Source organism: Salibacterium sp. K-3, assembly GCF_054052005.1.
Genome location: NZ_JBSVZE010000001.1, coordinates 689,817 through 747,487, shown reverse-complemented (window position 1 = coordinate 747,487; position 57,671 = coordinate 689,817). Strand labels below are relative to the sequence as shown.

The 57,671-nt window shown below is 48.5% G+C and carries 54 protein-coding genes and 2 pseudogenes (1 of these 56 only partly in view); 16 read left to right on the top strand and 40 right to left on the bottom strand.

Features of this window, described 5'->3' with window-relative positions; translation table 11 throughout:
• Positions 1-268: 268 nt before the first annotated feature.
• Both ACW9JV_RS03475 and ACW9JV_RS03470 read left to right on the top strand, forming a co-directional pair.
• Positions 269-820 (top strand): GbsR/MarR family transcriptional regulator, encoded by a 552-nt coding sequence (locus tag ACW9JV_RS03475; RefSeq protein ID WP_457331386.1) that lies wholly within the window; start codon positions 269-271, stop codon positions 818-820.
• Positions 821-923: 103 nt separating this feature from the next.
• The gene (locus ACW9JV_RS03470) at positions 924-1,451 is read left to right on the top strand and encodes a nitroreductase family protein (RefSeq protein WP_457331384.1); all 528 of its coding nucleotides are present in this window, start codon (positions 924-926) and stop codon (positions 1,449-1,451) included.
• A gap of 46 nt (positions 1,452-1,497) precedes the next feature.
• On the opposite strand, the gene ACW9JV_RS03465 is transcribed toward ACW9JV_RS03470, so the two are convergent.
• The 6 genes from ACW9JV_RS03465 to ACW9JV_RS03440 form a co-directional block, all read right to left on the bottom strand.
• Positions 1,498-2,319: a carbohydrate ABC transporter permease gene (locus tag ACW9JV_RS03465; RefSeq protein ID WP_457331382.1), complete on the bottom strand. Its 822-nt coding sequence runs from the start codon at positions 2,317-2,319 to the stop codon at positions 1,498-1,500.
• Entirely contained in the window at positions 2,319-3,251 is a 933-nt protein-coding gene (locus ACW9JV_RS03460; RefSeq protein ID WP_457331380.1) for a carbohydrate ABC transporter permease, read from the bottom strand. The genes ACW9JV_RS03465 and ACW9JV_RS03460 overlap by 1 nt, the downstream gene beginning before the upstream one ends.
• Before the next feature lie 106 nt (positions 3,252-3,357).
• Positions 3,358-4,707, bottom strand: a complete 1,350-nt coding sequence (locus ACW9JV_RS03455) for an ABC transporter substrate-binding protein (RefSeq protein WP_457334555.1) — start codon at positions 4,705-4,707, stop codon at positions 3,358-3,360.
• A gap of 105 nt (positions 4,708-4,812) precedes the next feature.
• Positions 4,813-6,213, bottom strand: coding sequence for a response regulator (locus ACW9JV_RS03450; RefSeq protein WP_457331378.1), 1,401 nt, complete (start codon positions 6,211-6,213; stop codon positions 4,813-4,815).
• On the bottom strand, positions 6,210-7,664 hold the full coding sequence (locus ACW9JV_RS03445; protein ID WP_457331376.1) for a sensor histidine kinase: 1,455 nt from the start codon (positions 7,662-7,664) through the stop codon (positions 6,210-6,212). The genes ACW9JV_RS03450 and ACW9JV_RS03445 overlap by 4 nt, the downstream gene beginning before the upstream one ends.
• The gene (locus tag ACW9JV_RS03440) at positions 7,661-8,629 is read right to left on the bottom strand and encodes a sugar-binding protein (RefSeq protein ID WP_457331374.1); all 969 of its coding nucleotides are present in this window, start codon (positions 8,627-8,629) and stop codon (positions 7,661-7,663) included. Before ACW9JV_RS03440 ends, ACW9JV_RS03445 begins: the two co-directional genes overlap by 4 nt.
• A 124-nt stretch (positions 8,630-8,753) precedes the next feature.
• On the opposite strand from ACW9JV_RS03440, the gene ACW9JV_RS03435 reads away from it, so the two are divergent.
• On the top strand, positions 8,754-9,230 hold the full coding sequence (locus ACW9JV_RS03435; RefSeq protein WP_457331372.1) for a DinB family protein: 477 nt from the start codon (positions 8,754-8,756) through the stop codon (positions 9,228-9,230).
• A 72-nt stretch (positions 9,231-9,302) separates the two neighbouring features.
• Here ACW9JV_RS03435 and ACW9JV_RS03430 read toward each other — a convergent pair whose 3' ends face one another.
• On the bottom strand, positions 9,303-10,244 hold the full coding sequence (locus tag ACW9JV_RS03430) for an agmatinase family protein (protein ID WP_457331370.1): 942 nt from the start codon (positions 10,242-10,244) through the stop codon (positions 9,303-9,305).
• Positions 10,245-10,528: 284 nt separating this feature from the next.
• On the opposite strand from ACW9JV_RS03430, the gene putP reads away from it, so the two are divergent.
• Positions 10,529-12,031: a sodium/proline symporter PutP gene (putP, locus tag ACW9JV_RS03425; protein WP_457331368.1), complete on the top strand. Its 1,503-nt coding sequence runs from the start codon at positions 10,529-10,531 to the stop codon at positions 12,029-12,031.
• A gap of 15 nt (positions 12,032-12,046) precedes the next feature.
• Positions 12,047-12,742, top strand: a complete 696-nt coding sequence (locus ACW9JV_RS03420; protein WP_457331366.1) for an aspartate/glutamate racemase family protein — start codon at positions 12,047-12,049, stop codon at positions 12,740-12,742.
• A gap of 198 nt (positions 12,743-12,940) precedes the next feature.
• On the opposite strand, the gene ACW9JV_RS03415 is transcribed toward ACW9JV_RS03420, so the two are convergent.
• From ACW9JV_RS03415 to ACW9JV_RS03385, 7 genes are all read right to left on the bottom strand, one after another.
• The gene (locus ACW9JV_RS03415; protein WP_457331364.1) at positions 12,941-13,933 is read right to left on the bottom strand and encodes a LacI family DNA-binding transcriptional regulator; all 993 of its coding nucleotides are present in this window, start codon (positions 13,931-13,933) and stop codon (positions 12,941-12,943) included.
• 15 nt (positions 13,934-13,948) lie between these two features.
• Positions 13,949-14,992 (bottom strand): aldose epimerase family protein, encoded by a 1,044-nt coding sequence (locus tag ACW9JV_RS03410; protein WP_457331362.1) that lies wholly within the window; start codon positions 14,990-14,992, stop codon positions 13,949-13,951.
• 2 nt (positions 14,993-14,994) lie between these two features.
• The gene (gene galT, locus ACW9JV_RS03405) at positions 14,995-16,518 is read right to left on the bottom strand and encodes a UDP-glucose--hexose-1-phosphate uridylyltransferase (RefSeq protein WP_457334553.1); all 1,524 of its coding nucleotides are present in this window, start codon (positions 16,516-16,518) and stop codon (positions 14,995-14,997) included.
• Positions 16,518-17,513 carry a UDP-glucose 4-epimerase GalE gene (gene galE, locus ACW9JV_RS03400; protein WP_457331360.1) on the bottom strand — a complete coding sequence of 332 codons (996 nt, stop codon included), beginning with the start codon at positions 17,511-17,513 and terminating at the stop codon, positions 16,518-16,520. The genes galT and galE overlap by 1 nt, the downstream gene beginning before the upstream one ends.
• A complete protein-coding gene (locus tag ACW9JV_RS03395; protein ID WP_457331358.1) occupies positions 17,510-18,694 on the bottom strand; it encodes a galactokinase in 1,185 nt (394 codons plus the stop codon). The genes galE and ACW9JV_RS03395 overlap by 4 nt, the downstream gene beginning before the upstream one ends.
• 123 nt (positions 18,695-18,817) lie before the next feature.
• Positions 18,818-19,000, bottom strand: coding sequence for an SMR family transporter (locus ACW9JV_RS03390; RefSeq protein ID WP_457331356.1), 183 nt, complete (start codon positions 18,998-19,000; stop codon positions 18,818-18,820).
• 9 nt (positions 19,001-19,009) lie between these two features.
• A complete protein-coding gene (locus ACW9JV_RS03385) occupies positions 19,010-19,417 on the bottom strand; it encodes an Lrp/AsnC family transcriptional regulator (protein ID WP_457331354.1) in 408 nt (135 codons plus the stop codon).
• Positions 19,418-19,535: 118 nt separating this feature from the next.
• On the opposite strand from ACW9JV_RS03385, the pseudogene ACW9JV_RS03380 reads away from it, so the two are divergent.
• Positions 19,536-20,183, top strand: a pseudogene (locus ACW9JV_RS03380) (MBL fold metallo-hydrolase); the annotation flags it as partial.
• Positions 20,184-20,303: 120 nt separating this feature from the next.
• Here ACW9JV_RS03380 and ACW9JV_RS03375 read toward each other — a convergent pair.
• The 3 genes from ACW9JV_RS03375 to ACW9JV_RS03365 all read right to left on the bottom strand — a co-directional run bounded on the left by ACW9JV_RS03375 (position 20,304) and on the right by ACW9JV_RS03365 (position 22,106).
• Complete coding sequence (locus tag ACW9JV_RS03375) at positions 20,304-21,218, bottom strand: NADP-dependent oxidoreductase (protein WP_457331352.1); 915 nt, start codon at positions 21,216-21,218, stop codon at positions 20,304-20,306.
• A gap of 88 nt (positions 21,219-21,306) precedes the next feature.
• Positions 21,307-21,636, bottom strand: coding sequence for an NADPH-dependent FMN reductase (locus tag ACW9JV_RS03370; RefSeq protein ID WP_457331350.1), 330 nt, complete (start codon positions 21,634-21,636; stop codon positions 21,307-21,309).
• Positions 21,637-21,764: 128 nt separating this feature from the next.
• Entirely contained in the window at positions 21,765-22,106 is a 342-nt protein-coding gene (locus ACW9JV_RS03365) for an antibiotic biosynthesis monooxygenase family protein (protein ID WP_457331348.1), read from the bottom strand.
• Between the two features lie 153 nt (positions 22,107-22,259).
• Between ACW9JV_RS03365 and ACW9JV_RS03360 the strand changes: the two genes are divergently transcribed.
• Complete coding sequence (locus tag ACW9JV_RS03360) at positions 22,260-23,138, top strand: LysR family transcriptional regulator (protein ID WP_457331346.1); 879 nt, start codon at positions 22,260-22,262, stop codon at positions 23,136-23,138.
• A 920-nt stretch (positions 23,139-24,058) separates the two neighbouring features.
• Here the strand turns inward: ACW9JV_RS03360 and ACW9JV_RS03355 are convergent.
• On the bottom strand, positions 24,059-24,223 hold the full coding sequence (locus ACW9JV_RS03355; protein ID WP_457334551.1) for an MATE family efflux transporter: 165 nt from the start codon (positions 24,221-24,223) through the stop codon (positions 24,059-24,061).
• A gap of 384 nt (positions 24,224-24,607) precedes the next feature.
• On the opposite strand from ACW9JV_RS03355, the pseudogene ACW9JV_RS03350 reads away from it, so the two are divergent.
• A pseudogene (locus ACW9JV_RS03350) lies at positions 24,608-25,743 on the top strand (IS256 family transposase).
• A gap of 380 nt (positions 25,744-26,123) precedes the next feature.
• Here the strand turns inward: ACW9JV_RS03350 and ACW9JV_RS03345 are convergent.
• The 3 genes from ACW9JV_RS03345 to ACW9JV_RS03335 all read right to left on the bottom strand — a co-directional run bounded on the left by ACW9JV_RS03345 (position 26,124) and on the right by ACW9JV_RS03335 (position 29,379).
• Positions 26,124-26,681: a TetR/AcrR family transcriptional regulator gene (locus tag ACW9JV_RS03345; protein WP_457331344.1), complete on the bottom strand. Its 558-nt coding sequence runs from the start codon at positions 26,679-26,681 to the stop codon at positions 26,124-26,126.
• 851 nt (positions 26,682-27,532) lie between these two features.
• A complete protein-coding gene (locus ACW9JV_RS03340) occupies positions 27,533-28,327 on the bottom strand; it encodes an SDR family NAD(P)-dependent oxidoreductase (RefSeq protein WP_457331342.1) in 795 nt (264 codons plus the stop codon).
• Between the two features lie 38 nt (positions 28,328-28,365).
• The gene (locus tag ACW9JV_RS03335; RefSeq protein WP_457331340.1) at positions 28,366-29,379 is read right to left on the bottom strand and encodes a helix-turn-helix domain-containing protein; all 1,014 of its coding nucleotides are present in this window, start codon (positions 29,377-29,379) and stop codon (positions 28,366-28,368) included.
• A gap of 313 nt (positions 29,380-29,692) precedes the next feature.
• Between ACW9JV_RS03335 and ACW9JV_RS03330 the strand changes: the two genes are divergently transcribed.
• Together ACW9JV_RS03330 and ACW9JV_RS03325 are read left to right on the top strand one after the other, a co-directional pair.
• Positions 29,693-30,829: an MFS transporter gene (locus ACW9JV_RS03330; RefSeq protein WP_457331338.1), complete on the top strand. Its 1,137-nt coding sequence runs from the start codon at positions 29,693-29,695 to the stop codon at positions 30,827-30,829.
• Between the two features lie 97 nt (positions 30,830-30,926).
• Positions 30,927-31,931 carry an LLM class flavin-dependent oxidoreductase gene (locus tag ACW9JV_RS03325; protein ID WP_457331336.1) on the top strand — a complete coding sequence of 335 codons (1,005 nt, stop codon included), beginning with the start codon at positions 30,927-30,929 and terminating at the stop codon, positions 31,929-31,931.
• On the opposite strand, the gene phnE (ACW9JV_RS03320) is transcribed toward ACW9JV_RS03325, so the two are convergent.
• From phnE (ACW9JV_RS03320) to ACW9JV_RS03300, 5 genes are all read right to left on the bottom strand, one after another.
• Positions 31,912-32,700 (bottom strand): phosphonate ABC transporter, permease protein PhnE, encoded by a 789-nt coding sequence (gene phnE / locus ACW9JV_RS03320; RefSeq protein WP_457331334.1) that lies wholly within the window; start codon positions 32,698-32,700, stop codon positions 31,912-31,914. The genes ACW9JV_RS03325 and phnE (ACW9JV_RS03320) overlap by 20 nt on opposite strands.
• Positions 32,697-33,497, bottom strand: coding sequence for a phosphonate ABC transporter, permease protein PhnE (gene phnE / locus ACW9JV_RS03315; protein WP_457331332.1), 801 nt, complete (start codon positions 33,495-33,497; stop codon positions 32,697-32,699). The genes phnE (ACW9JV_RS03320) and phnE (ACW9JV_RS03315) overlap by 4 nt, the downstream gene beginning before the upstream one ends.
• On the bottom strand, positions 33,498-34,265 hold the full coding sequence (gene phnC, locus ACW9JV_RS03310) for a phosphonate ABC transporter ATP-binding protein (RefSeq protein ID WP_457331330.1): 768 nt from the start codon (positions 34,263-34,265) through the stop codon (positions 33,498-33,500).
• Between the two features lie 95 nt (positions 34,266-34,360).
• Positions 34,361-35,356, bottom strand: coding sequence for a phosphate/phosphite/phosphonate ABC transporter substrate-binding protein (locus ACW9JV_RS03305; RefSeq protein WP_457331328.1), 996 nt, complete (start codon positions 35,354-35,356; stop codon positions 34,361-34,363).
• A gap of 98 nt (positions 35,357-35,454) precedes the next feature.
• Complete coding sequence (locus ACW9JV_RS03300; RefSeq protein WP_457331326.1) at positions 35,455-38,067, bottom strand: endonuclease; 2,613 nt, start codon at positions 38,065-38,067, stop codon at positions 35,455-35,457.
• Between the two features lie 182 nt (positions 38,068-38,249).
• On the opposite strand from ACW9JV_RS03300, the gene ACW9JV_RS03295 reads away from it, so the two are divergent.
• A complete protein-coding gene (locus ACW9JV_RS03295) occupies positions 38,250-39,077 on the top strand; it encodes an HAD family hydrolase (RefSeq protein WP_457331324.1) in 828 nt (275 codons plus the stop codon).
• A 293-nt stretch (positions 39,078-39,370) separates the two neighbouring features.
• Here ACW9JV_RS03295 and ACW9JV_RS03290 read toward each other — a convergent pair whose 3' ends face one another.
• A complete protein-coding gene (locus tag ACW9JV_RS03290; protein WP_457331322.1) occupies positions 39,371-39,943 on the bottom strand; it encodes an FAD-dependent oxidoreductase in 573 nt (190 codons plus the stop codon).
• A 54-nt stretch (positions 39,944-39,997) separates the two neighbouring features.
• Positions 39,998-40,288 carry a YrhK family protein gene (locus ACW9JV_RS03285; protein WP_457331320.1) on the bottom strand — a complete coding sequence of 97 codons (291 nt, stop codon included), beginning with the start codon at positions 40,286-40,288 and terminating at the stop codon, positions 39,998-40,000.
• Between the two features lie 597 nt (positions 40,289-40,885).
• Between ACW9JV_RS03285 and ACW9JV_RS03280 the strand changes: the two genes are divergently transcribed.
• Positions 40,886-41,458: a thioredoxin family protein gene (locus ACW9JV_RS03280; RefSeq protein WP_457331318.1), complete on the top strand. Its 573-nt coding sequence runs from the start codon at positions 40,886-40,888 to the stop codon at positions 41,456-41,458.
• Positions 41,459-41,471: 13 nt separating this feature from the next.
• On the opposite strand, the gene ACW9JV_RS03275 is transcribed toward ACW9JV_RS03280, so the two are convergent.
• From ACW9JV_RS03275 to ACW9JV_RS03245, 7 genes are all read right to left on the bottom strand, one after another.
• Positions 41,472-42,896: a HAMP domain-containing sensor histidine kinase gene (locus tag ACW9JV_RS03275; protein WP_457334549.1), complete on the bottom strand. Its 1,425-nt coding sequence runs from the start codon at positions 42,894-42,896 to the stop codon at positions 41,472-41,474.
• Entirely contained in the window at positions 42,889-43,572 is a 684-nt protein-coding gene (locus ACW9JV_RS03270) for a response regulator (protein WP_457331316.1), read from the bottom strand. Before ACW9JV_RS03270 ends, ACW9JV_RS03275 begins: the two co-directional genes overlap by 8 nt.
• Before the next feature lie 324 nt (positions 43,573-43,896).
• Positions 43,897-44,433 (bottom strand): hypothetical protein, encoded by a 537-nt coding sequence (locus tag ACW9JV_RS03265; RefSeq protein ID WP_457331314.1) that lies wholly within the window; start codon positions 44,431-44,433, stop codon positions 43,897-43,899.
• 123 nt (positions 44,434-44,556) lie between these two features.
• The gene (locus ACW9JV_RS03260; protein ID WP_457331312.1) at positions 44,557-46,236 is read right to left on the bottom strand and encodes an SLC13 family permease; all 1,680 of its coding nucleotides are present in this window, start codon (positions 46,234-46,236) and stop codon (positions 44,557-44,559) included.
• A 140-nt stretch (positions 46,237-46,376) separates the two neighbouring features.
• Positions 46,377-47,084 (bottom strand): response regulator, encoded by a 708-nt coding sequence (locus ACW9JV_RS03255; protein WP_457331310.1) that lies wholly within the window; start codon positions 47,082-47,084, stop codon positions 46,377-46,379.
• Positions 47,081-48,691, bottom strand: a complete 1,611-nt coding sequence (gene dcuS, locus ACW9JV_RS03250; RefSeq protein ID WP_457331308.1) for a DcuS/MalK family sensor histidine kinase — start codon at positions 48,689-48,691, stop codon at positions 47,081-47,083. The genes ACW9JV_RS03255 and dcuS overlap by 4 nt, the downstream gene beginning before the upstream one ends.
• 90 nt (positions 48,692-48,781) lie before the next feature.
• Positions 48,782-49,111: a helix-turn-helix domain-containing protein gene (locus ACW9JV_RS03245; RefSeq protein ID WP_457331305.1), complete on the bottom strand. Its 330-nt coding sequence runs from the start codon at positions 49,109-49,111 to the stop codon at positions 48,782-48,784.
• Positions 49,112-49,332: 221 nt separating this feature from the next.
• Here ACW9JV_RS03245 and ACW9JV_RS03240 point away from each other — a divergent pair, with 221 nt between their 5' ends.
• Positions 49,333-49,521: a hypothetical protein gene (locus tag ACW9JV_RS03240; RefSeq protein ID WP_457331303.1), complete on the top strand. Its 189-nt coding sequence runs from the start codon at positions 49,333-49,335 to the stop codon at positions 49,519-49,521.
• A 79-nt stretch (positions 49,522-49,600) separates the two neighbouring features.
• Here ACW9JV_RS03240 and gucD read toward each other — a convergent pair whose 3' ends face one another.
• The 5 genes from gucD to ACW9JV_RS03215 all read right to left on the bottom strand — a co-directional run bounded on the left by gucD (position 49,601) and on the right by ACW9JV_RS03215 (position 54,773).
• On the bottom strand, positions 49,601-51,049 hold the full coding sequence (gene gucD / locus ACW9JV_RS03235) for an alpha-ketoglutaric semialdehyde dehydrogenase GucD (RefSeq protein ID WP_457331301.1): 1,449 nt from the start codon (positions 51,047-51,049) through the stop codon (positions 49,601-49,603).
• A 12-nt stretch (positions 51,050-51,061) separates the two neighbouring features.
• Positions 51,062-52,231 (bottom strand): mandelate racemase/muconate lactonizing enzyme family protein, encoded by a 1,170-nt coding sequence (locus tag ACW9JV_RS03230; RefSeq protein WP_457331299.1) that lies wholly within the window; start codon positions 52,229-52,231, stop codon positions 51,062-51,064.
• Positions 52,232-52,256: 25 nt separating this feature from the next.
• A complete protein-coding gene (locus ACW9JV_RS03225; RefSeq protein WP_457331297.1) occupies positions 52,257-53,180 on the bottom strand; it encodes a dihydrodipicolinate synthase family protein in 924 nt (307 codons plus the stop codon).
• Position 53,181: 1 nt separating this feature from the next.
• Positions 53,182-53,874 carry a GntR family transcriptional regulator gene (locus ACW9JV_RS03220; protein WP_457331295.1) on the bottom strand — a complete coding sequence of 231 codons (693 nt, stop codon included), beginning with the start codon at positions 53,872-53,874 and terminating at the stop codon, positions 53,182-53,184.
• Between the two features lie 92 nt (positions 53,875-53,966).
• Entirely contained in the window at positions 53,967-54,773 is an 807-nt protein-coding gene (locus ACW9JV_RS03215; protein ID WP_457331293.1) for a histidinol-phosphatase, read from the bottom strand.
• A gap of 199 nt (positions 54,774-54,972) precedes the next feature.
• On the opposite strand from ACW9JV_RS03215, the gene ACW9JV_RS03210 reads away from it, so the two are divergent.
• The 3 genes from ACW9JV_RS03210 to ACW9JV_RS03200 all read left to right on the top strand — a co-directional run.
• A complete protein-coding gene (locus tag ACW9JV_RS03210; protein ID WP_457331291.1) occupies positions 54,973-55,551 on the top strand; it encodes a TetR/AcrR family transcriptional regulator in 579 nt (192 codons plus the stop codon).
• A gap of 132 nt (positions 55,552-55,683) precedes the next feature.
• Positions 55,684-56,433: an SDR family NAD(P)-dependent oxidoreductase gene (locus ACW9JV_RS03205; protein ID WP_457331289.1), complete on the top strand. Its 750-nt coding sequence runs from the start codon at positions 55,684-55,686 to the stop codon at positions 56,431-56,433.
• 238 nt (positions 56,434-56,671) lie between these two features.
• Positions 56,672-57,671, top strand: partial view of an MFS transporter gene (locus ACW9JV_RS03200; protein WP_457331287.1) — the 5' portion only. Its footprint extends 137 nt past the window's final position; 1,000 of the gene's 1,137 nt are visible here — the first part of the coding sequence; the start codon lies at positions 56,672-56,674; its stop codon lies beyond the right edge, outside the window.

Genomic DNA, 57,671 nt, shown 5'->3' with positions numbered 1-57,671 from the left:
GTCGTTATTTTTTAAATGACAATGACTTAATTTACTATACGCTACTAGGGAAAAAGTATCAAACTCCATTTACTTCTTCTGAACTTCATTTAAAACGTAAAGTACAAACTGTACAGATTTTATGTCCGAGTTTCTACAAATGTCTCGCTGTATCGACAACTTTGCTCTTTGTTGCGCAATTTTGTCATTTTTAAGCAGTCTGTTAAGATTTCTTTAACAATAGAATGTTTAGTTTGACGGGGGTTGGATAGGAGAAAGGGGAACCAAGATGGCAGAACAAAAGGGCCGGCCGGCGGCAGATTGGCACGAGCTGCAGGATATCCGGCACCGTTTTATATCTGTAATGGCACAGAATATGGGATTATATGATATTACGGAGACGAATGGAAGATTATACGGGACTGTATTGTTTTCCGATCAGCCGATGACACTCGATGGAATGAGCGAAGCGCTCGAAATGAGCAAGACCAGTATGAGTACCGGGGTACGTCTTCTCACGGAAGCTTCCATGCTGACTAGGGTGTGGGAGAAGGGGGTGCGCAAGGATCTTTATACCGTGGAAGATGACTGGTATCAATCTTTCACTTCTGTCTTTGTGAACCGATGGCGCGAAGCGACGGACAACAATCACAACGCTGCACTGGAAGCCAAAGAACAGCTGGAGCAGCTTGAAGAGAAAACAGAAGATGCTGCGCTCAAGGCACAGATCACCCGCGACCTGGAAAAACTGGAGCACGCTCTTCGTTATTACAGGTGGCTGGATGAAGTCATCACCCTTTTTGAAAACGGGGATATCTTTGATATGGTGCCGAAAAAATAGAGGGGGAAAAACCGCCCTCCTATTTTATGTTTTTTAACATGCATTTAACATACATATTATGTTAGACTGTTCACAGCATTTCCGACATAAAGGAGGAAGCCTTGTGCAGTTACATGAAATCATCCAGCACCGTCGTGAAATCACAGATTTTGAAGACAAAGACATACCGGAAGACGTCATGCAGAAACTACGGAATGCCGCCGTTCTTGCTCCTGCCGGCAACAACCTCCCTTCCCGCGAATTTATTATGATCCAGAACAAAGAGACACTCGCACGCCTGGCTGATACGCCGGCCACAGTGTCCTGGGTAAAAAATGCAAATGCTGCCGTTGTCGTGACGGGCCGGCCGGACATCAGCAAATACTGGCTTCAGGATTCCTCGATAGCCTGTGCCTTCTTATGGCTTACCGCTGTCAATCACGGTCTGGGCGGCGCGTTCGGTGCCATATACCACGCCCAGGACGCCGATGAAACAGAAAAACGGGAGAACGTTGTACGGAATGTCCTTGATATTCCGGAAGACCGGCACATCACCGCGATTCTCGGTTTTGGGTACCCCGCCTCCCATCCAGGCCCGAAAACACCTCCTGAAAACAGCGGCCTTGTCCATATCGAAACGTTTCAGAGGTAACACCAAAAAACCGGCTTCCCTTTTTATAAAAGAGAAGCCGGTTTTTTCAACCCTTTACCGATCCGGCAAGCAGTCCCCGCACGAAATACTTCCCGAGCAGTATATAAACAAGCAGTGTCGGCATTGCAGCGAGCAATGCCCCTGCCATCTGTACGTTCCATTCAACAATCTGACTTCCGGATAAATTCTGCAGAGCAACCATTACCGGCTGACTGTCCGAGTTGGTAATGGTGACAGCGAACAGAAATTCATTCCATATGTTAGTAAACTGCCAGATGGCAACAACAACGAACCCGGTAATCGACAGCGGGATCATGATTCTCCGGAAAATCCCGAGAAAACTGGCGCCGTCCATTTTCGCCGCTTCTATCATCGTATCCGGGATGTTGGCGTAAAAATTGCGGAACATCAGCGTCGTGATCGGCAGACCGTATACGACGTGGGTAAGGATCAATCCCCAGATCGAGTTGTACAGCTCAATGCTGCGCAGAAACTGAATAAGCGGGATCAATATACTTTGATAAGGAATAAACATCCCGAACAGCATCAACGTAAATAACAGTTCGGATCCTTTAAATTTCCATTTTGACAGCACATAGCCGTTCATCGCACCAAGCAGAGCTGACAACAGGGTAGCCGGTATCACGAGATAAAAACTGTTCATCACATTCGGGGCCAGCTCCGTGAACGCCCGTCCGTAGCTGCTGAAATCAATGCCCTTAGGCAGTGCCCACATCGTGCTTAAGGACACTTCCTCCAGAGGCTTCAGACTTGTCACGATAATGACGTATACAGGAGACAAAAAAACAATGGCGAGAGCCAGCAGCACCGCATATTTGAAAATATTCGTCCATTGCCGGGCAGCCATCAGCTCACCCCTTTCCGGTTATACCAGAGATACGGCACAATAAAGACAGCCACGATCACCAGCATAATAATCGCAATCGCCGCGCCCTGGGCGTAGTAGTTTCCCCGGAATGTCGTTTCAAACATATAGACGCCGGGAACGTCTGTTACAAAATTGGCCCCCGACCCTGTCATCGCGTAGACGAGGTCGAAAATCTTCAGCGAAATGTGTGCCATGATGATAACGACACTCACCGTAATCGGCATCAGCATCGGAATCACGACTTTACGGTAGATTTGGCCCTCGCTGGCGCCGTCCACCCTGGCTGCTTCCCGAAGCTCTTCCGGTATGCCGCGGAGACCGGCAAGATACATAGCGAGCGAGAAACCGGTCATCTGCCATACCGCTGCGATGACGACTGCAAGGATGGCCACAGGCAGGCCGAACTCAATCGCTCCCCACTGAAAACCAGCCAGAATATTCGTATCGGTATACCATAACGGCTGTATGCCGAAAATCCCGAGAAACTGGTTGAAGCCCGTAGAAGGATTCAGCAGCCACTGCCACACGACACCGGTTACGACAAACGACAGAGCCATCGGAAACAGAAATATATTCCGGAAAATCGATTCACCTTTCAGTTTCTGATCAAGCAGCATCGCAATCCCCATTCCGAGAACTACAACCATGCCGATAAAAAAGAAAGTGAAAAAGAGTGTGTTCCTAAGATCCGCCTGAAAGCGGAAATCACTGAATAAATATAAATAGTTTGATAAGCCGGCAAATGAAAAATCCGGGGTCAATGAGTTCCAGTTACTGAACGACACATACCCGGTCCAGCTGATAAATCCGTAGACAAACACAGCAATCAACAGCAGGGACGGGGTAAGAAAAACCGCCGCTGTCCATTGATCCCGCGTGATGCGTTTTTTGTGCACTGTTTTTCCAGCCATTACAATCCTCTCCCGATCCTATCCTGGTTTCATTCTCTTCGTTAAAGGAAGGGAGCTGCACCAAAAGGTACAGCTCTTCTTTAGATACAACTCCCTGTTTCATTCCCTATTCTTCGGAACGGGCTGTTTTAAGAGATTCCAGAAGGCGTTCGGTATCGCCCTGGGTGACAAAGATGTTTACCGCCTGATTGGCTTTTGTCAGATATCCTTCCGATGCAGCCGATCCATGCGCAAGGCTCGGTGCGAGACTTGCTTCGCGGAAATCCTCAATCGTATCGGTACCGTACTCGTCGTATTTGCTTTCATCGGCGTCCACCCGTGCCGGGATGGAACCTTTCAGTGGATTGAAGGTATCCTGCCCTTCCACTGATCCAAGCAGCGACAGAAATTCTTTGACCTGATCTTCATTTTCCACGCCGCTCGGCAGTCCGAAGGTATCAGAAATAACCATGAAGTCTCCTTCCGTTTCCGGGAAGGCAAAGTAGCCGAAGTCTTCATTCACTTCCATCTCGAGATCATTACTGAAGTACCCTTTTGCCCAGTCTCCCATGTTGATCATGGCTGCTTCACCTTCGCTGACAAGCTGGGCGGAATCCTGCCAGTTCCGGGAGGCGTGGTCTTCATTGACATAACCGAGCATCTGTTTGAACGTCTCCGCTGCTTCCACGACGCGTTCATCATCAAACGCGATATCGCCGTCCCAGAGTGCCTGATAATCTTCCGGACCGAGTACACCAAGCAGCACATTTTCAAAAATCTGCGTTGCTGTCCAGGCTTCTTTGTCACCGAGCGCCAGCGGCGTCACGCCGGCTGCCTGCAGTTCATCGGCTGCCTCCATAAATTCATCAAACGTGGATGGCGGCTCGATGCCGTTTTCTTCAAACACGCTCATGTTGTAAAACATGACATTACCGCGGTGGATATTGACCGGAACAGAATAAATATTGCCGTCCTGGCTGACCATGTCGATCAGCTCTTCCGGAAATTTATCCATCAGGCCCTCTTCCTCATAAAAATCGTTCAGCGGTTCCATTTTATCCGCAGCTACCCAGCTTTGGTTCAGCTCCTCTCCGGCATGAACCTGGAAAGTCGAAGGCGGATCATTTCCCTGCATTCTCGTAGCCAGCACCGCTTTGGCATTCGTACCGGCACCGCCGGCCACCGCTGCGTTTTCCACCGAAATGTCCGGATGTTCCTCTTCAAACAGGTCAATGAGTGCATTCAGGCCTGCTTCTTCCCCGGCCCCGGTCCACCAGCTGAAAATTTCAAGATCTGCATCCGACGAACTTTCTCCGCCGGCGGCCTCTTCACTGCCGCCGCTTTCACCGGATTCCCCTGTCTCTTCTCCTCCGGAATCACCGCCGCTTTCTTCGCTCCCCGAATTATCGGCGCCGCAGGCAGCGATCCCCAGTATCAAGACCAGCATGCTGATCCATCCCAAAACGTTTTTCATGATTCTCCCCCTTTTCTGCGAATATATGACATCGCTTTCATATAACATTATAATAGGTCCCTGCCTGCCCATATAAGAAAAATAATCTGTACATTTTTATGAATTTCTTCAATTTTTTAAGATTGTTTTCTGATACTGTTTGGGAGATAGGTGATAGTATTTTTTAAACACGCGGCTGAAATAGTTCGGGTCTTTGTATCCGACCATATAACTGATTTCTTTTAAACTGTAAGCCTGGTCTTTTAATAAGTCTACAGCTTTCTGCAGCCTTCTGCGGGTGACATAATCGGTGAGATTTTCTCCTGCTGCCTCTTTGAATAACTGGGAGAAATAAGAAGCACTCAACCCGGCATGACCGGCCGCTTCTTCCAATGTCAACGGAGCATTCAGATGCTCGTCAATCCACTGTCTGGTCCGCTCCATCTTATCGAGAGAATGATAGTACTGCCGGATTTTCATGCAGGTATCCTGAATCAATGCATACCAGTCTTCTTCTGTCTCCATGCCGTCAGGCTGTTTTTCCGGCCCTTTGATGCGCCGCGCATCCAGAATCTGTTTCATACTGTAATACAGTTCTTCGAGTCTTATGTCTCGTTCCTCCGATTCCAGCAGATGGAGAAGATACGGCATCGCCTTCTGGATATCCGCTTCCTCCACCGCTTCCCGGATGTGTTCGAGAAGGTGCTGACTGTCACCGCCGGCAAAACGGTGTGTTCCTTTCTTTTTCTGGAGATCCACGAGTGCTTCCACGTAGGAGTGGGAGAGGCTTTCTTCTGTTTCGGCCACTCTGCCTGTCCCGATCAGAAGGTGCTGCCCCCGCTCCCGGCGGATCCGTTTCGCAAGACGTTTCGGTTCCTCTGAAGACTGACTGCTGCTCACGCAGAGCACGATAATCTGCCGCCCCTGCTCCTGATTCACAATGACATCGTCTGTTGTCCATTCCTTCAGTTCGATATCAGAGAGAGAAAACGTCTCATTATGTTCTGTTTCCACGACCAGAAAAAAAGCGGAAACCGGCCGGGGATAAAGATCGTAAAGCATTTCATTTTTTCCCGGGGTATCATGGATGATACAGGACAGCAGCAGCTGTTTGGCAAGCTTTAGATTATGCTGTTCCTGCCTGTGGTGCTGTCTTTCTTCTTCGATGCCTTCGATCACCCGCCCGATGGCTTCCACCGTCTCTTCCTTTCTGCCCGGCTTTAAAATATATTCTTTCACCCCGAGTTTCATCGCCTGTTTAGCATAATCAAACGAGTCATAAGCGGTCACCATGATAAAACGCGTGGCCGGGAGCCGGTTTTGTATACGAGCCACCGCCTCCATTCCATCCATTCCCGGCATTTTAATATCCATAAGGACGATCTCGGGTTCATGTTCGAGTGCAAGTTCCACCGCCGTTCTGCCGTTCACCGCTTCAGCAGCAACTTTAATCGATGGAAAATGCTCCTCCAGAAACTTACGCATTGCTTTGCGTTCCAGCATTTCATCCTCGGCAATGATCACGTTCATGTTTCTTCTCCTTTCCCCGTCCCTGGAGTTTTAGGAAGATAGAGCCGGATCCGGGTCCCGCTGTCCGGCTCGGACATAATATCCATCACATGTTCCATCCGGTAAAACAACTGCAGGCGCCTGCGGACATTAGCCAGTCCCAGCCCGGTGGAATGACCGACGTGGCTCTCCTCCGGGGCATCCGGATCAAAAAGATGACGAAGCTGATCCGGTGTCATTCCGATTCCGTCATCCACCACGTCGACAATGACCTGTTCCGGTTTGTCTGCTACCCGGACCGTAATCGTCCCGCCTTCTTCCAGCGGCTCCACACCATGAATAAAGGCATTCTCCACGAGAGGCTGCAGAAACAGCCGGGGAACCTGGAGAGGAAGCGCATTCTCATCAAGTTCCAGGTGGAACTCCACCCGTCCCTGAAAACGGGTCTCCTGAATATGAAAATAGCTCTCTACGACATTCACTTCATCCTTCAAAGTGACCGATTTCTCGATATCACCCAGGTTATAGCGGAGCAGCACCGATACCGAATCCATCAGCTGCGATGTACTCTCGGCTTGTTCGAGATAGGCGGATTTTGAAACAGTGTTCAATGTATTAAAGAGAAAATGCGGATTGATCTGATTCTGCAGATGTTTCAGTTCCAGTTCTTTCATCAGCCGGTCCATCTCCGCTTTCTCTTTCATTTCTTCCACGTATGTGTTTATATCCCGGCGCATCTGATTAAATGTATCGCCGAGCAGTTTCATTTCATCATTGGATTGGATGCGCACCGGTTCCCCTTCAAAATTACCTCTCGACACTTCCGCCGCCGCTGCGGAAAGCTGCTGCAACGGCCGGTTCAGTCCGGCAGCGAACCAGAGAGCGAAAAAAACGGCAGTCATAACCGTAGTAATAAACAGAAAGACGGTGAACAAACGGAAGGCTTCGTTTCGCTGCTGCAGGTCTGCATAAAGCTGCTGATATTCTGTTAACTCAAGATCGATCAGTTTCAGCGTATTCTCCTGAATGTAGGACGCTGTATTCCTCGTTTCCTGGAGGTAGGCAGTATAGCGTTCAATATCATCCTGCAGCACAAAACCGACGGTGATTTCACTGTTTTGAATGAGGGATTCGATCAGATTCCGGTAATTCTCCGCCTGAACCTCCCCTTCTGTCCCCTGGTTTTCTTTCAGTCTGGAGGCCTCTTCCTGCAGTTCAGCACGCCCTTGGTAATAGGCATTCAGGTTCTCCTGTGACGGATCCCGGACGTAAGCATTTGTATTCTCATACAGGGCATCCGCCTGCTGAGAGACGGAGTTAAATATAAGAAAGCGCTCAAAACTCGTATTATATTCATCCATCAGGCGGCTCGAACTGATGTAGATCGATACAGATACAACATTGAATAATACAATGAAAACAAAAAAACACAGCAGCAGTTTCCCGCGTATAGAAGAGAAAACCTTTTTCACGGAGATTCCCCCTTCTGTCGGATAACCTCTGTTTTGGTGTGCTGAAGCGGTTCGACACTGCCGTTTTCGAGCACCTCCAGCATCGTTTCGACTCCCTGTTGTCCCATCTGTTCCGGATACTGGGCGATGGTCGCATCCAACCTGCCTTCTTCCAGCAGCGTCATGGTTTCCGGGAGGATGTCAAAGGCCAGCATATACGGTTGATCCCACAAGGTGATATCTTCCACGCCCTGCACCATCCCGATCCCATCAAGAGCACTTGTGCCGAACAGCGCATTGATCCTCGAATGCTGCTTCATCATCGCATAAGCTGCCTGCGCCGCTCCCACTTCGGATATATTGGATTCACGAACGTCAACAACCTCCACCCGTTCGCGGCCTGCCACCGCGTCTTCAAATCCCTGGATTCGCTCCTGCTGATTCAGGGATTCCAGATTCCCGGTAATAATTCCGACATACTGTTTTCCCTCGGTTGCACGAAGCAGTTCTTCCCCGGCCAGCCGCCCCGATAAATAATTATCCGTCCCGATATAAGCGCTCCTTTCGCTGTCGGGCCGGTCGCTGTCGACGGTAAGTACCGGAATTCTTTTTTCTTCCGCCTTCGCGACGAGGTCACGGAATCTCGGGCCGGGGAGACCCTGGGTCAGAATGCCGTCCACTTCCGCTGCGATCATCCGATCCAGTGTACGGAGCACTTCTTCGCGGTCCGCCTTTTCCGGACCGATGCTTTCGAGATACATGTCGTGTTCTGCCGCCGTCTGTTCTGCATGCTTTTCAATCATCCGCCAGTACTCATTGCCGGTTTCTTCGGTGAGCAGAACAACGTGGTAATCAAAGGCGGGAGATTCGGTTTCCGTCCCCTCTACATAAAACGTTTCTTTTCCGTAATAGAGCATCAATAAAAAGCAGAGCCCAAATACAAAACTTCCTCCCCCATACAGCACCGCTTTTTTCCCCCGGTTCATGCTGTTTTCCCCCTTTTTCTATCGTGTGTCTTTTTTCGACAATCCCCAGGCGTTTTCCTTCTCGGCCATTTCCTGTATACTGGATTCAATCATTTATAGTGTAGGAGGGAAAGGAGGTATACACGTGAATTCATCATTTTTGATACAGGGGTTATACGGGAGATCGGCACATGTCGCACCGCCGGAAATCTTTGAAGGACTGGACTGGAGAAATGCAGGAGAGCAGCCCGAAAACAGCCCCCATTCCGTATGGGACATTCTTTTTCACGTCACGTGGTGGCAGGACTACCTGCTGCAGGTGCTGGATAAACAGTATCCGGCTAACCCGCAGCATAACCGCGATACGTTTCCAGACTCCTCTGTGCCGGAAAGCAGTGAGGAATGGAACAGGACGCTCCAGCGGTTCCGGGACGGGCTGAAGGAGGCAGAGCGTGAAGCCGGAAAGGATCCAGAGGAGACCGGGTTTGATGAGAGCGGAACGACGCGCGGTGAATTGATCATGGACTTGATCACCCATAACAGTTACCACGGAGCTCAGGCCGCCCAGCTGCGACGTATGACCGGAACCTGGCCGCCGCCTTCCGGTGGACAGACGTGGTAAACCTGCCACTTCTCTCTGCCTTCCCATAAAAAAACTGCCCTACCTTTATAGGACAGTTTTTTCATTTATTCGTTATCCCTGTCTTCGTCTGGCTTCTCCGGCCAGCACGTACAGTACAATATTGGAAGCGAGGTGGGCGGAGAATTGGTTCACGTCCGTTTCCGGGTAGACTTCCACAAAATCCATGCCGGCAAGGCCTTTTTTCCCGAATTCATGAATGAGTGTCAGTAATTCATAGGATGTGAGACCGTTGGCGTCCGGCGGTCCCCCGGGGTTAAAGGCCGTGTCGAGAACGTCGCTGCAGATGGAGAGATACACGACATCCACATCCGTTGACGCTTTGCTGTAAATCTCCTCGGCCATATCATAGATGCTCCCCGCTTCGCGGATGTCCCGGGACGTGATCGTCACCGCACCGGCGTCTTTGGCGTAGCGGCCGGCTTCCGGTTTATTGCGCGGCCCGTGAATGCCGGAATGGATCAGGCTGGCGTTACGGACGCCGTCCAATTCGTAGAGGCGGGCAAATGGGGTATTACGCGCATATTTATCATTGCCGTGAGAAGGCATATTGTCGTAATGGGCATCGAGGTGGATAATACCGACCTTTTTGCCCTGCTCTTCCACGAGACCTTTAATAACCGGGTACGTAATGCTGTGATCCCCGCCGAGTCCGATCGGGAAGGCATTGGTGCTCCACAGGTGGTTTTTCGTAAAATCGGTAATCCGCTCCATCGTCTCTTCCGGATCGTTCCAGTTAATCGTCACATCCCCGGCATCTCCTAGTGCCAGGTGTTCAAATACGTCCATAAAATCAAGTTCCGGAAGAAATCCAGAATACCTGCCGGACGCAAGACGCATCGATTTCGGCCCGAGTTCACAGCTCGTGTAATCCCCCCATGTCACGCCGCCTTCCCACGGCACTCCGTAAACAACAGCGTCGACTTCGTCAGCATTCGTTACTTTGCGGCTATGTAAAAAACAAGGCGTATTGCCGTAAACGTATTCGATCGTCATATTCAGACTCCTTTCCAATCTCATGCCATTTTAGTGTAGCCGATTCATACCTGTCGTGCAAATGCGGTATTCTAACGGTATATTGACGTCCTCATACGATTTCTTTACGATAGAACACACACTCCGGCGGCTTTCATTCGGATCTGCCGGTGTTTCAAATCAAAGGAGGAATAAAAGATGGAAACCTTTACGTTCTGGACCTGGTTCTGGATCTTTTTCCCTATGCCCCTGCTTGCTGTTTGGGCAGTCGTTTCTTATGTGAAAGAAAAAGGAGGAACGAAGACATGAGCCCGGTCTATATCACGTTCGGCTTATACCTTGTACTGCTTCTCACGGTCGGTATTATCACCTACCGCATGACCCATTCCATGTCCGACTACGTTCTCGGCGGACGCAACCTGAACAGCTGGGTTACTGCGTTTTCAGCACAGGCGAGTGACTTCAGCGGCTGGCTGCTGCTCGGCCTTCCGGGCGTGGCTTACGCATCAAGCATGAGTGAGGGAAGTCTTTTTATTGCGATCGGACTGGCGGTCGGCGCTGCTTTTAACTGGCATTATGTCGCCAAAAGACTTCGTAATTATACTTATTATGCCGGGGATTCGATCACGATCTCGGAATTTTTCGAGAACCGCTTCCGGGATCACTCGCATCTGATTCGTGTCGTATCCGCCGTCTTTATCGTTATTTTCTTTATGTTTTACACGTCTTCCGGCCTGGTCGCCGGCGGAAAACTGTTTGAAACCACGTTCGGATTCGATTACACCGTTGCTCTTACCATCGGTGCCGTCATTATCTTCGGGTATACGTTTCTCGGAGGCTTTATCGCGGTAAGCTGGACGGACTTCATCCAAGGATTTCTCATGTTTCTCGCCCTGCTCATTACACCGATCATTGCGATCCAGCAGATGGGCGGCTTTGGGGAAGTGCTTTCCGCACTCGGACAGATTAACCCGTCTCTGCTCTCCGTAGGCGAAACCGTGGAGTTCAGCTATGAAGACAATATCTTCTGGGAAAGCGCCGGATCGATATCTTTCATTGCGGTCATTTCATCACTTGCCTGGGGACTTGGATATTTCGGCCAGCCCCACATTCTGATGCGTTTCATGGCAATCCGGAGCGTCAAAGACATTCCAAAATCGCGCCTGATTGCGATCATTTGCGGGCTTGTACTTCCGTTGTACGGTTCGCTTCTTGTCGGTACGGTCGGCATTGCCTATTTCGGCCCGGAGAACCCGCTGAATGACCCGGAACAGGTCTTTATTGAACTCGTACAGCTGGCATTCAATCCATGGATTGCCGGTATGCTTCTGGCCGCGGTGCTATCTGCGATTATGAGTACGATCGACTCGCAGCTGCTCGTGTCATCCAGTGCCCTGATTGAAGATTTTTACCGGGTGTTTATCCGTAAGAATGCCTCCCAGAAAGAACTCGTATGGGCGAGCCGCGCGGCTGTCTTTATTATACTTTTGATCGCCTTTATTCTCGCCTTCAATGAGAACAGCACGGTGCTGGAGCTCGTATCGTATGCATGGGCCGGATTCGGAGCGGCGTTTGGTCCGGGACTCCTGTTTTCCCTGTTCTGGAAACGCACGACAATGCCGGCGGTTGTCACCTCCATCATCCTCGGCGGAAGTACCGTGCTGCTCTGGGGATTTACCGGTTCCGACCTTTACGAAATCGTACCCGGCTTTCTGCTCGCTTCCCTTGCCATTGTCGTCATCAGCCTGCTTGGCAGTAAGCCGTCCAGGGAAGTGACAGACGAGTTTGAACAAGTGAAAAACATGTAGGAAAGAGGGGATGTCATGAAAAAGATTGGATTAATCGGCGGAATGAGCTGGCAGTCGACCCTTCATTATTATGAACAATTGAATGAAGAAATCAACCGGCGGCTCGGCGGTATGCATTCCGCCTCGATTCTTTTGGAAAGTGTAGACTTTCAGCCCATCGTGCAGGCTCAGGAGGAGAGAGACTGGGAGACAATCGGAAAGCGTCTCGCCGCTGCCGCGCGGTCTCTCGAACAGGGCGGTGCGGAGATGACAGCCATCTCCAGCAACACCGTTCATGCTGCCGCTTCCTATGTCACCAATGCCGTACCGCTCCCTTTCCTTCACATTGCCGATGCGACCGCCCGTGCTCTGCAGGAAGCCGGTGTGCAGACAACCGGTCTCATCGGTACGACACATACGATGCAGGGAGCCTGGTACCGGAACCGTCTCGAGCAGTACGGCATCCGCGTCATCGTCCCGGAAGAAACCGAACAGCAGGAGCTGCACCGGCAGATTTTTGAGGAACTCTGCTTTAGTAAGGCATATTCCGCTTCCCGCCGGGCGGCGGTTCAGATTCTCGAGGGGCTGCGGGAGCGTGGAGCGGAAGGGGTGGTGCTTGGCTGCACGGAATTCTCCATTCTTCTTAAGCAGGAAGACAGTCCTCTCCCCCTCTTCGACAGCACCAGCCTGCATGTGCAGGAAATAGCACACATGGCACTGAAGCAAGACTAAAGGATCCCTTTTTTATGGACATCTTCTGAACCGGACAGTCCATAACCTCTAGATACGAGACACTTAAATAAAATGCAGGGAGAAATTGTCCATAACATAAAACTACTGGACACTTTCTCCGATCCCCGCAAAAAAATGTCCACCAAATCGATTTGGTGGACATTTTCTATTCCGGACGGTCCAAAACATCATCCAACTTCAGCGGCTGCTGCCACGTAGGATCAGGGAGGTAGCGATCTCCACTTTTTTCGCGGCCGTCCTCTCTCCACGGAGCTGTTCAAGGAGAAGATCAACCGCGCTCTCCCCCATTTGTTCGGTATAGACTTTCACCGTGCTGAGCGGAGGATACAGGTACTTCGAAATGCTGACATCGTTCACGCTGATCAGGCTCATCTCTTCCGGCACCCGGACTCCTTGTTCATGAAGCACCTGCAGGCATCCGACCGCTATCGTATCGTTGGCGGTAAACACAGCATCCGGCAGCTTTTTTTCATGATCGGCGAGCAGCCTGTCCATCAGCTCACGGCCCGACCCGACGGTGAATTTCCCTGCATAGCAAAGCGTTGGATCGTACAGATCCCGCTCCTTCAGAAAAGATTGAAACGTTCTCTCCCTGGTATCTTCCAGCGGCTCGTTTTCAAGACGGTATGTTTCTCTTCCCCCGATATAGCCGATCCTTTCATGTCCCTTTTCGAGAAAGTGCTGCAGCACCTTTTCCGTTGCTTTCTCGAAATTGGCCGTCACGGCATCATAGGTCTCACTGTCCGGGGAAGAATCGACAAATACGACAGCGGGAGAAATGGCTGTCAGCGTCTGCGCCTGTTGCCGGCTGAACTTCCCGACCGCGATAATACCGTCGGTTCCGGCCGTATCCCGATTAATAAAATCATCGTAAACGTACTTCACAAATTGAATATCTCTGCTTTGACAGCGCTTCTCCACCCCGAGCCGTATCGACATGTAATACAGATCTTCGAGCTCTTCCTGTTCGGTATACCAGTGCACCACGGCCACCGAGACGGGTGCGGGAGCTTTTCGTTTCCCTTTTTTATAGTCCAGTTCTTCGGCCGCTTCAAAAATCTTTTTTTTCGTCGATTCTGTCACGGACAACGACTCGTCGTAATTCAACACCCTGGAAACGGTGGCAAGGGAGACGCCGGCTTTTTCTGCGATATCTTTGATGGTAGCCATAGACGGATCTCCTTTTCAGCCTGTACGGAACGAAAACGTAGTGACGGCTTTGTATGTCTCTCCCGCTTCCACCAGACAGGTCGGGCGGCCGAGTTCGCGGAACGCTTCCGGCAGCCGTTCGGTTTCCAGGCATACGCCCGCATACGGCTCGCCCCGTCCATGTTCCAGCTCAAGGGAGTCTTTGATTTTATTGCCGGTGTACACAACCGCCCCCGGTTCCGTTGTCTCCACCTTCATTGTCCGTCCGCTTTCTTCTTCCGTAAGATAAATGACCGGCTCTGCGTTTTCTTCAAACACGAAAAAATGGTCAAAACCGCCTTCTGCCTTATCAAGCTGTGGATGATCCACGCGGAACACGTCGGAAAAATTCGTTTCCCTGCGGACATCAAACGGTGTCCCTTCCACCGGGACGAGCGTGCCGGTAGGGATCAGTTTATCATCAAGTTCAAAAACACATTCCACCGGAACCTGGATCGTATGCGAGTCCAGGCTTCGTTTCTGATCCCCGCTTAAATTAAAATACGCATGGTTGGTCAGACTCATCCAGGTCGTCTTATCCGGTACGGCTTCGTATTCTATGGAGAGACGTCCTTCCTGATCGAGCGTATACGTCACTGTTACTTCCACCGTGCCGGGATAGCCTTCCTCCCCGTCTTCACTCAAAAGGGAAAAGGAAACCGCACTGTCTCCCTCTTTCTCTTCCATCTGATACTCCCAGAAACGGTGGCTGAATCCTATGAATCCACCGTGCAGGTGATGATCCCCCTCATTCAGGGATAAATGATGGATGTAGTCATTTAATTCCAGACGTCCGTAAGGGATTCTGCCTGCCACGCGTCCGGCGACCGCGCCGAGATAGACTTCATCTTCCTTGTAATCCGCCGGATCGTTGTAAGCAAGTACAACATTCTCCAGCCGTCCTTCTTTATCCGGTACATAGAGTCCACGGAGACGGCAGCCGAAGTTCAGTATTTCCGCCCGCATCCCCTGTTCATTCTCAAGGGTGATCTGGACAAGCGGGCTGCCGTCCCAGTGATCGATTGTTTTTTCTTTTATCATCGTCAGCGTTCCTCCTGCCTTTTCGTTTCATTGATTGTCTGCAGCAGCGCACGAAGACCGCGCCTCCCGTCGCTGGTCCGCTTAAACACCCCGGCATGCTCAAGCACCTGCAGAAATTTGCGCCCGGTTTCTTTCTGCACCACAGCTTCTGCCTCTGTGTCATCCTTCACCGGGGCATACGCGGCTTTCAGCTCCTGCGCCCAGGGCAGATGTTTCTCTGCAACGGTTTCCTTTCTGCCGAGCAGATACTGTTCCACTTCCTTCAGTTCCTCTGCCAGACGTTTCGGGAGTACAGCCAGGCCCATCACTTCAATCAGGCCGATGTTTTCTTTCTTGATATGATGCACTTCTTCATGGGGGTGAAAAATTCCCATGGGATGCTCGTCGTCTGTGCGGTTGCTGCGGAGGACAAGATCCATTTCAAACTGCTTCCCCCTCCGGCGGGCAATCGGTGTGATCGTGTGATGAGGGGTCTCTCCGGAATGGGAGAAAATCTGCCGGCCCGGGTCATTATAGGTTTTCCATACGTTCAGAATGTGGGCGGAGGCGCTTATGAGAAACGACGGTTCGTCCGCCCGGAGCCGCAGCACCGTCATCGGCCACTCCACAATGGAGGCTTTCACCTCCGGAAATGCATCGAGGGAAAAGGAAAAATCGTCCGGCGCTTTCGCCAGCGCAAACTCATAACGGCCGCCCTGATAGTGATCATGGGCCAGAATGGAACCGCCGACAATCGGGAGATCCGCATTCGAGCCCATGAAATAGTGGGGATACTTCTCCACAAACGCCAGAATGCGCTGAAACGCATGCCGATTTATGTTCATGTCGCGGTGCTCTTCGGATAAAAGAATACAGTGTTCCGGGTAATAGACGTAAGGGGAATACTGCAGATACCAGCGTTCGCCCTCGAGCGGCACCCGGATGAGCCGGTGGTTGGAACGGGCGGGATGCCCGATCCTGCCACCGTATCCTTCGTTTTCCATGCAGAGCACACAACGTGGATAAGAGGCGTCTTTTTTCAGCTTTTTCTCCTTTTCAATCTCTTTCGGATCTTTTTCCGGCTTGGAAAGATTAATGGTGATATCCATCGTACCGTATCCGGAATCCACCTGGTAATGAATATTTTCCGCCGTGCGCTTCGTCTGGATATAATTCGAGCAGCGGCTTACCATATAAAAATAATCAGTGGCAGCTGCCGGATCTTTTTCGTATTTTTCATAGAAGCGGTGGTTCACGACAGATGGATGGGGCATAAAGACGTTCATCAGAGATGCCTGCAGCTGCTCCTTTTCTTCTGTCATCGTACCGATGACACCGAGCGTCACCGCTGCATCACTGATTTTTTCGAGAATATCCGGAATGTCTTCCTGCACCCATGCTGAAGGGTCCGGACCGAAATCATCGATGCCGAGCCGGAAGAGCAGCTGGTTGCGGCAGTAGACCCGGTCTTCAGAAGCAATCAAACCGGCGTTTCCGGCCTGCTGTACGAGAGATTCGACCCATGCACATACTTTTTCGACAGTCATCATGAATGTCCTCCATACCCGTGTGGATTTTTCCGGTGCCAGTTCCATGCATCCCGGATGACACTTTCCACTTTCGTCCGTACCGGATTCCAGCCGAGAACGTCCTGCGCTTTTTCCGACGATGCAATCAGCCGGGAAGGGTCCCCCGCTCTCCGCTCGCCGTGCTGTACCGGAATACTGCTTCCGGTGACTTTTTCCGCCGCGTCTATCATTTCTTTTACGGAGAATCCTTCACTGCTTCCGAGGTTGAATACATCGCTCTCCCCGCCTTTTTTCAGATAATCGAGAGCCAGCAGATGCGCACTGATTAAATCTTCCACATGAACGTAATCACGAATGCACGTCCCGTCTCTTGTCGGATAATCATGGCCGAATATCGTAACGGTATCCCGCTGTCCGAGCGCGGTCTGCAGAATAATCGGCACAAGATGGGTTTCGGGGCGGTGGTCTTCCCCGACCCTTCCGCTCTGCCGCGCGCCGGCCACATTAAAATAGCGGAGGGATACATAGCGGATGCCGTGAGCGGCGCCGGCCCATTTGATCATGTTCTCCATGCCGCGTTTCGTTTCGCCGTACGGATTCCGGGGATGCAGCGGTGCGTCTTCTGTGACCGGGACATCTTCCGGTTCTCCGTATACAGCAGCCGTGGAAGAAAACACGATATCACGGACGCCGAATTCCGCCATCATTTCCAGAAGAACCTGGGTGCCGAACATATTGTTGTCATAATAGGCAAGCGGCTGTTCGACGGATTCACTGACAATGGAATGAGCGGCGAACATGAGCACCTGTTTTATTTTTTTGCGGCGGAACACACTCCGCATGAATTCCCTGTCACGGATATCTCCTTCATAAAATACCGCCCCTTTTGGCAGGGATTCTTTGTGACCGGTCTGCAGATTATCCACCACCACCGGCTGCTTTCCCTGGTCGAGCAGCTGATGAACAGCATGGGATCCTATATACCCGGCTCCTCCGGCAACAAGTATACTCACTCTATCACAACCTCTCCCTGTAATGGTTTCGCCCCGTCCCCCGCTTTTGCTTCGTAAATGGACGGCGCGTATCCAATGACACATTCATATTGTTCTGCAACATTCATGCGGAACGATTCCACTTTTTCAGCTTCCACGAGTGCGATGGCACAGCCGCCGAAACCAGCTCCTGTCATCCGGGCACCGATGACACCTTCCTGTTCCCAGGCTGCTTTCGCGAGTGTGTCGAGCTCGACACCGGTCACTTCATAATCATCCCTCAGCGACACGTGCGATGCATTCATCAGCGCACCGAAACCGTGGAGATCTCCGTCTTTCAGTTTTCGCAGTGCCTGTTTCGTCCTGTGATTTTCATAGACAGCATGGGCGGCACGGCGTGCTTTTACCGGATCCGTCAAATAGTTTTTCCATTCTTCAAACTCTCCAGGCTCCAGTTCACCAAGGGTTTCGATGTCGGCATACTCCTTCAGCTCCTCCAATGCTGCTTCACATTCCCTCCGCCGTTTATTGTATTCTGACGACGCGAGCGTACGTTCTTTATTCGTATTCATGATCATCAGGCTGTAATGCTCAAGATGCAGCGGCGCATATTCATGGAGAAGCGTACGGCAGTCGAGCAGAATACCATGATCCCTCCTGCCCATGCCGATGGCAAACTGGTCCATAATACCACTGTTCACCCCGATGAATTCATTTTCCACTTTCTGTCCGATCTTCACCAGTTCCACCCGGTCGATGGCCAGGTCAAACAGATGCTCCATCATCACTCCGGTTACCAGTTCGATGGAAGCCGATGATGACAAACCCGCTCCGCTCGGAATATTCCCGTAATACAGCACATCTACGCCCGCTTCTATCTTGTAACCGGTATCAATCAGCTCCAGGATCATGCCTTTCGGGTAATTCGCCCAGCCGTCTTCCTCCCTGTATTCCAGGCTGTCCAGATTCATCTCTATGACGCCTGTTTCCGGCATGTTTTCCGAATAGAGGCGTATCGTTCTGTCTTTGCGCCGGCAGGCCAGGGCATAAGTCCCTTTTGTAATGGCACACGGAAATACATATCCGCCGTTATAGTCCGTATGCTCTCCGATCAAGTTAATACGGCCCGGCGCAAAAAACATCCGGCAATCCCTTTCTCCGAAATGTTTCGTGAACGTTTTTTTCAAATCACTGACCTGCATCCCTTCCCGTCCTCTCCTATCATTCTTTCTTTTATCATAAAGCCGGCATCGGTAAAATTTCAAGTAAAATTTTTATTAATTTTACTAAAATGACCTTCCTTCCATAAAAAAACAATCCCTGTTCTACCCAGAGATTGTCCCTTTCAGCTTTACAGATGAAGAAGCAGCACCCCAATAATTATGAGTACAATGCACGATATCTTTCGCAAACGCGGTTGTTTCACGAAAAAAGGCGATACCGATAAGAGTGGCGGCAGCGATTGTCACCCCGGACCAAACCGCATAGGATGTGGTTATCTCCAGCATTTCCTTTTTCTACGTATTAATAACAATCGATACTTTATAGTTCGCATAGCCCTGTAATTGTTCCAGAAATTGATCCAGAGTTCCAGTGGCCGGAAACCGGCATTCCAGAAGATAGCAGCCGTCACCGCTGATTCTATAATTGTTCAGGACATAAGGTTCCTGCGTTTTGATGAACGAAAGATAAGGCTGGTGAGAGGTTGGGATGATGATATGAATAAACGCATGGACACCATATCCCAGTTTGTCCTCATTCAGATGGACTGTATATCCTTCAATGACACCTTCATCTTCTAATTTCACCACTCTGTCCGAGGCAGCCTGACCGGTCAGATGGACTTTCTTCCCCAGTTCTTTCATGGTGATGCGGCTGTTCCGGGAAAGCTCTTTCAGTATGTGCCTGTCCGTATCATCCAGCATGGCTGCCTCTCCTTTCATTTTTCAAGTAAAACCCATGTATAACTTGATATCATCCCTGTATCTGCCACTGTACTATCGCGTACACTGAATGTAGATTCTGTGTAAGGAGTGTTCCACAATAAATATACAACTTATCCGCAACGCCACCCTCATCATTGAATATGCAGGGAAAACGTTTCTTGTCGATCCATTTTTATCCGAAAAAGGAGCCCAGCCTGCTTTCCAGAACGCCCCTCGTGAAAATGAAAACAATCCTTTAGTTGAACTCCCCGTGTCGGTGGAAAACATCATCGATGTCGACGCTGTCTTCGTCACCCATCTTCACCCGGACCACTGGGATCAGGCAGCCATCGATGCACTGCCAAAAGACATCCCGTTGTTCTCCCAAAGCGAAGAAGACGCAGAAAGCATACGACATGAAGGGTTCACTCAGGTTCACGTTCCTCAGAAGGATTCTTCGTTCGAAGACATTCAGCTCGCAAAAACCGAAGGGGAACATGGACGGGGGGATATCGTGAAAAACCATCCGGACGAACAAACATTGTATGTCGCCGGATATACCGTCTGGAATGACTACGTCAAAGAAGAGATCACCATGCATCAGCCGGACATCATTGTTGTCAACGGCGGCGACAATCAGTTTAACGAAGGCGGATCTCTTGTCATGGGCAAAGAGGACATCTATGAAGTGCACAAAGCTGCTCCTGATGCCTACATTATTTCTGTCCACATGGAGGCTGTCAACCACTGGACATTATCCCGGAAAGGTTCTTAATATCAAACATGTAGATCTGTTACAAGTATTCACTACTTTTTTACTTATATGGTAGCGCATATTTTGTGAAAGTATATCAAGAAGAATGCTAATTCGATTCTTAAGCAGGTATTAATCGACTGTAATGACAACTTTTCCACGGCCATGTCCGTTCTCAATCTCCCTATGTGCATCTGCGGCTTGATGTAAGGGAAACTCCTCCCTGATGTGGATTTGCAATTTTCCTTGGGCATAAAGATCGACGAGTTCTGCAATCCGTGCAGTGGACCGTGCCCCGAATGAGGAAAGGATACCAAGCTCTTGGGCAAGATCAGAAGACACCATCGTCCGGATGCGCTTCTTATCCTTGACAAGCTTAATAGATGCCCTTAAGGCATCCGGTCCTGCTGCATCTAAAGCACAGTCCACACCTTCAGGGGCAATCTCGCGGAGTCTATCCACAAGACCCTCTCCGTAAATAACCGGGATCACGCCAAGTGAGCGGAGATAATCATGATTGCTTTTGCTTGCGGTACCAATAACAGTGCTTGCTCCTCTTACCCGAGCCAATTGAGTCGCGAAAGTGCCCAACCCGCCGGCAGCGGCGTGGATCAAAACCGTATCGTCGTCTCTTACACCAATTGCTTCCAAAGCCATGTGTGCCCCTTGGCCATTTCCCGAAAGGCTACCCGCAACTTCCCATGGCATGTTCGATGGCTTATTCACAATCTGATCGGGACTGACCACCAAGTATTCGGCGTAGGATTTCAGTACGGTAAAGCCAAGCACCTGGTCGCCAACGGAAAAGTTATGAACATCTTCACCAACTTGATCAATGATGCCCGCAAATTCGTTTCCGGGTATGATCGGAAAACGCATTGACATGCCAGGTGGCGTCCAGCCTTTGCGTATCCTGCGGTCAAAAGGCAGAACACCCGCAGCTTTGATACGGACCCTTACCTCACCTGGACCTGCCTGAGGATCTTCAAACTCCATTATACGAAAAACATCCGGCGTGCCATACGACGAAAATGCTGCTGCTCTCATGAAACATCTCTCCTTCCGTTTAACTATGGCTCGTTTAACCAATTGATCTCGAACTAAGCATAATGAAATATCTCCTGTAATTCCTTGATTACAAAGTTTTTCTTGCTTCTTTCAAAGCGCTGCCCCACCATAAAATATCTTCTAACACTCTGCCTAACTGATTGACATCATTTTTATCACCTATAAAGTATCCGTCTTCGAATTTATATCCAAAATTCGATATGTGCAAAGCCTCGCGCAATGGCACAATAGTGAGTTCAATTAATACAAGCCGTAATTGTTCGATACCGCGAGCTCCACCTGCGCCGCCATACGTAATGAAGCTTGCCGGGTTATGACTCCATTCCCCATAGAGGTAGTAGCATTTTTCAGGACAGGTGTATACCCGTGATTGTACTCTGGGCTTGTAAATAGCCATCGCCTTAAGCTATTTTATTTGCCCACTGTTGTTGCAAAGAGTCTTTGTAATTTCCCATAATCGGTGGCTTCGAAAAATCTAACATTGGTAAGTTCCAGTCTTTAAGGTCTATAAGCTCCACAGAAAAGTCATTTATCAACCACTCGAGCTACGCGAAAACTAAAGCTTTCTCCCGACACACTTTTGGCTCCACAGCTTTTAATAACGCCTTCGATCTCAGTCTTTGCGATTTCACTATATGGGGAGTGGGAACTTTCCTTCCAGGCATCTTTCGAAAGCCATTGAGCGTAGTTTACGACTTTCCTCCCGTCGTGACTCGCATGGAAGCTCGCTGAAATGAATCCAGTGCAATTCTTAATGTGCTTATCAACTTGATCCGCGAGCCCATCAATCAATTCTTGCTGTTGTTGTGGATCGACTTTAAATACAGCCATCACTGTGAAAAGCTGATTTTCATTTATATTGGGCATTTTCACTTCTCCTTTCAATAATTTATAACAATTAACGACGTTGATAGCATTGTCTTGCATACCGTTATTTTAAAATTGATTTTTAATAAATACTAATATATATTTTTTTATATAATTCATTCTTTCAGATATATCAATAATAGGGTGATACATATGGAATTATTGCAATTACATTATTTTAGAACAGTTGCTAGGTTAGGACATATGTCAAAAGCTGCAGAAGAACTCCGTGTCGCTCAGCCGGCTCTTAGTAAAACTATCGCTCGGTTGGAAGAGGATTTAGGGGTACCATTATTCGATCGAAAGGGAAGGGAAATACAACTGAATACCTTCGGAAAAGCATTTCTAGAAAAGACGGAAACAGCGTTAAAGACACTGGAAGAAGGGCGAAAAGAAGTCAACGATCTTGCGGGAATGCAAAACGGCAGCATTTATTTGGCAACTTCTAACCTGAACCGCCTTTCGGAGCCTTTAGAAGCTTTTCTTTCTTCCCACCCGGATATTAATTTTCGTCTCAATCAGGCATCTATGGAGGAAATGGCTCAATTGATTGATTTGGGAGAGATTGATTTTGGTTTTACTGCCATGCCTATCGAGCGGACGGGAATTCGTGAATTACCTGTCCTAAACGTTGAAGTCTTTCTTGCTGTACCAGCAGGACATCGATTGGCGAAACAGCATAGTATTAGTCTGAGTGAGGTAGCCAATGAACCTTTCATTGGCTATAAACAAGATAACCTATTTCAGAAAATGAATAACGATTTTTGTCGAAAGGTAGGATTTATCCCAAATGTCATCTGTGAGGTTGACGAAGGAAGCGCTATAGAAAGTCTTGTACAATCTGGGGTTGGCGTTGCTTTTGTAGGAGTGTGTAAGGGGGGTGAAGAATCATCGATTGTTCGGCTTCATATTGACCAACCCGCCTGTCAACGTACTTTTCGATTGGCATGGCATGAAAAGCGTTACCTATCTAAGGCAGCACAAAAGTTTCGGGATTTTGTTGTTCATTATTTTGCCGAAATGCAGGAGTGATTATACTTTTTAACATTTGTTGTGACACGGTGAAACAAAGGGACAGTTCTCGTGTTTCATTTTTAGATAATTATAGGAGATTGAAAAAGCAATCTCTATTAAAAGTAGGAAAGAAACGGTAGAACCGTCCTCGTGGTTCATTATAACTTCATAATCATTTGAATAATAAATAATATAAATGTTTCAGTAAAGAGTATTTGTTATTTGTGGTAAATATAGTTGTTAGTAACAGAATAATTTAGAGCCAATTAAATCACTTCTTAAAAGGGGAATGTAATTTGAATAAAGCACTAAAAACTGATTACCGGTTCGTAATAAGCTACATACGCAGGCTGACAAGATGGCTCTGATATAAATTTTGTTTAAATGGGTTCCTTTCTGCGGCATCCTTTAATTTATGAGCCTTATCCAAAAACCATGAGTAGGAACGTTTAGCCCCTATTTGGTACATCTCATCAGCCAAGTCTTCCTGTTTTTGTTTTTGACATCATAAGATGTCGAATATAGGTGGCAATATTGCGGACGGGATCGAGTCCCACGCGCCCAAACGTCCTACTTTAAGCTCTCGGCAACACAAAAGGTTGCCTTAATATATTTAAAACGGTTAAACCGCTTTAAAAGCGTTTAAAAAATGTTTTCCCTTAGTTCCAAATTAATTGCTTCTGGTCTTTATAGAGAAAAAAGATTGACAGACAAATGCAAGAAAATCAGCAGACGGAAGTCCAACCAAACCCCAAGAATCCCGAAAAAGTTCGGTAATAATAACACCAAAGGGATTAAAAATAACACTTGTCGTGCCATTGACAGGATAAGAGCCTTGCGAGCAAAACCAAGGGCCTGATAAATTCCGCTGCTAATGATTTGAATCCCCATTAAGAAGCTTACTGCAAATATGATTCTGATAGTCCATGACCCTTTCTCTAGGGTCGTTTCATCCAACTGAAGATATGGATAATAGTGCTTGGAAATATAATTATGACAGCAAAAATAATCAATGAAATGATGGTTGCCACTTTTAATCCAAGCATGATTGTATCTTTTAACCGTTGAGAATGCTTTGCCCCATAGCTATATCGGGCAGTAATATTGAAGAACAGTTTAAAGTTTTCATGGGAAAATTTTAGCGAGGGAGGAAAGCATTAAAAATCTTCGTGCAGGAAAAAGGCATAGATTCCCATGTTTACGTACCTGACGATGAAGAGGCTTATTCGTTTTAATAGAAAGAAAGTAGTGCTGACAGAGATGTGGCACTGGATGTCCTCATAAGAGCTTTTAGTATCTACAAACGATGTTCCAGGTGACACTGGGACTCTATCACAGGCGCACAGTGGTTCCAGACCATCCGATCGAAACTACTATCGCCCGGTTTTAAGATAAAGTCCATATAATTGTGTAAAAAGAGATGGGACATTTCATTTCGTCTACAATGTTTTTAACACCACTAAAAACTTGTAAAGGAGAAATGGAACATGTCCCACTTACAGCTTAACCTAAATCTGGACGACCTAAAAGAGAAGGTAATGAGTTCCGATTTGGAATCCGTGATCAAGGCCTCTATCGTTCTGATCTTGAATGAGTATATGGAAAAAGAGCGGGATCAGCATTTAAACGTGTCGCCCTACGAACGGTCGGATCATCGACAGGATTTCCGGAACGGCTACTATGAACGAGAGCTGGTGACCCATATCGGATCGCTGCAGCTCCTACGGTTTTTGAGAAATATCAGCGGTGTGACCAGGCTTTCACGTTGACCATGCTGGAGATGGTGGTTCAAGGCGTGTCCACACGGAAAGTGAACAACGTCGTACGTCAGATGCGCGGCGAAACCGTATCCAAGTCGTTTGTTTCCACCCTGACGGAGAAATTGGATCCTGTCGTGCGACAATGGGCGGACCGTCCATTGAACACAGCATATTATCCTTATATTTTCGTTGATGCCATGTATATCAAGGTACGGGAACACCGCAAGGTGGTATCCAAAGCGGTCTATATCGCTACCGCTATCAATGAGGAGCACAAACGCGAAATACTGGGGATGAAAGTCAATCACGAGGAAAGTTATGAAGCCTGGGAAGCGTTCTTTCAGGAGCTGAAAGGACAGGGCCTGCAGACCCCACGCCTTATCATCTCTGATGCCCATCCCGGATTGAAAAAAGCGGTCCAGAAAGCATTCATTGGAACCTCCTGGCAGCGCTGTACCGTTCATTTTAAAAAGAATCTTATTCAGGACTTGCCGAAGAAAAATATAGGGGAAGGGAAAAACGAACTCAAGCACATCTTCGATGTCGACACACCGGAGAAAGCAAGGCAGCTGAAAGAAGCCTTTGTGAAGCAGTATGACGATCATCCTAACCTTCAAACCGTGATTAATAAGCTGGAAGACGGCTTTGACGACGCCCTTCAGTATATGAACGAGCCGCTGAAATACCATGTCTATATTCGAAGCACCAATTCGCTGGAACGGTTGAACCAGGAACTCCGCCGCCGGGAACGGGTCATCCGTATTTTTCCCAACAGCCAATCGGCATTTCGTTTATTGGGCGCTGTTTTGATAGATTACAAGGGCATCTATCATAAAAAACGGCGGCTGATTGATAAACTGTGATCTCCATAACTCAGCCCTGTATCAAAAGATACAGCCTACAGCCCCTTCTCTATGATAAGAGCATTCAGCCCTGAGGGCAGGAGCGGAAGGCGGCGACTCCAGCGGGAAGAGCAGCAGCCGAAGATCACTTCATACGGGCGGCCGCCCGTATGAAGAAGCTGAGGCGCTGCCCGCGGAAAGCGTCCGCCTGCAGCGCATGCCCACCATCGCAGCGTAAAACGTTTTGGCTGTTTCTGATACAGCTTTTTAACTAAGCGTTAAAAACGGTAGATTGTATTTTACACAAGATTATGGACTTGACTGGTTTTAATGATATAGTGTCCACAAGACGACGTCCTGTGGACACTATGCCTTCCTTTCGGGTTGCTGATAAACGCGGGCTATGACGTGTGCTGGGTGAGAAGGGTTTTGGCCATGGCAACGGAATATTCGGTCGCTCTTTCTGCCCCGATCAATGTCGTCATCGACGTTGTTCCCTCGAGGAGCAGTGTGAGTTGATTGGCTAAGTCCCGTTCGTTGGTTTTCCCTTTTTTTTCCGCAAGCTGCTGAAAATATTGAAGCAGTTTGAATTTATGGCCCCTCGCAATACTTTCTATCTCATTATCCGTCCCTGCGTAATCTTCGATCGCCCGCAGGAACATGCATCCTTTGTAGGATTGTTCTTTTAAGAAAAGACCATGAGCTTGCACAGCTCGAATAAAAGGGGACTCCGAATTCATTTCTATATAAGAATCCAAATACGACCAGTAGCGTTCTTCACGCTGTTTAAGCACTTCTTCAATCAAATTGTCTTTGGATGAAAAATGATTATACAATGTCATCGTTGCGACATCCGCTTCACTGATAATCTGCTTTAAACCGACACCGCGGAATCCATGTTCATAAAATAGTCGTTCCGCTGTTTCCAGTAATTTGTCTTTTTTAGCAGACCGGCTCATTATTTGCGCCTCTCCTTTATTAGATAGAACAGTCTATTTACTAAAGATTATCAACTTACCGCTCTTTAGTCAAACGTTCTCTTTCTATAGTATGCGTTAATTTTCCGATGCTGCTGAACCCTCTATTTGGGACACCACGAATATACTTCCGTGCCACCGTTTCTCCGGCTTACAGTACCCGCGCTTTAGTATGGGGCTTGGTTTGGAATTCATATTAAAAGAATGGCCTAATGATTGTTCACGTTATTGAAGTAATCTGGAGAACAAGTTTTACCTATTGTTGCTATTCTGCAACCATTTTGTGCTATTATATTCTCACACTCCAGATCCTGATTTCTGATTGCTGGACCGCCTCTATAATATTCCTCTAACGTTGTATAATACATGGAAAAAAATACCATTTATGTTCATAAAAAGACAGAACCTCTAAATCTGCTCATGCGATGTATGCGCCAACAAACATGTACACACAGAGGGGTTCTGTCATATGTCTTCTCTAGCACAGTCATCATCTATCGACAATTTCTTAGACCAAATAAATGTATCTCTTCATGTACCAAAACCGGCATACCGGCATCTTTCGCATCTCCTGCAGGGTATGATTCAAGAGAAGTATGACCGTACTACGGAACAGTAGTTTCTGGCAACGCCATCTCACATCCGTAACGCGGTTTCTCTGTTCTTCACAAGTAAAAAAAAATAAAGGTCTCCACATTAAAATGTGCTTGTTGGTTCCTCTAACGCATGTATACTTAAGAATCCTATGCAGATTGACGACATTCCGTGCGAATCCGAACACAGGTTGTTCGTTCCTTCCAGTGTAACGCGTTCTCAAGTTTTTCTGAAGAGCGTTAAAAGATAGTCGGTACCAGTCCACCATCCATACGGATTGGGGACCCTTTAAATGCCGATGCATAAGGGCTGCAGACAAATGTAGTCAGCCTCCCTATTTCTGTAGGTCTGATAAACCTTTGTATCTCAGACTGAGGTAGGTTTGCAGTCATAAATTCCTTCTCTTTCCCTGAAAAAGTCATATCTTTATTATCGTACATCCCTTCAATGATTTGATGCACATTTTCAGAGAGCGTTGGTCCTGGCATGATCGTATTGACCGTAACATCTTTTCCTGCTGTTAATTTGGATAAGCTTTTTGACAATGATAAAAGCATGGATTTTGTCATACAATACTGAGGCATTTGTCCTGAAGGCATAACTGCTTCTTCACTAGCAATGAAGATAATCCGGCCAAACTCATTGTTCAACATTTCAGGTAGATAAAATTTAGATAAACCATTTGCAGCAAGAACATTGGTACGGAAGTATTTTTCCCATACTTCATCGTCAACGTCCTCATATTGCATGATTTCATAGATACCCATATTGTTAACTAAAATATCAATATTGGGATACTTTTCAAATAAATTCTCTCGTTGTTCAACATCCACAATATCGGCTGCAGCATTTTGAGGGGAGGTTGTAGGAAAATCTGATTTAATTTCATTTACAACTCCCTCTACCTCTTCATAAATTCGGCCATTAATAAGGACATTAACACCTTCTTTTGCAAGCTCAATAGCAATTGCTTTACCTATACCTTTTGTTGAGCCTGTAACTAAAGCTGTTTTGTTGGTTAGTCCCATGTCCATAATACATTTCCCCTTTTCGTTTATAGTTAAAAACAAGGTCAGTTTATCGAGTTTACATCTAAATGTTCAGTACGCCAATTTGAGGGCGTATCTCCCTCCCAAAGCCGAAAGGCACGATAGAACGAGTTTTGATCCTCATAACCAATCAGGAAGGCCACTTCGCGAATATCGAGCGAAGGATCTGCCAAGTACTCCCGTGCCAGTTCTTGTCGGACTTGAGTTAACAGATGTTTGAAGCTCGTCCCTTCATCATGAAGACGGCGCTGCAAGGTACGATTGCTCATTCCTAACTCGGCTGCGACAGTCTGGATGTTGAAACGTCCTCCTGGCAGGCTGCGTTTCATGATCCATTTGACCATCCCGATAATTGAATTGCCAGGTTGCTGCTCTTCTATCGTTTGGTCCAAAACGGGAGTCAAGATTTCAAGCAATTCCGCGTTATACGAGACAAAAGGGCGGTGAAGGTCACTTCTATGGAGCGTCAATTTGTTACTATTTCCACCGATTTGGACATGGCACCCGAAGTAAGCTTCAAGCGACTGAGTGTCGCCCATTAAATGCGAAAATTCAACGGACTTCGCTGTCAATGGCTGATCAGCTCCCCGGCGTCCTAACTCTAAAAGAAACGCAAGCGTAATGCCTACTAACATAGACGGACCCGGCTGCTCCGTATACAACCATCCCAGTTCGATAGTACATTCATCGCCTCTCTCTGTGATAAGTAAGCTTTCAGGGGGACACATCCGTTTATACCGAGCCATGCGTGTTAGTGCGTCGCGATAGTCACGAGCGTGATAAGCCGCTAAAACAGTTGGTGGAAAATGAACTGTTTCGAAGCCGGTCGTTAGCTTGATGATTCCTTTAGCTGTGTCACCTATGATATCGGAAAACGCCTGCCAAATTGAGAAATATTGGGAGGCGGTGACAATTGGTTCATTAATGATAGTGAGTGGAAGTCCCGCTTTTCGGGCCACTTCATAAGGGGCAATCCCTAGTTGACGTAATCCCGTCCAAAATCCTGCCGGGAATTTAATACGAGCATAAGATGTCATTTATAAACCCCCTTAGCCATCTTTAGCGTGACCTTTGTCTCCCCTGTTGGCAGGATAGTTATCATATTACCAATCCAATGTTGTTTTGTAACTAGCAAAAGGCGACATACAGCTAACTGTTTACGTCATATTAATGCTGTTGATGTGATTGACACTTAAAGAAGGGTATTATCGGCTTGTGTTCATCGATCGTTATCAAGTAAAATAAAATAAACGTTCTATCTAAATTCGTTATCTTAAAATATAGCATGGCGTATTTATTTTTCCATAAAATATAAAGGTCGTTCTATATAAAAAAAGGGGATGGAACAACATGCGCTTTTCAACTTTGGTGCCGCCGGGCATTACGATGATTGCCGTTGCGTACGGATTGGCCCGGTTCAGCTATGGTTTACTGCTGCCGAATATCAGCACGGATCTGGAAATGAACCCTTCTACATCAGGCATCATTTCTTCGCTTTTTTATTTTTCTTACTGCTTTGCCATCGTATTTGCCACCGTTTATACAACAGAGAGAGGACCGCGCGGCATGGTCCTTGCCACCGGTGCTTCTGCTTTCCTCGGGCTGCTTATTATGGCCTTCAGTCCCAACGTATGGCTTCTGGGTACCGGGGTGCTGCTTGCCGGCGCAAGTACAGGGTTTGTTTCCCCGCCATACGGCGCAGCCATTTCGCTCTGGCTCCAGGAAAAACTGCAGGGGAAAGCCAATACCTGGATTAATTCTGGGACCAGTCTCGGCCTTGCTTTTTCCGGCACAGGAGCCGTTGTCCTTGCATCGGAGTGGCGGTTAACCTATTTGATTTATGCCGCCATCGCACTGGCTGCGCTTGTATGGAACGCAAAAGCTGTACCACCGCTCGGAGAAAATCCTTCCGTTCAGTTTGAAAAAGGGACATTCTCGTTCCGGGGCGTAGAAGGGGCAGTTCCCTTAATTATCTGCTCCATCGTCCTCGGAATATCCACCTCAGCTTTCTGGACGTTTTCCGTTGATTTCATAGCCTCTACGAATATGTATTCCAGTGAAGCACAGTCGAGCTTCTGGATCATTATCGGTGCTTTTGGGATACTGGGAGGGTTCTCCGGTTCTCTGATTGAAAAACTGGGACTGCCGTTTGCCTACAAATGGGCAAGTTTTGTGATCGGCACAGCGTCATTGCTGCTTGCTTTGTTTCCATCACAGTGGCCGCTCGCGTATCTTTCCGCCGCTTTATTCGGCGCTTCGTACATCTTTATAACCGGCGTGCTGATGGTCTGGGGAATCCGGGTGTTTATTTCCAACGCATCACTCGGAATCGGGACGCCGTTTCTGCTGCTTGCGGTCGGGCAGGTAGCAGGTTCATCCGCGGCAGGAGTACTGATCGGCTCTTTCAATTTCTCGTGGACATTCGGCATATATGGAGGTATCGGTATTCTGGCCATGATTCTCGGCCCTAAAGAAATCAAGAAATAACCCTGTACCGTCAGGCAGTATACTGGAAGCTTCTGTTCTCCTCTATTACAATGAGCATATCTTTCTGCATTGATTTTCAGGAAAAGGAGAACCCGCGATGAAACTTAGTATTCTAGAACAGTCCCCCATCCGTTCAGGCTCGGATGCCGCGGAGGCGCTGCGGGAGACGACGGAACTGGCCCAATATGCAGAAGCACTCGGCTTCACCCGTTTCTGGACAGCGGAGCACCACAGCACCACTGGTCTTGCCGGCAGTTCACCGGAAGTCCTGATCTCCCATATCGCCTCTGTTACCGATACGATCCGGATCGGTTCCGGTGGTGTGCTGCTGCCGCAGTACAGTCCCTATAAAGTAACGGAAAACTTCAAAGTCCTCGAAGCTTTGTTTCCCGGACGTGTTGATCTCGGTGTCGGACGCTCGCCGGGCGGAGGGCAGACCATCCGGCTGGCACTGACAGACGGCGTAAACAAAAGCATGAATGAATTTCCAAGGCAGCTGACTGATCTGCAGGGATTTATCGATGGTTCCCTTCCCAAGGACCATCCATACGCATCCATCAAAGCTTCCCCACTCACTGATACACTGCCGCAGACATGGGTGCTCGGTTTATCCAGCCGGGGCGCACGCCATGCCGCTGCAAACAGTACCGGCTTTGCGTACGGCCATTTCATCCAGCCGGAAAACGGGAAAGAAGCTGTGGAGACGTACCTGGAAACGTTCCAGCCGTCAGCCCGCCAGCCGGAACCAGCTGTGACGGCCTGTGTGTTTGTCGTCTGCGCCGATACCGAAACCGAAGCGGAAGAATTGGCACAAACCCAGGATCTGTGGCTCTTAAACGTGGAAAAAGGACGGAGCACAAAAATTCCGTCCCCGGCAGAAGCCGCCCGCACGATTCTCACAGCGGAAGAAAAAGACAAAATTCAGGAAAACCGGAAGCGCGCCGTTATCGGCACACCAATGCAGGTAAAAAAAGAACTCCGCCGCCTGGCAGAGCTCTATCACATCGATGAAATCATGGCCATCACCAATATCTACGATTCTGAAAAGAAAAAACATTCATTCCACCTTCTGGCCGACGCCTTTAGACGAGACGACTTCTGATCCGGCTGGAGATGGCATCGAGAATGGTAACCATCACAATGATACCCAGCAGAATAATACCGACCCGCTCCCAGTCGCGCACACTTAACGCAAAGATTAAAGGAGCTCCGATACCGCCCGCACCGATCACACCAAGAATCGTGGCGGCCCGTAAATTCACTTCAAACCGGTACAGCACAAACGAGAAAAAGTTCGGGAGCACCTGCGGGACGACGGCGAACATGAACGTTTTTACCGGATTGCCGCCTGTCGCGGTCAGCGCTTCTCTAGCGCTTAAATCAATCCCTTCCACACTCTCTGAAATAAGCTTACCGAGCATGCCGACGGCCCCGATGCCAAGCGCAAGCACACCGGCAAACGGTCCGGGGCCGACAGCTTTAATAAAGAGCAGAGCCAGCACAATATCCGGAAACACACGGATGAAACTGAGGACAGACTTACTCGTTCCCACCATGAATTTCGTTTTGGCAATATTACGCGCTGCCATGAAAGAAAAAGGGATACAGAGAAGCGCTGAAATGAATGTCCCCAAAAGAGCAATGGCGAGCGTCTCGAGTAGTGTCCTCAGCAGATCCTCCCCGGCCGGGTCATACACATACCCCCAATCCGGCGAAAAAATCCCCGCCATGATAGAGGAAAACACCTCTCCCGACGTTTCCTTGATTTGAATAACCGGTATACCGGAGAATGCCCATATGTAAATCAGCAGCACGACCGTAGCGATGAGAATTCTTTTGGTATTTCGTTTCCATAATCCTTGTGGTTTCATTGTAATTTCTCCCTTATCCGGGTACTGAGAAAATCAATCAGCAGAACGACAATCAGCGAATAGATAATAATGGTAGAGACCCTCGCATATTCAAAAAAACCAAGATTCTGTTCATAATAAAGGCCGATACCTCCTGCCCCTACCAGTCCCAGCACCGCTGCTGCACGGATATTGATTTCAAACGCATACAGAAAAAAGGACATGAACGATGACATCACCTGCGGCACAACACCAAACATTATCCACTTCAGTTTATTGGCACCAACAGCTGTCATCGCTTCCATCGGCCCCGCATCAATGGCTTCCACCGATTCAAAAAACAGCTTCGCAATAATTCCCAGGGAAAACAGCATCAGCGCAAAAACCCCGGGAACCGGACCAATGCCGAAAATGGCAACAAACAGCGCCGCAAGCAGAAGCTCCGGAAGCGTCCGGATCAAATTCAAAAGAAGACGGGACGGGACCGTGATCCAATTCGTGTGAAATATATTACTGGCAGCGAGCATGGAAAGTGGAAAAGCAATCAGCCCGCCGAATGTTGTTCCGAGTACAGCCATCTGAATGGTTTCCATCATCGGTGACGTAACTTCCGAAAAATAACTCCAATCCGGCGGAATGAGCTGCACGATCAGATTTCCCATCTCCGGAAGACCGGTTGTTAAATCTGTGATGGAAAAACCGATCTGCCACCCGCTTCCTATGACAAGCAGAAGTACAATAACAATAGTCAGTACTGGTTTTGTTTTAGATGGCGGTAAAGGTGCTGCCTTGGATAATGGAACCGGTTCTTCCTTCACTTACATCTCCCCCAGCATTTCATCATTTTCGACGGGCCGTCCATATATCTCAGAAAACACCGCATCGGTTGCCTTTTCAACCGGTCCGTCAAACACAACTTCACCGGCCCGCAGGCCGATAATTCTCGTGGCATACTGCCTGGCTACATCGATAAAGTGAAGATTGACCACCATGGTCATATTCAGTTCCTTATTAATACGAGCCAGGTCATCCATCACCTGCTTTGTCGTCATCGGGTCAAGAGACGCAACGGGTTCATCCGCGAGAATCAGTTTGGCTTCCTGAGCCAGGGCTCTTGCAATGGATACCCTCTGCTGCTGTCCACCGGATAACTCGTCCGCCCGGCTGTAGGCTTTCTCTTTCATATTCACCCGTTCCAGCGCCTGCATGGCAATGTTTTTATCCGCTCGCGGAAACAGACCGAGAATCATACGGAGCGTGGAATGATATCCCACCCTTCCGGACAGTACATTTCTCATCACCGAGGAACGGCGCACAAGGTTGAAATTCTGAAAGATCATTCCGATATTTCTACGCATCCGGTACAGGTTGCCGCCTCGTGCTTTTGTGATGGATTCTCCATCTATGAGAATCTCCCCTTTCGTCACTTCATGCAGGCGGTTGATGGAACGCAGAAAAGTCGACTTTCCCGCTCCGGACAAGCCGACAACAACCACAAATTCTCCATCTTCAATCCGCAGATCCACATCGTTTAACGCGCTTGTACCGTTTGGATAAACTTTTGAAACATTGTTAAACTCTATCAAACGTCTCCCCTGCTTTCTTCAGGTAGTAAAAGGAGGCCGACCGGCATGATTCCGGCAGCCTTCCTTCTCCAGCCTATACTTATTGTCTTTTATGTCTAGTTCTCGGAATCCTGTGTTACTTCCGTACTTATCAGTTCTTCGTATTCACGGACCGTGTCAAAATTGCTGTCCTCAGATTCAACGTATCCTTCATGGGAATAAATGTCGCGGATAATTTCCCGTCCTTCGTCGCTTTTTCCGATTTCAATAAAGGCATCTGTTACCGCCTGCTTCATATCTTCATTGATTTCCGGACGGATAGTGACCGTGTCATTTGGAATTTTCTCTGTAAATTCAATAATACGGGTGTCTTCAAACACATTTTCATAATCTCCGGAAACGATATTACGGGCATCCTGGAACGTCACCGCAGCATCGACATCTCCATTAAGAAGGGAAATGACTGCCTGGTCGTGTCCTTTCAGCGTGACCGGCTCGACGTCATCAAGCGGGTGGATGCCTGCGTCCAGCAGTGTCGCTGCAGGCCAAACGAAGCCGGCGGACGACGTCACGTTCTGATAACCGATAGGGCGCCCTTCCAGATCTTCCACCGATTGGATGTCTGAATCTTCTCTAACGATGAAAATCGAGCGGTAGAAATCCACAAGCTCTTCTGTCGCTGAGCCATCATCATTTACACCGTAACGCTGGGACTGCAGAATGACTTCCGCTGCATCCTGTTCTTCAGCCAGTACGTAAGCAGTAGGAGGAAGAAAACCGACATCCACCTGATCAGAACCCATTGCTTCAACGATGGTGTTGTAATCCGTGGACACGCTGACACTCACGGGAATACCCAGTTCATCGCTTAACAGCCCTTCAAGCGGCTTGGCTTTCGCTTCAAGTGTATCTGCATTCTGAGACGGGACAAACTGGACGCTCAGCTCGTCCAGTTCTTCACCGGACGCTTCCGCTTCTTCTCCATTTCCTCCCGATCCTGTATCTTCACTGCCTCCGTCCCCGGAAGTATTTTCTCCGCCGCCTTCCCCGCAGGCAGCCATAAGGCCGAGAGAAAACAGTAAGGTAAAACCGGTACGTGTGAATTTTTTCATTTTTTTACCCCCATATTCATGTAGTCATCATACCTTTCAAAGGTAACAATCATTTGTAAACGGAGTATTATTATGGAATATTTTTTATGTGAAGTTTATTAATGATTTGTAAATTCCATTGGTTCCTCCATGTATGACAAAAATGTCTCGTCCACTTTTTTTCCCGCCTGCGCTTTTACTTGATGACGCAGGGCGCGCCATTTCCCTTCTCTGGAAGGATTATTTTTGGCCTGCTGTACATTTTCGGCTTTTTTCTCGAGCCGTTCCGCTGTTTTCGCGTCCTTAATGTAATCCTGTTTCTCTCCTAGTTCGATCAGTTCATCCAGCTGATCCAGGCTGAGCACCATGTCCACGGAGAATGAGCGTTGATCTGTCAATCCTGTTTCATCTTCAGCAGTAACAACGAGTTCGTATTCCCCCGGGGTAAGCTGCAGCGGCGAAATCATCGGGGCACCGTCCCATGTTTCTTCATTTATTTCACTTGTGACGGTGACAGCTCCTCCATCTTCATCTTTTACCTCGATCGGAATTTCTGCCGTTTCCGTAATATCAAATTCAGTTTCAGAAAGATCCATAATTTCCGGAGCGGTGCCGTACGATTCGATATCGTCCAATTGCAGTGGGAGAAGCTGGTACGTGTCACCGAAAATAGATGCTATACCGGATACCGATACCTGACTGCCCTCTTCAAACGTCGAAGTGAAATCTTCAAAGGCAATGCCTGTTCTGTTATCCACCCTTACTCTGGTAACACTCCCATCGACCTGAAGATCGAACTCAAACGCATTATAATATTCTTTTATATTTTCGATGGTCCCGCCTTCGATCGTGATCCTTTCTGCCTGGCTGCTTCCGTCAAGCCTGTCGACTGTCTCGTACTCCGGCAGATCTTCTGTGCCCTGTACCTCCATGGAAGAAATGTTCTCGATCTCTTTCATTCCCTGATAGGTTGTGAGACTTCCTGTCATCCGGACTTTCTGCCCTTTTTCGAAACTGCTGTCATGCTGGAATACATAAATCCCCGCAGTCTCATCCTGTAGATAGAAACCCTGTCCTCCGAACGTTCCGGGTTCGGAAGTAATAACACCTTCCACAGTTACCTCGTTCCCATCAGCTTTGTCACGGGCTTCGTGTATCGTTACCGGCTCTGAGTCACCGCCACCATTCCCACCATCTTCTCCAATCGTGATGGTGGTCGTATACAGGTTGTTTCCTGACTCCCGAAGACGGAGATTTGCCTGCCCTTCTGTTCCTTCCTGTATCTGCATGGTTAATTCTTTTACTGCTTTCCCGTTTTCATCTGCGGTGAGCGAAAATTCTCCGCTGTAGCCGTAACCGGAAGGCCAGCTGCCATCTTCATTCTGCACCTTTGCCACCTGCTGTCCACCGTCCAGATAGATGCCGGTGTCGTACCCCGATACCGTCTGTCCCGGATTCAGGCCGTCGACCTTTACCTGCAGGGTAAACGTTTCACCTGCCGGTACCATATCAGGGTACTCAAAGCCGTATTCCGGCTCCGGGATCGGATCTTCTTCTGCTCCGTATGCGCCGTTTGCAAAGGTGGATGGATCATACCACTCATATCCCGGATCAGGCTGGGACCACGGCTCCGGTTCCGGCTGCTCCGACTGTTCTGGAATTTCTTTTGACAGGAGCGGAGAAGGATCATCCAATGTAATATTCGTTTCATTGAATGTCTGGTAGTCTTCCTGCTCTGCCAGCCAGTCCACCATATTCAAGAGCAGCTCGGCATCATCGGCTTCCTGGAAACCATCATAGGTTGTTTTAGGATCCCCGGTTTGTTCATTGCGGTATTTTGGTGTAGCATCCTCGACCGGAGAAGAATCACCTATAAATGCTGCTTTGCCGTCCTGTTTTTTGGCAATCGCAGCAAAAGGCCCTTCTTCTTCTCCGCCGCCGTGATAAATACCTTCATCCACAGAAGGTCCCCACTTATCGCTTTCTGTCAATCCATCCGGAAGATATACGATGCCTTTGGCTTTTTCAGGATCGGTTACTGCTAACGTGGATCCGGCGTGCATCGCTGCTTCTTCCACCCCTTCGGTGATGCCGAATGTTTCCTCCGGTGTTTCAATCTGATCAGCTGTCACGGTTCCCGGAGCGTTATATCGAAAGCGAATACCGAATTCATCGGCGAGCCAGTCCGAGCTTTCCACTCCTTCCATAGCTTCCGAGGAGACCTCGTCTTCTTCCATTCCTTTGGTTGGATTATCATAGGCACCGCGCCGGTAACCGTTCATAATTTCCGAGGAATCCCAGCGGTTTAGATTCCGGTCTGCATTATAGTGATCCGAGATGAAAAAGATGCTTCCCCCGTTTTCTGTGTATTCAGCCATCGCTTCCTGTTCTCCGCTTTTAAACGGAATATTTGCTTCCGGGATGATAAACACGTCATATGGTTCCAGATCGTCGATACTAATCGGTTCACTCTGGCGGAGCTCGTCCACTGCATATCCGTTATCCGCAATCCCTTCGGCAAAATCAGAAAATGCCCCGTCTATTACCCAGTCTGCCTGACCTGCCGTCTGCCCGTGTGTGTTATCAAACAAAACAGACTGGCCGTTCGGGTTTTCCGGTTCCAAAGAAGGTGCGGGATCCTCCGGCCCCTCTGCATTGATCAATTCCGGCAGCAGCATCATGCTGAAAGCCAGCGATCCACAAGCAACCCATTTTCTCCCTTTTCTCGGCATTATTTTTCCTCCTTAATCATATTTCTTCCAACATCCAGTGTAGAAAAAAAATGTGTAGGCAGTATGAATAAAACATTAAGTTTTCTTTTAGACGGTGGAAAATGGATGGTGGGTGAAGTAAAGTAAATGAATGACACTTTTTTCTGTTTTCTATTCATCCTTTCAACCTGGAGGTATTTCTATTGTCTTTTACCGGGAACCTTTTACAAATCGCTGTGTTCGATCTGGACGGGACCTTATATGAGGACACCAGCCATTTCAGATATTACGCGGAGCGGCTGGCAGAAAAGCTGCCGGCGGAGAAACAGCCTTCATTCTGGAGAGATTATGAAAAGATGCTGGAGGGAGATCACCCGGTGGCAGTCGGGAGGGTATATGATGCACAGAACGATTACGTGCTGGAAGTAGACCCGGCATCGTATGTTGTTACAAGGATATGGACCTGGGAAGGGAAAGAAACGGAGAATAAGGATACCTACACCTCTCCGGTTACCTTCGATTTCGATTCCATGATAGCAGTCGGAGACGGGTGGTGGCTGCCGGCCGCGGCGGCAAAGCATCACGGGACCGGTTCGACCCGGGACGCGTATCAAAAGACAAAAGCTTTTATGCAGACGGAGGATTTTCAGTTTGCAGAAGACTTGTCACGCCGCGCTTCGATCGAAAAGCTAGGGAATCAGATGCATCTGGTACTGTTAACCAATTCCGAAGCCGGAGACGTGAAACAGCTGCTTAGGACATTGGACTTGGAAGATGTATTTGACGAAGTGATACCGGGAGCGGCAAAGCCGGCCCGTACCGAAGCGCACTTCCGCTCAATTCTGCAAACATATGAAGCGGCACCGGAAGAGGTCGTTTCCATCGGCGACAATTATCTGAATGATATTGTCCCGGCCGAAAACCTGGGCATGGCATCCGTTCTGATTGACCCGCAGGGCAGAACCCCGGTTCGTCCCGGAACCGAACGAATTTCCACCCTGCACGAACTCTTTCCGCTTCTCGATAGATAGCCGGGAGTTGATGACGTTTCAACACTGCTTTCCAGAGTAAAAGGAGTCATAAAAGGTTCATAGAGACAGATGGGAGCAGCCGATAGAGGAAAACGTAAGGATGATTCATTCATACTTACGTCTTTTTAGAGAAGAAAGGGAAAAGGGAATCATAAACCATTCCATGTAACGTTTTCTTCCTTTCACCAATGTAAAATGGAACAAAGAGCTGGAACCAAAAACGCTTCCGGCAATCTATTGTGATCACCGGAAGCATCTCTTCTTCAATCCCTGCCATAGCAAGGGTTGAAGATTTATGATTTTGCGTTTAGCACGTCGTGATCGACATAACGTTCGCCGTTCATTTCGGTAAGTACGTTGATGGCCTTTTTGGCACCGTCTCCGGAGGTAATAATCGTATGAACACTTACCCCGGCGGCTGTGCCTGCAGCCCAGACGCCTTCCACACTTGTTTTGCCCCGTTCATCGGTATCAATAATCGACTTGATTTTGGGTTCTGTTCCTTCTGTCGTTTTCATACCGGAGGCCTCCGCCAGTTTCGTATTGCCGCCGGTTGTCAAAATAACGTGAACCGCTTCGTACTCACCGTCATCGGTTTCCACTTTCACCCTCTGATTATCGTTTTTTTCCACCTTGGTTACGTGCTTATCAACAAACTCCGCACCAAACTTCTCTGCCTGCTTCCGGCCCGTTTTCAGCAGTTCAGGACCTTCGATTTCCGGAGCGCCGTAGTGATTTTCCACCCACGCCGCTTTCGTCATGCTCTGATCATTATCCAGAACAAGCGTCGATTTTCCGGCTTTCGCTGTGAAAATAGCGGCACTGGCACCGGCCGGTCCGCCGCCGATAATAATTACGTCGTACATTACGAAGTCCTCCTTTATGCTGTTCCTTCCACCTGTTTGTGTACCCGTTTCTTTCTATGATGAATCCTGTTTTTTATTTTTCTGTTCGACATGTTTCTGCAAATGAAAGTCATGAACAAGCCGAATCGTGGGACGCACCATCAATTGAAAACTTCCGATCACAAACAACCAGATCCCGATGGATTTCAGCGATTCGGAAAAGAAGAAAAAACTCCCGATAAAAAACCATAAACCAAGCAGAAAATCATTTACCGTATTCAGCACCGTGTATTTTTTCTGAAAGAAAAATTCAAACCGTCCAAGTGTGATATCTACGAAATTTTCCTGAGACTTGTTTTTTCCCATCGTCTCCTGTCCTCCTATACGTGATATATATATATCAGCTTTTCCCAACCCGTACAGCTTTCCAAACATGAAGCAGCATGACCGGACAGGCTGCATCTGAAAATGTCCACTACACAATTTTAGTGGACATCATCTAAAAAGGTGGTGCTTAGATTGTCCGGTATTTATAGGTTCCAGACATTTAAGGGAAAAAGAGAACATATTGTGGTTCCTATCCTGAAGTTATAGACACTTTACTCCCAAAAGTGTCTATAAGGGCATTCCGGGAAGCAGCTCTCTGGCATTAAATAACTCCCCGATCGCTGCCATCGGGGAGTTATCTGGATAAGGAGACACATGGGCGTTAGCTTCATGGCGAAAATCAGTCCAGTCGGAGGAAAACCGGCTGTATAAAAAGGAGGAATTATCATGTTCACCAGAAGAAGGGGCTTACATGCTCGCGTCTCCTTATCAAAAAGGGGGACAGGATAGTGAATGTGTATGTCTGCTATCCTTATACTGTTATCATAAGATATTCGTGTGTCAGCATGATGTCAGAATGATATTTTTTTCATTTTTGTCTGCTTCATGGTAGACTTCATGGCAGGGAGGGATACGATGATTTCACCTGAAAACATTTATGACAAACTCGGCACGGGAATAGAAGCCGAAGCATTTCTTGACAGCATGAACCGCCGGTACCGCGAAACCCTTGATGGATGGTACGAACTGTTTACATGGAATGAACACGATGCCTCCGCACTCACACCGCTTCAGAACCGGGAGGACCTTCATTGCGCCATCCTCGCCGGTGACTGGTGCGGAGATGTCCACCGCAATCTCGGCCCCATTCTGGAAGTCATGAAGCAGGCCGGTATTCCGGTAGAGCTGTTTATTATGGAAAAACACGACGACCTGATGGAACACTTTTTAACGATGGGAGGACGTTCCGTACCGAAAGTCATCATCACCAATAACGAAGGGGATGTTCTGTTCACGTGGGGACCACGCCCGGCCTATGTGCAGGAACCGATGGCCGCGTATAAGCGCAGCCGCTTTGAACCCGGCGATCCACAGGCCGACGAAGCAAAGAAAGCGGCGTATGAAGGCATCCAGGCACGGTACGGCAGTGGAAGCGGCTATCAAAAGCTTGTTGTATATGAATTGACAAACCAGCTGCTGCAGCTGTAACCGGACGCCGTCTTCACGCTTGATCCTTCGACAGTTCAAGGGTGAAGACGGTTTTTCCTTCTCTGCTTTCCATCAGGACAAGATCGCCGTTCATGCTTCTTGCGATCATTTTACTGAAAGGCAGACCGAGACCGAGGCCGTGACTGTTGTATTTTTTATTTTCCCCCCGGAAAAACCGTTCAAATATCAAATGCTGTTCTTCTGCTGAAATGCCGGGTCCGTTATCTACGATATCAACACCGGCTGTTTCAGCATCTTTCTCATAAAGCATCACATCAATATAACCTGTCCCGTTCAGCGCCTGCTTTGCATTGTTCAACAGATTTACGATGATCTGCTGAAGTCTCATGGAATCAACGCTTACATACACGGGATCTTCCAGCAGATGCAGGGACACCTCGAGGGTCTCTTCGTCATTCGCCACTTCCCATTGATGAATAATTTCGGTTAGCAGTGTGTTCAGATTATATTCCTCCGCCGATATCGGAACCGTGTGCGCAGAAAATGAATTAAATTCCAGAAGGTCCGCCACCATCGTTTTCATCCGGTTCGCTTCATTCAGTGATACATCCAGAAATTCTTTCGCTTCTTCCCCGCTGACCACATCGTCCCGGACAGCCTGGATCAATCCCGTCATGGACGTTACCGGAGTCTTCAACTCATGGGTGACGCCTGCCAGAAGCTCCGAGCGGAGTTTTTCCAGTTCCTGCAGCCGTCCTGACATCTCCCGGAAAGAATGCACGAGTTCATGTACTTCCCGCTCTTTGATATTTGCCGGAAGAGTGAAATCATAATCCTGTTCCTGCACGTGCCGGGCCGCTGCCGCCACATCCTGGATCGGTCTCGACAGTCTCTTCGAAAGAACATAGATTACCGCCCATCCAATCAAGGCAAGCGATACGAGCATAATCGCGAGCAGGCGGAACTCTTCATTCATCTGGGCAAGCTGACCGGTCGACTGTATAATAACCACCCAGCCGGCGATACCACTTTCCCCCTCAATCGGGGTTTTCACCAGGTAGGAAGATTCTCCGGACGCCAGCTGGATGCGCTGGACGCTATTATTATTTTCCAATATACTCACCGGAAAAATGTCAAAAGTGAACGGATTCCGCTCAAACGGATTCGACAGAATTCTCCCGCTCCGGTCCACAATATAAATAATAGGATCGAGTTCTGTATCCACAATATTCTGCCGCTGTTCGATGTAGTCAAAAATGCCCTCCTGCGGCACCATCTCTCCCGACCGTGATTCGACAAACCGGTCGGAAATTTCCTGGCCGAGGTATTTGGTCATATCCAGACGGTGCTCAAGATTGGTCTGCCTCAGCCATAATACCGATACGATACCGACAACAATCAATCCGAGCACCAACGTGATCAAATAGCGGGTCGTCCAGTACCGAAGAAGAGAAATTTTCGTACCTTTATTATTCATAAACACAGAATTGATACCCCAATCCCCGCAGCGTCTTTATTTCTCCTTCGGATTCCGGCCAGTTCTGCAGGGATTTACGGATACGTTTGATGGAAAGGTCCACAGCACGGTCACTTCCTTCATAATCCATTCCCCACACCCGCTCGATCAGCTGCTCGCGGTCAAAGGTCTGGTTCGGATGCCGGGCAAGAAACAACAGCAGTGATAAGTCCCGAGGTGTCAACGGCACATCGACCCCGTTCAGCTTCACCGTATGGGCTTTCTGATTGATGGTCAGGCTGCCGTAATGATTGACTTCCTCTTCCTGCAGCACCGATCCCGATCGGCGCAGAACTGCTTTTGCCCTGGCAACAACTTCGCTGGAATCAAAAGGCTTGCTGATATAATCATCCGCACCGCCTTCCAGGCCTTTCAAACGGTAATTGACATCTCCAAGGGCGGTCAGCATAATGACCGGAACCGCGGACTCCTCCCGGATGGCCTCGAGAATGCTCCATCCGTCCTGTCCGGGAAGCATCACATCTACAATGGCCAGATCCGGTCTGTGTTCCCGGAATGCCGGCATCGCTTCATCACCATGCAGAATGGAAATGACTTCGTATCCTTCTTTCTGAAAATAAGCCTGCAGCACTTTGCTGATAGCCGGTTCATCTTCTATGATCAGTATTTTCTGCATAACAGGTCACTCCTTGCCACTATTATATAAGATATGGAGAAGAGAAAGCCATCTATACAAAAGAAATCCCTGATGATACGCATCAGGGATTTCTATATTTAAAAGGGGGGTCAATGAAAAAAGTCAGCTGCTTTATCGCTTTGCCGGCTGCTGCGTGCCGGCGGGGGAGTGCGGAATGCTGGGGGACATTCCGCTTCTCTCTTTTCCGGTTTTTCAGCTCCATGCATGCAAGGGGTAAACATGATGGTATGCTTCAAAAGGGGAAAAACTTCCCGTATGCATATTTTTCGCGGCTTCAACCTAAAGCCTCTTGGCTGCGTTTTACTATAACAGAGTTTCATCACTCAAAGGGGGGAGATAATCCTTTAAAGCTGATGGTTCCGTATCTGTCTGCTGCTCTTTTTCTCTTACTTCATGGACAAGGTCTGACATGTTTTTGTCCCGGATATTGATGCCGAGTTCAACGGCTCGTTCCGTCAGAACGGCTTCCCGGACTTCAGCGGTCAAGGTGTCGAGGTCTTTTCCGAGCGCTGCAATCCCCAACTCTTTGGCCCGCTGTTTTACGGCTACTTCTTTTACTTCGTGCGAAAGTTCATAAATATCCTTGTTTTCTGTGTCAATGCCAAGTACTTCCGCGTAGTGTTCGAGGTCTTCTGTCTTCATGGATCGTCTGGTCTGGTACGCAGTCTGGCTTTCATCTGCTTGTTGAGAAAAGCCGGTTTCTTCGAGTGAAGCCTGATCGCTGGTTACTGAATCGGCGGCGGTGGTGTTCTCCGCTTCTGCCATTCCCGGCGCTGCACCTATCAAGCCGATAGATAATACAGATGCCAGTAAATAGTTGCCTTGTTTATTCCACAGCACCTCGCTTCCCTCCTGAATGTCATCTTCGTGACCGGTTCCGTGCCGATCACATTTTTTACTTTAAGAGAATAAGATGTCAGCTGAATGTCAGCCAAACATTTCTTTTAAAATTTTTTCGGAGAGCTATTGAAACTGTGAGGGGATGCTTTGCAGATCGATGCCCCAAACCGCCGGCAGATAAAGATTCACTGCCAGCACAATAAGAATGATAGCGAGAACGTTGAGCCAGAATCCGTTTTTAACCATCTGTATGATTTTCAGTTTTCCGGTACCGAATATAATGGCGTTCGGCGGCGTCCCGACCGGAAGCATAAACGCACAGTTGGCTGCCATCGCGCAAGGTACCATTAACGCATATGGATGGATGTTCAGCGCCACGGCAAGGGAAGCCACAACAGGCAGAATCATTGTTCCGGTTGCCGTGTTGGAGGTGATTTCCGTCAGGAAAAGCACAAGTGCTGTAGAAATCAATACAATCAGAACAAAGTTCGCTCCTTGAAGCACCGTCAGCTGCTCCGCCATCCAGTTGGACAAACCTGTGTTTTCGAAACCGGACGCAATCGCGAGACCGCCCCCGAACAGAAGCAGAATACCCCATGGGATATCTTTGGAATCTTTCCATTCGAGTACCTTTGTTTCTTCCGGATGTACAGATGGAATAGAAAAGAGCAGCAGGGCAGCCGTTACAGCAATCATACCGTCACTGATGCCCGGAAGCATTTCCTGCCAAATGAATGATCTTGTGATCCACATAAAAGCGGCGAAAACAAATACACCGAGTACGGCTTTTTCTTCCATACCGATGCGGCCGAGTGCCGATTTCTCCTGTTTGATAAGGTCCCGTCCTCCGGGAAGGTATGTCATGCTGATCGGATATACGATTTTCGTTAAATAAATCCAGGCGCTGATTAACAGGATAATGACGACTGGAACAGCATAGGCCATCCATCCGGCAAACGAAATCTCCACACCGTAAAGTTCTTCCACGGTACCGGCCAGAAGGCTGTTCGGCGGCGTTCCGATCAGCGTACCGAGGCCGCCGATCGTTCCGGCATACCCGATACCGAAAATGATTGCTTTTTCAAATTTTTTCAGATCGGTTTCTTTGTTTTCCTGTTTCAGGGCTTCCGTCACTTGATAGACAATCGCCATGCCGATCGGGATCATCATCATCGTAGACGCCGTATTCGACACCCACATCGAGATAAACGCCGTGGCTGTCATAAAGCCGAGGATAATACGGTTCGTGCTTGTTCCTATCAAATCAATAATGTTCAATGCCATTCGTTTATGAAGGTTCCATTTTTCCATCGCAGCGGCGATAAAGAAACCGCCCAGAAATAAAAAGATAATATCATTGCCGTAAGAAGACACTACAGTATCGACATCCACAGCTCCAAAGAGCGGAAGCAGTATAATCGGCAGCAGAGATGTGGCCGGAATCGGCACCGCCTCTGTAATCCACCACGTGGCAATCCAGAGTGTGGCAGCCAGTACCGTTTGAGCCTCTGCGTTCAGATCTTCCGGTTGAAAAAACAGCATCGCAAGCACAAAAAGCAACGGCCCGAGAACGAGGCCGACGAGCTGAGGTGTTGTGTAGGCGGGTTTTCCATTGTTATCTCCTGAACCTCCGCCATTTCCACCGGTGTTTCCGGTACCTCCGGAATCAGCCGGGTTGTTTTCGTTCCGACCTTCGGATGCACTTGCTGCTTCCCGGATACTGGAAAAGGTAAGCAGCTTTTTTGTTTTTGTATGCGAGTTCCACAATCCCTTCCAGACAGATACGGCGTTTTGATTGGACAATGTCGGTTCCTCCTCTTCTGCAAACGCTTTCTATACCGTTTAATATATATGTCATAACGAATTACGTATACCTTAATTAAGTAACCTAACCTTTTAATAAATAAAAAAAGCAGGAGCTGTTTCAAAAAAGAACAGCTCCTTCAATGCAGGTTCTTCAACATTTCCAATTGATCCGGGGAAACTTGGTACTGGTGGATCGGGCGTCCGGCGGATTGATACCTGATATCCGCTTCCATGAACCCCCTCTCCGCCAGAAAATGAAGGTACTTGCGGACCGATACCTGCGAAATACCTGCTGCTTCTGCAATATCTGCTGCCGTAAAAGGGGAGGAAACCGCCAGTACGGCTTCTGTAATGCGCGACAGCGTCAACGACGTTAATCCTTTTGGCAGCTCGGCTGCCACCGCGGAATGCTCCGAATCATGCAGAAGAAAAGGATCCAGGTCTTTTTGGGACACCTGATTTTCCTGCTGCATCATCTTCTGCTGACGGTGGTATCGTCTCAGCGCTTCCTGCAGCCGCTCGAATTCAAAAGGCTTGATAAGATAATCCACCGCGCCGTAACGCAGCGCCGTCTGGACCGATTTATTATCATCTGCCGCGGTGATAACGATCACATCCACCGGCGTATCGTTTTTGCGGAGGTCCCGCAGCATATCCAGGCCGCTCGTCTGCTCCATGTAAACATCAAGCAGTATCAGATCGACCTCCTGCTGTGCCAGAAACGTCCACGCCTGATCAACATTTTCCACGACACCGGCCGTCTCAAATCCTTCCACTTTCTCTGCATACATCCGGTTAAACTTCGCTACCATCGGATCATCTTCTACGATCAAGATTCGGATCATATCTCTCCCCCCTCATAGGGAATGGTTACTTCCACCGTCGTTCCTTCCCCTTTTTCGGAGAACCATTCCATCTCTCCGCCAAGATGCTTCATGCTTCTTTGGACCAGCTCCATTCCATGTCCCCGATCTGCTCCTTTCGTTGAAAAGCCCGGGTGGAGAAGCTGCTCTTTTTCAGCAGGCGTCATTCCTTTTCCATTATCCCGGACAGCCAAATAAAAGATGCCGTCCAAATGGTTGATGGTAAGCCGAATATTTCCGCCCTCCCGTTCACGAACTGCTTCCACGGCATTATCAAACAGATTGCCGATCACCGTAATCAGTCCATCCATCCGCTCCGTATGCTGTAAAACAGGAAGGGGCTCCTCCCCAAGCAGTTCCACATCAATTTCCTCTCCGCGCGCAGCATTGATCTTGTTCAATAGAAAACCGGCCAGCACCGGATCTTTCACCAGTCTGGAAACGGAACCGACTTCCTGCTGCCAGGACTGAGAAATGCCGCTTATATAATCTTTTAATTCCTCGTAGGATTCTGTATGGATCATGGCGGAAATCACATGAAGTTTATTCATGAATTCATGCGTCTGGGCACGCAGCTTGCCGGCATAATATTTTGCCCCCGTTAATTGTTCCACAAGGGACGTCAATTCCGTTTTTTCCCGGAACGTCGCAATCGCCCCGGCGGTCCGGTTTTCCACCAGCACCGGCATCCGGTTCACAATAACAGCATGGCCGCGAAACATGATTTCCTGGTCATATTCCCCCTGGCGGCGTTCAAGCACGTCCTTAAGCCCGAACTCCGGCATAACAGAGGCGGCAGGCAGATGAAGCGGGTCGGTTGTCACACCGGTACGATAAAAAAATGCTTTCGCAGCATCATTTACAATAATAATGTCTCCATTCGTATGAACGGCAATAATGCCTTCCCGTACCGAGGAAAGCATCGCTTCTCTTTCTTTTAAAAGATGTGCGATTTCACGCGGCTCCATCCCGTACATCGTCTGTTTAATCCTGCGGGCAAGCCAAAACGCTCCGGCCAGTCCAATCAGCAGCCCTGCACCGGAACCGATATAGACCATTTTCTGCCGGTCCATGATGACACTTTCGACATTGTCCAGCAGAATTCCGACGGAGACGACGCCGATCTGCTGTCCGTCTCCATTTTCAATCGGTACGAACGAGCGCAGAGATTCTCCGAGTGTTCCTTCAGCGGTTGATGTATACGTTTCTCCATCAAAAGCGCGGTCTTCATCATTGCCGACAAAATATTGGCCGATTCGTTCTTCCACTGGATGGGAACGGCGGATATGATCCATGTTCATGACGACAATATAGGCAACCCCTGTGTCTTCCTGTACATTTTCAGTATACTGCTGTATGCTGCGGCCTGTTTCTTCCCCCTGAAGCTCCTCCCGGACAACAGCGGAACGGGCAGCAGCATGAGCAATATCCATCGTTTTTTCCACCTGCGCCTGGCGTGCATGGCTTGCAGCATCTCTGCCGATGAGCACACCGGTCACACATAACGCCGTTACCAGCACAAGCGACAGAAGAAGGGTGATCCATGTCTGCAGCTGGAGCGGCCTTTTCCGTTTAAATCTATGTATCATATGGATTCGTTCCTTTTATTTTTTCCAGGCAAAAACACCTGCTGCCCCATAACAGAAGGTGTTTTTCATCCGCTGAAGACTGTTTGCGTTTCATCCTTTTTCCGTATGTTTCTTTCTGGACTCCAGAAACTTCTGAAACTCTTCTTTGCTGACATTGGATGACATCGCCTCCTGGACTACTTCCAGCCATTTTTCATCCAGTTCTGCAGCTTCCTCTTCTTCGGTTTTTGGTCCTACAAGATCATCTATTTTTACATCAAGTACTTCTGCGATCCGTTCCATATAGTCCACAGATGGATAACGCCATTTGTTATCTTCAATATCATGAAGGTACTGTAAGGATATCCGGGTGCGCGATGCCAGCTCATCCAGCGTCATCTCTCTTTTCATCCGGAAGCGGACGACTCGTTCTCCGATCATGGGAAGTCCTCCTTTGCTCTCTACTTTATCATGAAAGCAGGGACAGGTGTATCTCCCTCCGTCCAAATAAGCAGTTACATCGGCTTGTCTTTAAAAAACAGGGAATAGAATCACAACTTTTTCAGCATTTATTACAAACATGTTACATGATAATATGTATTTGAAATGGAGATTTTGACCAGAACATGGACAGATCTTGAATCTTTAAAGGAGGGATGACGGTGAACGAAGACAAGCCCTATGTGGAACTTTTGATGTCCTCTTCCAACCCGCACATCAGTTTTTTATCTTTATCCCAGACCATTCTCGACCAAGATGACGTCACGACATGCACCAAAAAGCACACTCTTCAAAAAGTCGTTGACGCCTACGAAGAAATCTGCCGGCACCCATACCGCTCATTCTCATAACTTGCTCTTATTTACAGTATTACCCTTATGAGTGAAAACCCAACCTTCTTTCAAAAGGTTGGGTTTATTATACCATATCCTATTTTACAAGCACGGTTTTGATTGAGGTGAAGAATTCTTTGGCCGCTTCCCCCTGCTCTCTGGAATGGGAGCTGGAGTTTTTCATTCCTCCGAACGGAGCCTGCAGTTCCACTCCTGCACTTTCGGCGTTTATACGGACGAGGCCGGCTTCGATATCTTCCATAAAGGAAAGAAAATGCTGGATGTTTGTTGTAAAAATAGAAGCACTCAGCCCGTATTCCGTGTCATTAGCCATATCAATAGCTTCTTCTGTCGTTTCGGCTTTCATCAGAGCGAGCACCGGTCCGAATATTTCTTCACGGGCAATCGTCATATCGGCCCCCACCTTGTCAAAAACAGCCGGAGTAACATAATATCCCTGCTCTTCCGGAAAGGTTTTTCCTCCGATAAGCAGCTCCGCCCCTTCTTCTCTTCCTTTTTCAATATAGGAAGTAACCGTACGGAACTGGCTTTCACTGGCACATGGTCCCATCCAGCTGTCTTCGTTCATGCCGTCTCCGACTTTAATGTCTCCCACTTTCTCAAGAAGCTTTTCTTTAAAACGATCATATACACCGCTCTGTACGATCACCCGGCTGGTCGCGGTGCATTTCTGTCCTGTGGATTTCAGTCCGCCGCTTATAACGGCGTCCACCGCCAAGTCCAGATCAGCGTCTTCGGTCACAATCACCGGATTTTTCCCGCCCATTTCCAGTTGATATTTGGCTCCTCTGGCAAGAGCGGTCTGCCCGATACCACGTCCGACTTCCTCCGAACCTGTAAAGGTGATGCCGTTTACTTCCGGATGTTCAGCCAGCCCCTGTCCAATAACGGATCCGCTTCCTGTCACAAAATTCAGTACGCCGTCTGGAAAACCGGCTTCCGCCATGCATTCCATCACTTTTGCCGCGGTCACCGCCGATTCCTGAGCCGGTTTAAAGACTACCGTATTCCCGTACACGAGAGCCGGAGCGATTTTCCAGACGGGAATGGCAACAGGGAAGTTCCACGGCGTAATAACGCCGACGACACCTAGAGGCGTGCGGTCGGTAAACATCAACGCGTCCTGATCAGTGGACGGGATGACATCCCCCGTTTTACGCATGCCTTCCCCGGCATAATAGCGCAGAATCTGCACACCGCGCATCGTTTCCCCCTTTGCTTCCGGATAGGTTTTGCCCATCTCCCTTGTCATCGTTTCGGCAATTTCTTCGAGACGGGCTTCCAGAAGGTCGGCTGCTTTATACAGAATGTTGCCCCTTGCCGGATCCGCCATCTTCCTCCAGCCCTTTTTGGCAGAAACGGCTGCCTGTACCGCTTTATTCAGAGTTTCTCTGCCGGACAGGGTATAGTAACCGACTATTTCTTCCGGTTGAGCCGGATTGATGCTCGCTTTCGTTTCCTCCTGCGTGTCTTCCCACACGCCGTTAATGAAATTGGTGTACGTCTCTTCTGTAGTGATTGTCATGAAAAAGCCTCCTTACGATTTTGTCTGAGCCGTACGGTCCTGCAGCTGGTGTACAGTCACGTCATTCCAGCTTAAATCCGGCAGGGAATACTGCCCGACTTTTGCTTCATCAAGTTCTATACCGAGTCCCGGTACTTCCCGGTCCGGTGTCAGAAGATAACCGTTTTCGTACCGCACTTTTTCTTTTACCACATCATCGACATACAATTCGGGACCGGTCGGATCCGATGTATAGTCCAGGTTCGTCATCGTGCTGCCAAGGTGGGCCATGGCTGCGGTGCCGATCGACAGCTCCTGCGTCGTACCGAGCAGGCAGCTTTTCTTTGCGGTATCGGCTGCTGCGATCGCTTTTTTCGCACTTGTCAGACCACCGATAAAAATCGGTGAAACATTGAAAATATCAACGGATTCCTGTTTGATCATTTCAAACTGCTGGCGGAAACTCCACACATGTTCACTGACGGGAAGGTCCCCTTTATGGCGGAAATGGCGCAGGCCGTCGAAGTCATTCTGATAGGCCGGGCTTTCCACCAGTTCCACTGGATAGCTGGAGAGTCTTTTTACAATCCGGGCCGCTTCTTTCCAGTCCAGAAGATGGCTGAAATCAAGAGATTTAATCGTAACACGGGAGCCGAATTCCTTATGGACCGCAGACAGAAACGCCTCATCGGCCTCCACATTTTTGCCCGCGTAGAGACGGAAGACATCAAACCCTTCGGCAAGCCGCTGTCTTACGACCTCCAGGTTGTCTTCCACTTCTTCCATAAAACGATGGCGGAAAATTGGATAACAGACTTTGATTTCCTCGTGGTATCTGCCGCCGATCAGATCTGCAACCGAGACACCGAGATACTTTCCGCACAGGTCATGGAGAGCGTTATCAATGCCGTTCCGGATGAAGCTTCCTTTCTCGTAGTAATACATCGCTTCCGGAAAATTATCGAGCAGTTCCTTGTTGATCAGCGCCAGATCAAATGGATTCTTTCCGACCAGAATCTGCTCCAGCACCCGCTTCAGATCCTGTACATCCGGAGCATAACGCGGCAGATGGGAGAAATCAGACATTTCACCGATCCCTGTCACTCCTTCGTCGGTGTGAAGCCGGACGATGATATGTTTGTTGACAAAGCCGGTATGGCGGGGAACACCGACAACCGTTAATGTTACATCTGTCAGTTTCATAGACGCACCCTTTCTGAATATAGGATTAGACGTTCTGAAATACTTCCCGGCTGAGCTGCCATTCCTCGAGCAGTTCCGCCACTTCCTGATTTTCCTCCGGGGTCAGTTCAGAGACAGGCTCTCTCGTTGGACCTGCCGGAAAATCGAGCATCTGCAGAGCTTCTTTGATCACAACGACATTATTTCCGGCGTTGTGGCGGGCGCGCAGATCTTCAAACGGAACCATCTTCTCCCACAGTTCCCAGACTCCCGGCCAGTTCTGACGCCATAGTTCCTCCAGCAGTTCAAACGACACTTCCGGGTATAAGTTAACGAGACCGGAAGTAAATCCTTCCGCACCGGCTGCCCAGAAATACGGGGCCCATTTTTCGGCTGTTCCACATACCCAGGTCACACCGTGTTCGACCGGTGTTTCCCGGACAATCTTTGTGAACCGCGGGAGATCATTCACGGCATACTTCACCCCGGCGAGCTGCGGAAGCGGTGTCAATTCTTTCAGCACCTTATCTCCGAGATCCGGATTTTTGAAATAGATTACCGCCGGCATATCCACCGTTTCGATGATCCGGCGGAAATATTCGGCCGTTCCTGCTTCGTTCATATAGGGGTGGATCGGCATGTGGATCAGCACCGCATCCGCACCGGCCCGTTTCGCATTAAGTCCCATATCTATGGCGGTATCCACCGAATAGCCGATTCCCGCAATCACCATGGCTCGGCCATTTGTCCATTCGGTCACTCTCCGGTTTTCCTCTTTTGCTTCCTCCACGGTCAGGGAATAAAATTCGCCGGTGTTGCCGCACGGTACAATGACCTCCAGGTTTTTTTCCAGAAGAAACTCCACATTCCGTTTCAAAACATCCCAGTCAATGGAAAGATCCTTACGAAACGGGGTAATATTAATAGAGGAAATCGTTTTCAATTTTTCCGATACTGTTTTGGCCTCCATGTTATTCTCCTCTCCTCCGCTTTTCCTGTTTCATGACATGATCCAGGGTCCGCAGAATATGATTTTTCATTTCCTTCTCCGCGGTTTCAGGATCATGGTTTTCGATCGCCTGAAATACACGCCAGTGTTCAGACAACCCTTCTTCCTGTTCCTTTCCCTGCTGCAGCGCCAGCTTACGGAACGCACGGTCAAAGGCGGACACCGTATTCCACGTCTGTTCCAGCATAGGGCTTCTGGCATAACGGATGACCATCTCGTGAAACAACGTGTTCTCCTGAACCATTTCCTCGACCTGCTGCTCCCGCTGCATGTCATCCATGCGCTGAAGCTGCTGTTTCAGTGTCCGTTTTTCTTCATCGGTCATTTTTTCAGCTGCCAGCTTTGCACATAATCCTTCCACCGAAGCCCGAAGCATCAAAATCTCTTCTATGGAAGTATCTGCCATGTCCGATACGAACGTTCCCTTTCGCGGAACCGTGACGACCAGCCCTTCATACTCAAGCGTCCGGAATGCTTCTTTGACCGGTGTGGTGCTGATATTCATTTTTTCGGCTATCTGTCTTTCCCGGATCGGCTCCCCGGTCTGATAATACCCCATCACGACCGCTTCCCGGATCGTATCGACGGCCAGCTGACGAAGGGATTGAATGTTGGTTGTACGTGATGAAAAAAAACGCTCGAGCTCCGCATCCATGTTCTCCACCTCCTTGATATCTGATATATCAGTTAATCATACTATAAAGCCGTATGGAACATTTGTCAACGATCCATACGGCTTTTTTCTCATTACAACGGTACGGCCACCGGCTTTCTCTTCCGGAAGAAATGCCATTCTCTCCAGCCGAACGACTTCAGGTGCTCCCGTACCTTTTCCAGATCATCGCCGATCCGCTCAGGATCATGGCTGTCGGAGCCGAGAGTAACCGGTATATTATAAAAGTGGGCCCGCTCCAGAATATCATCGGACGGGTACCATCCCCCGCATTCTTTCATTTTGCCGGAAGTGTTGATTTCGATCGCCGTGCCCTCTTCCCCGATCACTTTCAACGCCTGATCCACTTTGTCCGTCGGCACATCGGAAATTCCCGGAAAATATCCTTTAATGGCATCAATATGACCGAGTACATCAAACATTCCGCTTTTTGCCGATTTTTCGATCAACCGGTAATATTCTTCTTTCACATCAAGGATTTCTTTTTCTCCGAGACCGCTCCAGCGGTTTTTATCAAAAATATTAATGCCGTTCACAAAATGAACCGATCCGATGACATAATCCATCGGGTGCGCCTCGTACACACTTCGATACGCTTGCTCAGAAGCTTCAAAGTAATCAGATTCCACTCCGATCAGAACTTCAATCTTGTCTTTATATTTTTCCTGCAGCTGCCGGACTTCCTGTACATAGCCGGGGAAGTCGCTTTTGGCCATTGTCAGACCGGGATAGGGATGATCATCTTCCATCCCGAAATACGGAGAATGGTCGGAAATCCCGACGGCTCCGAGCCCCTGTTCCAGCGCCGCCTGGATATAGTCTTCAATGTCGCCGCGGGCATGGCCGCAGCGGTAGTGATGCGTATGCAGGTCAAACTTCATGTCTCTCCCACTCCTTCTCCCTGTTTCTTTAAGCATAGCATATAAAAAGGATGTCCGGCAGACATTCACTTTTCTTATCCCCATTAGCGGAACACACGTCCGAACATTGTTTTAAATTAGCAGTGCACACAGGTATAATAAAATTATTGACCATCCATTCCAAAATTGATACAGTACTACCTAAGGAGGTGAAAGTGAGATGGCAAGACCGAAGGAGTTTGATGAGACACAGGTCCTCGACCGAGCAGTAGATATTTTCTGGGAATTGGGTTATGAGGGCACTTCTGTTCAGGTTCTGCTTAAACATCTGGGCATCGGCCGGCAAAGTCTTTACGACACTTACGGGGGGAAACGTGACCTGTTTTTTTCCGCTCTGAAACACTATGACCGTCAACACGATATCGTTGACATTCTTGAAAAAACCGACTCAGGAAAAGAGGCCATTATTCGTGCTTTTGATCAATTGATACAAACTGTTACTGATGAAAAGCCATCAAAGGGATGTTTTATGGTAAATACTGCAGTGGAACTGGCACCTCATGATCCGGAGGTCTCGAAATTTATTGAAAATAGGGGAGAAAGAACGGAACTCGCCTTTCAACATGCGTTGATCCGTGCTCAAGAACAGGGGGAACTGAGTAGACGCCATCAAGATCTCAAGGCGACTGCCCGATTCCTGAACAGTGCTAGGAATGGAGTGGTGGTGACTTCCAAAAATACTCCTGATCGGAACGTGCTGCAAGATATCGTCCGCGTGACTCTGTCCATCTTCGAATAAATAGTACTAAACGTAAGGAAGGTTCATTTCTAAATTTTTGCTTTTTTTGGACCGATTGGTCAATAATAATAGGAGGACAGTGGCAGGGGTTGAAGTGCGCTGAAAAATATTAATTTGAAAGGATAAGTGATTATGCAAGTTTCGCTGAAAGATAAAGTGGCGGTTGTAACTGGAGGAAGCCGCGGGATAGGACTATCTATTGTAAAAGCAATGTCTTCTGCAGGAGCAAGGGTTGCAGCTTCTACTCGTAAGCCGACGGATGAATTGACAAATATTTCTAAAACCGCATCGGTGTTACCCGTTATTTCAGATGCAGTAACGAAAGAGGGGGCGCAGAAGCTTATAGATGAGACAATTGCAAAATACGGGAAGATTGACATACTGGTTAACAACATAGGTGCCCTGGGTCAACGGGATGCAGGATTTTTAGAAATAACAGATAATGAATGGGAAAATATGCTCGATGCCAATTTAATGAGCGTTGTGCGTACTACTCGCACAGCTTTGCCTCTCTTAACAAAACAAGGCGGTTCGGTTATTAATATCTCTACTATGAATGCAACCATGCCGAATCCGTCCATTATTGCCTACAGTGCCATAAAAGCTGCAGTAACGAATCTTTCTAAAAATCTTGCCGAAGCATATGGCCCAAAAGGAGTTCGTGTCAATACGGTTGCGCCGGGCCCAACACGAACATCAATGTGGGAAGACGTACCCGGTGACTTAGATGAACTGGCTAAAAATATTGGCATCACGCTAGAACGATTTGCGGAACCGAGTGAAGTTGCAAATCTTGTGGTTTTCCTGGCCTCCAATCGCGCTGAGATGATCACAGGGGCCGATTACATTATCGATGGAGGCCTGGTAAAAACTGTTCATTAAATAAACTTTAATTAGAAGAGTCAGTCGGCCAAAAGAAAGGAGCTTATTATTTTTTGTTTAATTTGGACCGATTGTTCAAAAATGTTTTTAAAAAGTGAAACTTCCATCAGCAGGGGGTTTTTATCACATAGGGATGGGTAATTAAACCAATCCGGATGTTCGACGTCCGTTATCTTCCGCATACGGGAAGCGGAAGTTTCGCAGACGCTTGGCACCGAGACAAAAAGGGGGGTCTCAAATGCCTTTCGCTATCTACGTATTAGGTTTCACGATATTTTCCATGACGACTTCGGAATTTATGGTTGCCGGGATGATGCCCTCCCTTTCGGAGGCATTAGGTGTATCGGTTCCGGCGATCGGATACCTGATTTCTGCCTACGCTGCGGGCATGATCGCAGGCGGTCCGTTGTTAACATTCGGACTTTTAAAGGTTCCGCGCAAACAGGCCTTTCTGGCACTAGTTACAGTTTTTCTTGTCGGTCAGACCCTGGGTGCGTCAGCCTTCAGCTATGAGGTGATGATGGCTGCACGGGTGCTGACTGGCATTGCTTCCTCTGCTTGCTTCGGTGTTTCCCTTGCCATCTGTTTTAACCTTGTTGATTCCCAGTCACGTGGACGGGCAGCTTCCATCGTTCTTGGTGGTTTAATGGTCGCCACTGCAATAGGCCTGCCTGCGGCAGCGTTGTTCGACCAATACTTCGGATGGCGGGCCAGTTTCTGGGCTGTTGATGTTCTGGTTCTTCTGTCAGGGTTGGTTGGCTTTTTGGCTGTACCTTCATCGCCAAGACCAGAATCGATACGCATTCGAGGGGAACTGGCGGCTTTCAGGAACCGGCACTTATGGGCTGCCTATACTACCAGCATGTTAATCATTGGTGCTACATTTGCTGCCTTCAGTTACTTTTCACCGATTCTCACCAATCTCACGGGCTTTGCCGCTTCGACAGTTCCATTCCTTTTGGGTATCTATGGAGTAGCAGCCATTACTGGTAATATCATCACCGGCAGGCTTGCCGACCATTATACGATGTCTGTTTTGGTCTCCGGACTGGTCACGCTAACCGGTGCATTGGTTATTTTCGCCCTCTTTCCTCACAATTCGACCATTACAATCATTGCTATTACCTTAGTTGGCCTGGCGGGGGTACCGATGAACCCCGCTATGGCAACCCGTGTAATGCTCGCAGGTAACACCGGATCATTGGTGAACACCGTTCATACCTCTGTCATCAACCTTG

What these genes read in the sequence shown, in the direction of transcription:
- ACW9JV_RS03375 (WP_457331352.1), bottom strand. Translation starts at nt 21,218, where the DNA reads ATGAGAGCAGCAGCATTTTCGTCGTATGGCACGCCGGATGTTTTTCGT.
- putP (WP_457331368.1), top strand. Translation starts at nt 10,529, where the DNA reads ATGAGCCCGGTCTATATCACGTTCGGCTTATACCTTGTACTGCTTCTC.
- ACW9JV_RS03275 (WP_457334549.1), bottom strand. Translation starts at nt 42,896, where the DNA reads ATGAATAATAAAGGTACGAAAATTTCTCTTCTTCGGTACTGGACGACC.
- galT (WP_457334553.1), bottom strand. Translation starts at nt 16,518, where the DNA reads ATGACTGTCGAAAAAGTATGTGCATGGGTCGAATCTCTCGTACAGCAG.
- ACW9JV_RS03450 (WP_457331378.1), bottom strand. Translation starts at nt 6,213, where the DNA reads ATGAACGTGATCATTGCCGAGGATGAAATGCTGGAACGCAAAGCAATG.
- ACW9JV_RS03215 (WP_457331293.1), bottom strand. Translation starts at nt 54,773, where the DNA reads ATGAAGTTTGACCTGCATACGCATCACTACCGCTGCGGCCATGCCCGC.
- ACW9JV_RS03345 (WP_457331344.1), bottom strand. Translation starts at nt 26,681, where the DNA reads ATGAGCCGGTCTGCTAAAAAAGACAAATTACTGGAAACAGCGGAACGA.
- ACW9JV_RS03245 (WP_457331305.1), bottom strand. Translation starts at nt 49,111, where the DNA reads ATGATCGGAGAACGAGTCGTCCGCTTCCGGATGAAAAGAGAGATGACG.
- ACW9JV_RS03460 (WP_457331380.1), bottom strand. Translation starts at nt 3,251, where the DNA reads ATGGCTGGAAAAACAGTGCACAAAAAACGCATCACGCGGGATCAATGG.
- ACW9JV_RS03430 (WP_457331370.1), bottom strand. Translation starts at nt 10,244, where the DNA reads ATGACGATCGAATACGTTTACGGCAATACGCCTTGTTTTTTACATAGC.
- ACW9JV_RS03305 (WP_457331328.1), bottom strand. Translation starts at nt 35,356, where the DNA reads ATGAAAAAATTCACACGTACCGGTTTTACCTTACTGTTTTCTCTCGGC.
- ACW9JV_RS03230 (WP_457331299.1), bottom strand. Translation starts at nt 52,231, where the DNA reads ATGAAACTGACAGATGTAACATTAACGGTTGTCGGTGTTCCCCGCCAT.
- ACW9JV_RS03415 (WP_457331364.1), bottom strand. Translation starts at nt 13,933, where the DNA reads ATGGCTACCATCAAAGATATCGCAGAAAAAGCCGGCGTCTCCCTTGCC.
- ACW9JV_RS03420 (WP_457331366.1), top strand. Translation starts at nt 12,047, where the DNA reads ATGAAAAAGATTGGATTAATCGGCGGAATGAGCTGGCAGTCGACCCTT.
- ACW9JV_RS03210 (WP_457331291.1), top strand. Translation starts at nt 54,973, where the DNA reads ATGGCAAGACCGAAGGAGTTTGATGAGACACAGGTCCTCGACCGAGCA.
- ACW9JV_RS03330 (WP_457331338.1), top strand. Translation starts at nt 29,693, where the DNA reads ATGCGCTTTTCAACTTTGGTGCCGCCGGGCATTACGATGATTGCCGTT.
- phnE (WP_457331334.1), bottom strand. Translation starts at nt 32,700, where the DNA reads ATGAAACCACAAGGATTATGGAAACGAAATACCAAAAGAATTCTCATC.
- ACW9JV_RS03410 (WP_457331362.1), bottom strand. Translation starts at nt 14,992, where the DNA reads ATGATAAAAGAAAAAACAATCGATCACTGGGACGGCAGCCCGCTTGTC.
- gucD (WP_457331301.1), bottom strand. Translation starts at nt 51,049, where the DNA reads ATGACAATCACTACAGAAGAGACGTACACCAATTTCATTAACGGCGTG.
- ACW9JV_RS03390 (WP_457331356.1), bottom strand. Translation starts at nt 19,000, where the DNA reads ATGCTGGAGATAACCACATCCTATGCGGTTTGGTCCGGGGTGACAATC.
- dcuS (WP_457331308.1), bottom strand. Translation starts at nt 48,691, where the DNA reads ATGATACATAGATTTAAACGGAAAAGGCCGCTCCAGCTGCAGACATGG.
- ACW9JV_RS03285 (WP_457331320.1), bottom strand. Translation starts at nt 40,288, where the DNA reads ATGGGAAAAAACAAGTCTCAGGAAAATTTCGTAGATATCACACTTGGA.
- ACW9JV_RS03300 (WP_457331326.1), bottom strand. Translation starts at nt 38,067, where the DNA reads ATGCCGAGAAAAGGGAGAAAATGGGTTGCTTGTGGATCGCTGGCTTTC.
- ACW9JV_RS03385 (WP_457331354.1), bottom strand. Translation starts at nt 19,417, where the DNA reads ATGCTGGATGATACGGACAGGCACATACTGAAAGAGCTTTCCCGGAAC.
- ACW9JV_RS03365 (WP_457331348.1), bottom strand. Translation starts at nt 22,106, where the DNA reads ATGCCCAATATAAATGAAAATCAGCTTTTCACAGTGATGGCTGTATTT.
- ACW9JV_RS03465 (WP_457331382.1), bottom strand. Translation starts at nt 2,319, where the DNA reads ATGGCTGCCCGGCAATGGACGAATATTTTCAAATATGCGGTGCTGCTG.
- ACW9JV_RS03220 (WP_457331295.1), bottom strand. Translation starts at nt 53,874, where the DNA reads ATGGATGCGGAGCTCGAGCGTTTTTTTTCATCACGTACAACCAACATT.
- ACW9JV_RS03395 (WP_457331358.1), bottom strand. Translation starts at nt 18,694, where the DNA reads ATGCAGGTCAGTGATTTGAAAAAAACGTTCACGAAACATTTCGGAGAA.
- ACW9JV_RS03290 (WP_457331322.1), bottom strand. Translation starts at nt 39,943, where the DNA reads ATGTACGACGTAATTATTATCGGCGGCGGACCGGCCGGTGCCAGTGCC.
- ACW9JV_RS03325 (WP_457331336.1), top strand. Translation starts at nt 30,927, where the DNA reads ATGAAACTTAGTATTCTAGAACAGTCCCCCATCCGTTCAGGCTCGGAT.
- ACW9JV_RS03205 (WP_457331289.1), top strand. Translation starts at nt 55,684, where the DNA reads ATGCAAGTTTCGCTGAAAGATAAAGTGGCGGTTGTAACTGGAGGAAGC.
- ACW9JV_RS03370 (WP_457331350.1), bottom strand. Translation starts at nt 21,636, where the DNA reads ATGGCTATTTACAAGCCCAGAGTACAATCACGGGTATACACCTGTCCT.
- ACW9JV_RS03255 (WP_457331310.1), bottom strand. Translation starts at nt 47,084, where the DNA reads ATGATCCGAATCTTGATCGTAGAAGATGATCCGATGGTAGCGAAGTTT.
- ACW9JV_RS03270 (WP_457331316.1), bottom strand. Translation starts at nt 43,572, where the DNA reads ATGCAGAAAATACTGATCATAGAAGATGAACCGGCTATCAGCAAAGTG.
- ACW9JV_RS03340 (WP_457331342.1), bottom strand. Translation starts at nt 28,327, where the DNA reads ATGGACATGGGACTAACCAACAAAACAGCTTTAGTTACAGGCTCAACA.
- ACW9JV_RS03225 (WP_457331297.1), bottom strand. Translation starts at nt 53,180, where the DNA reads ATGGAGGCCAAAACAGTATCGGAAAAATTGAAAACGATTTCCTCTATT.
- ACW9JV_RS03475 (WP_457331386.1), top strand. Translation starts at nt 269, where the DNA reads ATGGCAGAACAAAAGGGCCGGCCGGCGGCAGATTGGCACGAGCTGCAG.
- ACW9JV_RS03440 (WP_457331374.1), bottom strand. Translation starts at nt 8,629, where the DNA reads ATGAACCGGGGGAAAAAAGCGGTGCTGTATGGGGGAGGAAGTTTTGTA.
- ACW9JV_RS03335 (WP_457331340.1), bottom strand. Translation starts at nt 29,379, where the DNA reads ATGACATCTTATGCTCGTATTAAATTCCCGGCAGGATTTTGGACGGGA.
- ACW9JV_RS03280 (WP_457331318.1), top strand. Translation starts at nt 40,886, where the DNA reads ATGATTTCACCTGAAAACATTTATGACAAACTCGGCACGGGAATAGAA.
- ACW9JV_RS03360 (WP_457331346.1), top strand. Translation starts at nt 22,260, where the DNA reads ATGGAATTATTGCAATTACATTATTTTAGAACAGTTGCTAGGTTAGGA.